The organism is Dickeya undicola (genome assembly GCF_000784735.1).
GTDB classification, from domain to species: domain Bacteria; phylum Pseudomonadota; class Gammaproteobacteria; order Enterobacterales; family Enterobacteriaceae; genus Dickeya; species Dickeya undicola.
This window is the reverse complement of record NZ_JSYG01000032.1, coordinates 57,672-114,429: the sequence shown is the minus strand read 5'-3', so window position 1 is coordinate 114,429 and position 56,758 is coordinate 57,672. Positions and strand designations below refer to the sequence as shown.

Genomic DNA, 56,758 nt, shown 5'->3' with positions numbered 1-56,758 from the left:
AAACGATTCGGTATAACGCCGCCCGTAGTTGGCTGGCAAGCGGATTTGCATCAGCAGTGGCTGGGCGTTAGCCGCCTTAACCTGGGTAATGATGCTAGCGAGATCCCGCTCAATATTCTGTGGGGGAAAACCACGCAAGCCGTCATTGCCACCCATCTCGATCAACACCCAACGCGGTTGGTGCTGTTGCAACAAGGTGGGGAGACGGGATAGCCCCTGCGTTGCTGTGTCGCCGCTGATACTGGCGTTCACCACCCGGACTTTGGGCGTAGGGGAGCGAGACTGCCAGGTGGCATCAAGCAACGAGGGCCAGGCCTGATTGGCCGCCATACGGTAGCCAGCGCTCAGGCTATCGCCCAGCACCAGCAACGTATCCGCCGCGAAGGCGCGTAGACTGAACAGGCCCCAAAATAGAAGGACAACGATATGCCAGCGGAAAACATTCTTGAAGTTCATCATCTTAGTAAGCACGTTGGTCAGGGTGAACACCAGCTCTCCATCCTCACCGGAGTTGAGCTGGTTGTCAAACCTGCTCAGACCATTGCGCTGGTGGGCGAATCCGGTTCGGGAAAATCCACCTTGCTGGGAATTCTGGCCGGGTTGGATGACGGCAGCAGCGGACAGGTGTCGCTGCTTGGGCAGCGGCTGGATCGGCTGGATGAAGAAGGGCGGGCGGCGCTGCGGGCGCAAGACGTGGGATTCGTGTTCCAGTCTTTTATGCTGGTGCCGACGTTGACCGCGCTGGAAAACGTACAGTTACCAGCGTTGCTGCGGGGGGAAAGCGACCGTCACAGCCGTCAGCAGGCAGAGCAACTGTTGCAGCAGCTTGGTCTGGGGGCGCGATTGCAGCATTTGCCTGCGCAGCTTTCCGGCGGCGAGCAGCAGCGTGTGGCGCTGGCGCGCGCATTTAGCGGCAGGCCGCGGGTACTGTTCGCCGATGAGCCAACCGGCAATCTGGACCGCCAGACCGGCGAGCGTATCGCCAACCTGCTGTTTTCCCTTAACCGAGACTTCGCCACTACCCTGATTCTGGTGACGCATGACGAGCAACTGGCGGCGCGCTGTGAGCGTTGCCTGCGGCTGCGTGACGGAAAATTGTGGGAGGACGCATGATCTGGCGTTGGTTTTGGCGGGAGTGGCGCTCGCCGTCGTTGCTGATTGTCTGGCTGGCGTTGACGCTATCGGTAGCTTGCGTGCTGGCGCTGGGTTCCATCAGCGATCGCATGGAGAAAGGGTTGAGCCAGCAGAGCCGTGATTTCCTGGCAGGCGACCGCGTGCTGCGGGCGTCCCGACCAGTAGATGAAAACTGGCTGCAACAGGCGCAGCAACAGGGGCTGACGCAGAGTCGACAAGTGTCGTTCATGACCATGACCTACGCAGGTGACAATGCGCAACTGGCGCAGGTTAAAGCCACTGACGAGCGGTATCCGCTGTATGGCGAGCTAAAAACCCAGCCATCCGGGCTACGGGTAGCACCGGGTACGGTGTTGGCCGCGCCGCGTCTGCTGGCCTTGCTAGGGTTGAAGGTGGGCGACCGGCTGGATGTTGGGGATACCACATTGACCATCGCTGGGGAACTGGTGCAGGAACCGGATGCCGGTTTTAACCCGTTCGAGACGGCACCACGGGTATTGATGAATCTGGATGATGTGGAAAAAACCGGTGCGATTCAGCCAGGCGGGCGTATTACCTGGCGCTACATGTTTGCTGGTACGCCGTCGCAAATCGCCCGTTTCAGCGACATTATCAAACCGCAGTTGAAGCCGGATCAGCGCTGGTACGGCATGGAAGATTCGCAAAGCGCGCTGGGTAAATCCCTGCAACGCTCCCAGCAGTTCCTGCTGTTGTCAGCGCTGTTGACCTTGCTGCTGTCGGTCGCGGCGGTAGCGGTGTCGATGGGGCATTACTGTCGTAGCCGTTACGATTTAGTGGCGGTGCTTAAAACGCTGGGTGCCGGGCGGCAGGCGCTGCGCCGCTTGATCGTCGGGCAGTGGGTATCGGTGCTGGCGTTGTCGGCATTGTGCGGTAGTTTACTGGGCATCGGCTTTGAGGCGTTGCTGATACGCGCGCTTTCACCGGTGCTACCCGGTGAATTACCGGCCGCCGGGCTGTGGCCGTGGGGCTGGGCGTTGGGGACACTGGTGTTGATTTCGCTGTTGGTGGGGATTCGCCCTTACCGGCAGTTGCTGGCGACCCAACCGCTGCGGGTTTTGCGCCAGGATGTGGTGGCGAATGTCTGGCCGCTGCGCTATTACCTGCCGGTGGTGGCCGTGGTGGTAATAGGTTTGCTGATGGTGCTGTCTGGCGGCGGCGCGCTGTTGTGGTCGCTGCTGGGCGGTATGCTGGTGCTGTCACTGCTGCTGGGCGGCATTGGCTGGGGTAGCCTGTTATTGCTACGCCGGTTGACGTTGAAAACGTTGTCGCTGCGCCTTGCCATTAATCGCCTGCTGCGCCAGCCCTGGGTGACGTTGGGCCAACTGGCGGCGTTTTCGCTGTCTTTCATGCTGCTGGCGTTGTTGTTGCTGTTGCGCGGTGACTTGCTGGATCGCTGGCAGCAGCAATTGCCGCCCGGTAGCCCCAATTACTTCGTGCTGAATATCAGTGCCGATCAGGTGCAACCGGTAACGGATTTTCTGGCGCAACACCAGGTGAAACCGGAAACGTTCTACCCGATCATTCGTGCCCGTCTGACGGAAATCAACGGGCTGCGCGCCACCGATCTGGTGCGTGAGGATGACCCCGGTGGGGAAACCGTCAACCGGGAACTGAACCTGACCTGGCTGAGCCAATTGCCGGGCCATAATCCGCTGGTGGCGGGGCAGTGGCCGCCGAAAGCGGGCGAGGTGTCGATCGAGCAAGGGGTTGCACAACGTCTTGGGGTGAAGATAGGCGATACGCTGACCTTCACCGGTGATACCCAGCCGTTTCAGGCCACGATCAGCAGCCTGCGGCAGGTTGACTGGGAAAGTCTGCGGCCGAATTTCTTCTTCATTTTTCCACCCGGCTCGTTGGATAGCCAACCTCAGTCATGGCTGACCAGTTTCCGTTATGAAGGCGGCGATGCGCTGATCACCCAACTGAACCGCCAATTCCCGACGCTGACGGTGCTGGACGTCGGTGCCATTCTGAAGCAGATCGGCACCGTGTTGCAGCAGGTCGGTCTGGCGCTGGAGGTGATGGTGGTGTTGGTGCTGTTTTGTGGTGCATTGTTGCTGCTGGCACAGATTCAGGTGGGTATGCGTCAGCGGCGTCAGGAACTGATCGTCTATCGCACGTTGGGTGCCGGTCGACGGTTGTTGCGTGCCACGCTGTGGTGGGAGTTTGCAGTATTGGGGCTATCCGCCGGTGTGGCGGCGGCGCTGGGTGCGGAAGCCGCGTTATGGCTGCTGCAACGTAAAGTGTTCGATTTCCCCTGGCAGCCCAATATGTGGCTGTGGGGCGGATTGCCTGTATTGGCGGCGTTGCTGCTGTCGCTGTACGGCGGCTGGCTGGGGCTGCGGTTGCTGCGCGGCAATGCATTGTTTAGGCGCTATCACGCCTGAGATTAACCTCGGGCGTTTTTACTATTCTCTCCGCAGCCGCAGGTGCATGACATTCATGACTGTTTGCTTTATGAACGTTTACTTCATGGATGCCTGCACAAGATACCTGAAGGGCCGCGGTGCTGTGACGTTAACCCGCTTGCAAGGCAGGGCGGCCAATGGGTTGGCAGTCAACGTAAGGAAGGGGAGCGCGGAAAGGCGCGCAGCCTTGATCCAGGCTGCGCGGTTCGGAGAGGGTTAGAAGTCGACGCTGGCGCGCAACACCACTTCACGCGGGTCGCCAATTGCCACATATTGGCTGCTGCCACTCGACGGGTAATAGGTTTTGTCGAACAGGTTCTTGACGTTAAGCTGCCACTTCACCTTATAGCCGCTGATGGGAACGGTGTAGGAGACAAAGGCATCCGCTACGGTGTAATCGTCCAGGAAGAAGCTGTTAGCCGCATCGCCAGGGCGACGGCCGACATAGCGGGCACCGATACCGGCGCGCAGGTCGTCACCCGCGTGCAGGCCCAGACCACCGAAGTCATTGGTCAGGAATAGCGAGGCGGTATGACGTGCCGCGTTGGCCATTTCATTACCCTGATTATTCGGATCGGAGGTGACGCGGGCATCGGTAAAAGCATAGGAACCGATCAGGCTCAGGCTGTCGGTCAGTTTGCCTGCCAGATCGACCTCCACCCCTTGTGAACGGACTTTGCCCGCGGTACGAGTGACTGTTTCAGTTACACCATTCGTTGTCTGAAGTTCATCCACCATTACGTTGCGTTTCTGAATATCAAACAGCGCCAGATTAGCGGTGATGCGATTCGGTAGATCCAGCTTGGCACCAATCTCATAGGAACGTCCGACTTCGGGTTCCATCGTCGCCCCTATCGCTTTATTGATGGCGGAGTTGGGCTTAAAAGATTCACTGTAACTGGTGTACAACGAGGTGTAAGCGTTCAGGTTATAAACCACACCGGCACGTGGCACCAGTCGGCTGTCTGACCTGTCGGTATTGGTGATGAATGGGCGTCCTTTGCCTGACATCACATCAAAACGGTCGTAGCGTACGCCGCCTAACAACATCCAATGCTCATCTAACCTGATGGCGTCTTGCATGAAGACGCCGGTGCTATCGATGTCTTCTTTCTGGTCACTTTCAGCGGCGATAACGGAGTTGGAGGCCGGGAAAAGGCCATATACCGGGTTGTAAATATTGAAACTGCTGTTGTTTCTGCCGCGAATCATATTACCACGGTGGGTACGGTCAGCTTCGTGATCGAAGCCGAACAGTAACTGGTGGTTGATGTGGCTCCAGTCGATATCGCCATTCAGCGTCAATTGCACGTTTTGTGACTGGCTGTGCGCGTCCTGAGTCGCATCCGCTCTGCGTGTCAGTAACCCGGTAGTCGGGTTAAGCGACATGGCGCGTGCCTGATTGTCGTTGTAGGTATTACGGCTGTAGGCGTAATTCAGCTTGGTTTTCCAGCGATCATTAATGGCGCTTTCCATCTGGAAGGTCAGCGTGTCCTGATCGCCGCGGGTGGCGTTGTAGGCTTCGTCAAACCGGCGTTCGCGCGGGGTATTGACCGGCTTACCGGTGCGGCTGTCGATCACGGTGCCGCGATCGAATGGGGTCAGGTATTCCATGTGTTCATAGGATACCCGTACCGTGGTGTTGTCACCGTACCACATCAGTGATGGGGCAATGGTGGTTTGGCGGTTGCGGCCGAAGTTGCGCCAGTAGTCGGTTTCATCGTGATCAACAACCATGCGGTAGGCCAGACCGGAGGTGCCGAGTGGGCCGGTGACATCCAACTGACCACCGCCGCCGTTGAAACTGCTGTTCCAGCCTTCGATATGGGTTTTCTGCACCAATTCCGGTTTTTTACTGATGATGTTGATCATGCCGCCGGGATCGCCCCAGCCGTACAGCATGGATGCTGGTCCTTTGAGTACTTCGACCCGCTCGGTAGTGGGGGTAACGTTGCGCGCCTGAATGGAGCGCACACCGTCGCGCAGAATGGAGCCGTCGCGGTTATCACCAAAACCACGCTTCATCACCGCGTCCTGCGTCCCGCCGAGGGTGTTGGCCTGGGTGATGCCGCTAACATTGTATAACGCTTCATCAAGATTTCTAGCTGCCTGATCCTCCAGCACTTGCTGCTGTACCACATTGACGGCTTGCGGTATGTCCAGCAGGCGGCTCTCGGTACGGGTGCCGGTGACGGCGTTGTGCGGCTGGTAGCCGGTTTCCCGCGCGTCGCTGGCAGGCGTACTGGCGGTCACCACCATCGTGTCTTCCTGCTTTTTCGTGTTTTTCGCGGCGGTGTCGCTATCACTCGGTGTGGTAGCAGCCTGAAGACTGAAAGGCAACAGAGCCAGCAACGGCCAGCCTTTTTGCCAGTGAAGGTTATTCATGTGTTAACTGACTCCAATAGGTCCCTGAAAAATCAATCGGTAAAAACTGCTGATAAAGTTGTTGCAAGGTGCGCTGTGGGTCGATATCGCCAAACAGCGTCGGATAGAGGGCTTTGGCGAACATTTCCACCATCACCACGTGATACGGGCTGAGATAAAAGTTGTGCCACATGCTCCAGGCGCGACCGGTGTCGACGGCGCTCAGGTGTGAAAGCAGCGGTTCCTGCATCAGCAGGGTGTGGAAACTGTCGGCAGCTTGCTGGGGGGTAACGTCCGGGCCGAGCATCAGGTCGGAAAGGCGTTTGCCGTCCGGTCCTGCCATGCCGGTAGCGATGTAGACATCCGGTCTGGCGGCCAGCGCCTGTTCCGGGCTGAGTTCGCCGTATACGCCTTTTACCTTGCCTGTCGCGATGTTGTCGCCGCCAGCAAAGGCCAGCAACTCGCCGAGATTGCCGTTAACCGCTGTGGTGCAGCAGGTGTCGCGGCGTCCAAGATGCAGATGTAGCATCACCGTAGTCTTGCGGCCCTGATACTGTGCCAGCCGCGTTTTTACGGCATCCATATGCTGCTGGTAGAACGTGATAAACGCGTCGGCGCGCGCCGACTGGTTGAGCACGTTGCCGAGCAGACGCAGGCTGGGCACGGTGTTTTTCAGCAGATCGACACGTAAGTCGACGTAGATATACGCAATGCCTGCCTGAGTGAGCGCCTGCTGGATGCTTTGTTCGTTGTCGGCACCTTTGGCTAGCCGAGGTAGGATCACCAGATCCGGTTTCAGCGGCAGCAGGGCTTCTGCGTTGAGGCTGTTGATATTGCCGTTCCCCAATTGCGGGATGCGGGCAATCTCAGGAAATTTCGTGGTGTAACGGTTCCAGCTCTGGGCGTCATAACGCGCCATGTCGCCCGGCCAGCCCACCACGCGCTGCGCCGGGTTACCCGGTTCCAGCAAGGCCAGGGTGTAAAGCATTCGACTTTCGCCCAGCACAATGCGCTGTGGGTGATCAGGCACCACTACCTGACGACCGGTAATGTCGGTGACGGTTTTGGCCTGCGCCAGTGGGCTGAACCAGAGTAGGGCGAGGCAGAGAAAAACGATGCGCATGTTCTTTTCTCGTAAAAATGAGGCAGAAAAAAATAATAATAATTATTTTTATTTGCAATGGAAACTAAGGAGAAACAAGGAAAAAAAAGAAAAAGCCCTGATATTTCACAGGGCTGGCTGACATTATGTAAATAATTAAAGTCGCTGCGATAGGGCAGTAAGCGGGGATAAGCAGAGGTCAGGACGGCTTTTTGCTGTCGTGGTGTTCGTAACCGCGAGCAAAACGGCGTTCCAGACGGCCTTGCAATAATTCCAGTACGATGGATAGCAACCAGTAAATGACAGCAGCAGTAGTGAGCATCTCCATGTAATGGTAGGTGCTACGGCCGTAGGATTGCGCCAGAAAATTCAGCTCCCACAGCCCCATCAGCGACACCAGCGAGGAGTCTTTGATCATCGAAATGAACTGGGAACCGGCAGGCGGAATGATGATGCGCAGTGCCTGTGGCGTGACGACGTGAGTGGTGATCACCCAGCGCGACAACCCCAGCGCCATAGCGGCTTCTTTCTGGCCGCGAGGAACCGCGAGTACGCCGCTACGGATGGTTTCCGCCAGATAAGCGCCGTAGTTTAACGACAGCGCGATAATACCGGAGGTAAAGGCACTCATGACGATGCCGACCTGCGGCAACGCGAGGTAGATGATCAGCACCTGCACCAATAGCGGCGTGCCGCGAAACAGCGAGACGTAGAACGTGGCGCAGCCGAAAGCGACAGCGCTGGAGGATAGCCGACCTGCGGCGGTGATCACCGCCAGCAGGATACAAAACAGCATGGAAATGAGAGTGATGACGACGCTCAGCACCGCCCCCTGGATGAAACCGTCCGGTGACAGATGCATCCCCAACATGGAGGGGAGCTTCTGCTTGATAAGACCGGTGTCCAGATCCATAAACGAAAACAGCCACAGTAACAGGCTGAGCAGCACCAGCCAGGTCAGGCCAGCGCGCAGACGAAAACCAAATCCGGCACGTTCAGGCACCGGTTGCATGTGTGATGGGGTTTCAGCGGACGAACGCGACATTACGGGGTGACCCCGGTGATGTCTTCACCAAACCACTTCATGGAGATGGTTTTCAGTGTGCCGTCGGCGCGCAGCGCAGCGATGGTATCAGCCAGCGTTTTGCTCCACTCTGGGTCACCTTTGTCGACGGCAATCCAGTTTGGCTCGGCATACAGTTCCTGCAGGATACGCAGTTGCGGCAGTTTCTCGATACGCGGTTTGGCGGTGATACGATCGGAAATCACCGCATCTAGTCGTTTACCCGGTCCTAATGCCAGGTTTCGGAACGCCATTTCTTCATCCGTCGGCACCGCCTGCACATGGCTGAACGGGAAGTCGATCGGTTTGCCGCCTGGGATCACCAGCGTTTTGTTCAGGTAGTTCTCGTAGCTGGAGCCCAGCCCCAAGCCGACTTTTTTGTTGCTCAGATCGGCGGCGGAGTGAATATTTTTCTCATCTTTATGGACGATCAGCACGGCGAAGGTACTGTAGTAAGGGGTGGCGAAGTCCAGCATTTTGGCTCGTTCGGCGTTCGGCGTCATGGAACAGATGCACATGTCCCAGCGACCTTGCCACTTACCACCGACGATGGTTTCCCAGCCCGGTGTTGCCAGCTCCAGTCTGGCCCCCAGTTTCTGCGCTACCGCTTTAGCAACGTCAACATCGAAGCCAACCAGTTGATTATTATCGTCGAGATAGCTAAATGGCGGATAGTCATTGAACAGCACATTACGGACTACGCCGGTCTGTTTGACTCTGTCCAGCGTGCTGCCGGCCAGCGCCGTGCTGAACATGAAGCAAGCGCTCAGACCAAGCGCCATCAGTGCGAGAAGTTTTTTCATCCATTTTCCCTACAAACTAACCTCACAACGGGCAGGGCTACTTGCGGCGTCCCGTTGGGTGGAAATCACAAAGGCCCTATCTTATAGCAGCCGCGGGCGTGTGCAAAATAAGGTCTTCATTAGCTGACTGAGGGTGGGAGAATAAGCATGAGTGACGGCATGGGTGGTTACGTAAAAATGACGACGCCATATAAAAAACCTGCCACCGTAGTGGCAGGTATGACGGTGTGGTGCCTGACGCGCGCGTTATTTTTTGCGGGCGTATTTCAGGGAGTCCAACGCTACGGCGAAGATGATGATGCCGCCTTTGATGATGTACTGCCAGTAAGGGCTGACGCCGATGTAGGTCAGACCGTAGTTGATCAGGGTGAAGATGATAACCCCGGTCACCACACCAGCAACTGTACCCACGCCACCAGCAAAGGACACGCCGCCGACCACGCACGCTGCGATGGCGTCGAGCTCGTACATGAAACCTAAGTTGTTGGTGGCGCTGCCGATACGACCCGCTTCCAGCATACCGCCGAAGGCGTAGAAAATACCGGACAGCATGTACACCAGAATCAGGTTCAGCGAGACGTTCACGCCGGAGACTTTGGCGGCTTCTGGGTTGCCGCCGATGGCGAAGATATTCTTGCCAAAGCGGGTCTTGTTCCACAGGACCCACACGAACACCGCTGCAATCGCGGCATAAAACGTAATGTAGGACAGCTTGAAATCACCGAAACGAACGAAACCTTGTGCAAAGGTAGAGAAACGGTCGTCAAAGCCAGCGATGGGGGAGGCACCAACGATGTCGTAGTACAGCGAGTTGATACCGTAGACGATGATCATCGTGCCCAATGTGGTGATGAACGGTGTTACTTTCAGGTAGGCAATGATCAGACCATTGACCAGACCAATCAGCGCGCCAATAGCGCAGACAATCAGGATAACCAGCGGGATCGGCATGGTTTCCAGATGCGGGAACACCTTGTTGCTGTTGTCCATCGCCTGTAACAGCGTAGCAGCAACCACGGCAGCAAGGCCGACCTGACGACCGGCAGACAGGTCAGTACCCTGGGTAACGATAAGCCCGGCCACGCCGAGCGCGATGATCACGCGTACTGACGACTGGGTAAGAATGTTACTCAGGTTGGTGAGGCTGAGGAAGGTGGGGTCCTGGATAATAATAATCACCAGCAATACCAGCAGCACGGCATAAATGCCGCTGTCTTTCAGCCAGGTGAGCGCGCTTTTTTTAGTAGTAGCTTTCATGGTAACAGCCCTTGCATCATTAAAGGTGTAACGACGCTAAACGGAGAATTTCGTTCTGCGTGGTGTTCTTGGTTTCGACAATGCCTGCGACGAGGCCATTACTCATCACCAGAATGCGGTCAGTGACGCCCAGCAACTCCGGCATTTCAGACGAAATGATGATGATTCCCTTGCCTTTTTTCGCCAGCTCGGAAATAAGCTGATAAATCTCGAATTTGGCACCCACGTCAATGCCACGGGTCGGTTCGTCGAGCATCAGTATTTCCGGCTGAGTCAGCAGCCAGCGGCCGATGATCACCTTCTGCTGGTTACCGCCGGACAGCGAGCCGATGGCGGTATGGTGGCCGGGGGTTTTTACCCGCATCGAGTCAATTACCCACTGCACATCGCTTTTCATGCGCTTGTTGTCCAGCAGGCCGAGGTTGTTCTTGTATTTGTGAATGTTGGAAATCAGCGAGTTAAAGCCGACATCCAGATAGGCATAAATACCGGTAGAGCGGCGCTCTTCAGTTACCAGTGCGAAACCGTTGTTGATGGCTTCGTTAGCGGTGTGGTTGTTGATGTCTTTGCCGTGCAGTTTGATGGTGCCGCTGAGTTTTTCGCGGATACCGAACAGCGTTTCGACGATGTCGGTACGTTTGGCACCGACCAGACCGGCAATCCCCAAAATTTCGCCCTGACGCAGGTCGAACGACACGTCTCGGATTGACGGCTGGCGCATCGAGGTCAGGCCCCGTACTTCCAGCATCACCTCGCCGGGTGTATTGGTTTTCTCCGGGAAACGCTGGGTCAGCGAGCGGCCCACCATCATGGCGATGATCTGGTCCATGTTCAGACCTTCCAGCGGCTGGGTTGCCACCCACTGACCGTCGCGCAGTATGGTGATTTCATCGCACAGCTGGAAGATTTCTTCCATTTTGTGGGAGATATAGACGATGCCGCAGCCCCGTTCCTTCAGCTTGCGGATGATGGTGAACAGGTGGTTCACCTCTTTTTCCGTCAGCGACGAGGTGGGTTCGTCCATGATGACGATTTTGGCGTTATAGGAGAAGGCTTTGGCAATCTCGATCATCTGCATTTGCGACACGGACAGCGAGGCCACTTTGTCGCGCGGATCGATATCGATATCCAGTTCATCGAAAATCGCCTTGGTGTCGCGATACATTTTGTCCTGATCGACGAACAAGCCTTTTTTCGGATAGCGGCCAAGCCACATGTTATCCATGACCGAACGTTGTAAAACCAGGTTCAATTCCTGGTGCACCATGGATACACCATTCTCCAGCGCTTCTTTGGCGCTTTTGAAATCGACTTCCTGCCCCTGGAATTGAATGCTGCCTGAATCTTTCTGATAAATGCCGAACAGACATTTCAGTAGCGTCGATTTTCCTGCGCCGTTTTCGCCCATCAGAGCATGGATGGAATGGGGGCGCACCTTCAGGTTGACATTATCCAATGCCTTTACACCGGGAAATGACTTACTGATATCGGTCATCTCCAGCAGGAATTCGCGCTGAGTGGTTAGAGTGTCACTGGTCATATTTTACCTGGTCGAAATAATTACCTGGCTGAAACGTTGCCGGGCTGAACATGACTGCCTGGCTGAGAAAATCATTCGTCCAAACAGTAGGGGCGCAACGGTTGCTGCGCCCCGACGAGATTACTTCATGAACTGCGCCAGGTTGTCTTTATCAACCGGCACATACGGTACGCGTACCACTTTGTTTTCAATCTTGAAGTTGGTGCCTTCGCCAGCCGGTTTACCCAGCGCCAGGTTTTTCGCCAGATCCAGCGTGGCTTTGGCCTGGTTTTCCGCATCATTCAGCACGGTGCCCGCCAGGGCGCCGGATTTGATCAGCGACAGCGCTTCAGGCAGGGCGTCAACGCCGAATACCGGGATGCTGCTCTTGTTGTGGGCTTTCAGGGCTTCGACAGCTCCCATTGCCATTGCGTCGTTGTTAGCAATCAGCACTTCGATCTTGTCGGCGTTAGGACCAGACATCCAGGCGTCAACCTTGTCTTTAGCCATTGCGGTATCCCACATGGCGGTATCCATCTGCAACTGCTGGACTTTCAGCCCTTCTTTGGTCAGGGTGTCTACCACATATTTGGTGCGGGCTTCCGCATCCGGGTGGCCCGGCTCGCCTTTCAACAGGGCGTACTGGATGGTGCCGTCTTTGTTCAGGTCCCATGACGAGTTGGCTTTCCAGTGTTTAGCGATCAACTGGCCCTGAATGATACCGGACTCTTTGGAATCGGTGCCGACATAGTAGGCTTTGTCATAGCTAGCCAGTACTTTGGCGTTCGGCTCTTTGTTAAAGAACACCACCGGTACGTCGGCAGCTTTTGCTTTCTGCACAACAATCGCCGCCGCAGCTGGGTCTACCAGGTTGATCGCCAGCGCTTTTACGCCTTTAGCCAGCAGTACGTCTACCTGATCATTCTGTTTGGATTGGTCGTTCTGCGAGTCATTCATCAGCAGGTCGACACCGCCGATAGCTTTGGCTTCTTTTTCGATGTCCTTACGTACCATCGACATGAAGTTGTCATCGTATTTGTAGATGGTGACGCCAATACGGGTATCCGCGGCATGGGCGGCGGCCCCGAACATCATGCTGGCAACCAGGGCGGTGAGAGTGAAAACCTTCTTATTCATGATATCTCCGGGTTTATGCAGGGTAGTTCTCAGTCCGGCCGCACGACTCGGGGTAGACGTAGCGCGGCTGTCAGTTAGTAAGCGTCGGCGTGGCATGATCATGCCGGGCTGACGATTTTGCAGGCATGGCCCGCTTAAAGCCTGACTTCCCTGTTTGCAGATAGTACCGGCTCTGTTGGCTGGCGACCGTCTGGCAATCTGTCCTGAAACCGATGCGTCCTGAAACCGATGTATTCTTAAACAACAGTGTGAACGTTTCCGCCGTGATGGTGGTGAACGGTTCAACAGACCGGATGGCCGTGTTACAAGGCATCTGTCTTCCGCAGTACGCCCTCATCATAGAGAGCACAATGTTAATTAACTGTGAATTTACTCACAAATTGAAAGCGGTTACATGGATGATTTGAATGAATTAGTGACCGTCTCCACATTTTACCGGGGAGCCACCGAATGCCGCCGTACCAGCGTTGGCATGAAGCAGTGCCTGGCGGTGGGGTCCAGCAGCCCGGCCGCGCCTTTTAGTGCCAGTTCTGTAGCGATTTTTGCCATAGAAACAATAGGGTAGCGAATGGTTGTCAGGCGTGGGTCGGTGTAGCGGGAAATCGGAATATCATCGAAACCGATGACCGAAAACCGCTCCGGCACAGGAATACCATTATCTTTCAACGACATCAGTGCTCCCGCCGCCATACCATCGTTGTAGGCAAATACCGCCGTCAGTTGTTGGTTGCGTCCCAGCAGTTCCACCATGGCCGCTTCGCCCCCCTGCAAGTCTGGTTCGCCATTGGCAATCCACTCATCGGGTGGCTCGATGCCTTGTTCCTGCAACGCCTGTCGCCAGCCGGTAAGGCGTTCTGTCACGTCCTCTATCGGGTGACTGGAGCGGAGATAGCCGATGCGCTGATGCCCTTGTTGTAACAGCATTCGGGTTGCCATCATTGCGCCGCTGACATTATCAAGACTCACGCAGCGATGGGGATAATTCGGCAACAATCGGTTGATCAGCACCATGCCTGGCACCTGATCCATAAAACCTGTCAGTTCTGCGTCAGATAGCGCTTTAGCATGTACGATCAGAGCGTTACAACGCTGACGGATCAGCACTTCGATGGCGTGCCGCTCCTTTTCTTCCTGATGATAGGAGTTGTTAATCAGTACATGTTTTTGCCAGCGTTGCGCTACGGTATCTACCGCTTTCACCATCGCGCCGAAAAACGGGTCCGACACGTCCATCACCACCACGCCGATAGTATCGCTGACCTGGGTGGCCAACGCCTGTGCATTGGCGTTGGGGCGGTAGCCTAACTGCTCGACCGTCTGCAGAACCAGGTCGCGCGTCTGCTGGGTAACCGAGCTGCTGTTATTGAGCACGCGGGAAACGGTGGCGATGGAAACGCCTGCCTGGCGCGCGACATCACGGATGGTAATCATCAATACTCACCACAGAGGAAAAAGTTCATGAGGGCGACCCCGACACTCAAGCTGTCCGAGCCTATTCTGTCAGGCGTTATGGAAAGACTGCGTGAGTCAGGTCACAGCAATGAAAGCGGTTACATACAATTCTGTAACCTTTGTGACGAAGGTCATTATCTGGAAAGACAGATGGCGAACGAGCGTGACGACGCGTGCTGGAGAGTATCACTGAGAGAAACGCCCCGGCAAAGTGCCAGGGCGGGTAGGGTGGGAACGGTTTACTCGGCGGCGTAACCGCTGGCTGGGATGACGTTACCGTCCAGCCAGGCTTGATTGTCGCGTAGCACCAGTCGCCCAGCCAAAAACCAACCCACTACCAGCGGGTAGATGCTGTGCTCCTGTGTTTGCACCCGTTCCAGTACGTCCTGTTCGCTGTCATCGGAGAAAACCGGCACTCTGGCCTGTAGGATCACCGGGCCGCCGTCCAGCTCTTCGGTCACGAAATGCACCGAGGTGCCGTGCTCGCTGTCGCCGTTTTCCAACGCTTTACGATGGGTGTGCAGACCAGGGTATTTCGGCAGCAGCGAGGGATGGATATTCAGCATTTTGCCAGGGAAACGCGCCACAAATCCGGCACTGAGGATACGCATGTATCCAGCCAGCACCACGACGTCGGGCTGATATTTCTCGACTTCGGCAGCCAGCGCGTCATCGAAATCGCTACGACTGGCGTAATTGCCGGGTAACAACGCGTGAGCAGCAATACCTGCGTCGCGCGCACGCTCCAGACCGAAAGCTTCTGGATTGTTACTGAATACGGCGGTAATTCGCCCTGCGATGCGGCCGCTCTGACAGGCGTCGATCAACGCCTGCAGATTGCTTCCCTGACCTGAAATCAGGACAACGATGTTTTTCATCACTGAATAACCACTGTCTCTCCGCCATTGGTACGGGTAATGACGCCGATATTCCAGGCGGTTTCACCGTTGGCATTGAGGTGGGCGATGGCTTTCTCCGCCTGATCCGCTGGTAGGGCGATAATCATGCCGACACCGCAGTTAAAGGTACGGTACATTTCATGGCGGCTGACGTTGCCGCTTTGCTGCAGCCACTCGAACACTGCGGGCCATTGCCAACTGGATTCGTTGATGGTTGCCTGCATACCTTCCGGCAGTACGCGTGGGATGTTTTCCCAGAAGCCGCCACCGGTCAGGTGAGAAATGGCATGAACGTCCACGTTTTCGATCAGTGACAGTACCGATTTGACGTAGATTTTGGTCGGAGCCAGCAGATGGTCAGCCAGCGGTTTGCCATCCAGTTGAACCTGTTCCGGGTTAGCACCGCTCACTTCGAGGATCTTGCGGATCAGCGAGTAGCCGTTGGAATGCGGGCCGCTAGAGGCCAGTGCGATCAACGCGTCGCCTTCACGTACTTTGCTGCCATCGATAATCTCGGCTTTTTCCACTACGCCGACACAGAAGCCTGCGACATCATAATCGTCGCCGTGGTACATACCGGGCATTTCGGCGGTTTCACCACCAACCAGCGCGCAGCCAGACTGTTTACAGCCTTCGGCAATACCGGTGATAACGCGGGCTGCGGTGTCTACATCCAGCTTGCCGGTGGCGTAATAGTCCAGGAAGAACAGCGGTTCGGCACCCTGTACCACCAGGTCGTTGACGCACATCGCCACCAGGTCGATACCAATCGTATCGTGACGCTGCAGGTCCATCGCCAGACGCAGCTTGGTGCCGACACCGTCTGTACCGGAAACCAGCACCGGTTCACGGTATTTTTGCGGTAAGGCGCACAGGGCACCGAAACCGCCCAATCCACCCATGACTTCCGGGCGACGGGTCTGTTTCACTACACCTTTGATACGGTCTACCAATGCATTGCCAGCATCAATATCCACGCCTGCGTCTTTATAGCTGAGAGAGGTTTTATCGGTCACTGCGGAGTCCCCACGGAGGTTACGATTGGTTTAAAAAATGGAGCGCGCTAATTCTAACAGCGTAAGCAAACGTTTGCGAGCGGTGTCTTTACCCTGTGGTGGTTTCGGCTGGCCGGGTTGACAGTCGTTGCACATCGGTGTGCGGACTGGCTCGCAATAATTTCCGTTTCGGCTTGATTTGGATCAGACTTGAATCTATGGCGTACCTTCGAAAAAGCGGTATAATCCCGCGATTTTTTTGGCCGTCCACTGCCGATGGGGAGAAAGAGTAATGAAAATCGTCGAGGTGAAACACCCGCTCGTCAAACATAAACTGGGTCTGATGCGCGAACACGATGTCAGTACCAAGCGTTTCCGTGAACTGGCGTCTGAAGTCGGCAGTTTGCTGACCTACGAAGCCACCGCTGACCTGGCAACGGAAAAGGTAACCATCGAAGGCTGGTGCGGCCCGGTCGAAGTAGACCAGATCAAAGGTAAGAAAATTACTGTGGTGCCGATTCTGCGTGCCGGTCTTGGCATGATGGAAGGGGTGCTGGAAAACGTGCCCAGCGCGCGTATCAGTGTGGTCGGGATGTACCGTGACGAACAGACGCTGGAGCCGGTGCCTTATTTTCAGAAACTGGCTTCCAATATTGATGAGCGTATGGCGCTGGTGGTGGACCCGATGCTGGCGACCGGCGGCTCGATGATCGCGACGATTGATCTGCTGAAAAAAGCGGGTTGCCGTAGTATCAAGGTGCTGGTGCTGGTTGCGGCACCGGAAGGGATCGCCGCGCTGGAGAAAGCGCACCCAGATGTGGAACTGTACACCGCCTCGATTGACAAGGGGCTTAATGAACACGGCTACATCATGCCGGGCCTGGGTGATGCAGGCGACAAGCTGTTTGGTACTAAATGATATTTAGCCGACTGTAGAGTCGGCTTTTTTTTGCGTACGCCACGGCCGCGGCTGGTGTGACGGAGTGGCTTACGCATACCACGGATGGCGACATTTTTTCAGCACCAGTGCGTTGGTGCTGAACTTTCTGCCGGGTTCCCCGGTATTTTTCAGTCTGAGGTACAGAGGAAAACACGATGACTCGTCGCGCCATCGGCGTCAGTGAACGCCCCCCGCTGCTGCAAACTATACCGCTGAGTTTCCAGCATCTGTTCGCCATGTTTGGTGCCACCGTGCTGGTGCCGATTCTGTTCAAGGTTAACCCGGCGACGGTGCTGCTGTTCAACGGCATCGGCACATTGCTTTATCTGTTTATCTGTAGAGGCAAGATTCCGGCTTATCTCGGTTCCAGCTTTGCCTTTATTTCGCCGGTATTGCTGCTGTTACCGCTGGGCTATGAAGTGGCGTTAGGTGGTTTCATCCTGTGTGGTGCGCTGTTTTGTTTGGTGGCATTGCTGGTGAAAAAAGCCGGGACGGGTTGGTTGAATGTGATTTTCCCGCCTGCAGCGATGGGCGCGATTGTCGCGGTGATTGGTCTGGAACTGGCGGGTGTGGCTGCCAACATGGCGGGGCTGTTGCCTGCCGCGGGTGCCGATATGGATAGCAAAACCGTCATCATTTCGCTGGTGACGCTGGGGGTAACCATACTCGGGTCCGTGCTGTTTCGCGGTTTTCTGGCCATCATCCCGATTCTGATCGGGGTATTGGTGGGGTATGCACTCTCCTTCTTTATGGGGGTGGTGGATCTGGCACCGATCGCTCAGGCTCACTGGTTTGCGCTGCCAACATTCTACACGCCGCGTTTTGAGTGGGTAGCGATGCTGACGGTGCTGCCCGCCGCGCTGGTGGTGATTGCCGAACATATTGGTCATCTGGTCGTGACCGCCAATATCGTGAAAAAAGATCTGGTGCGCGACCCAGGCCTGCACCGTTCCCTGTTTGCCAACGGCGTGTCCACCATGTTGTCCGGTTTCTTTGGCTCAACGCCGAATACCACCTATGGCGAGAATATCGGCGTGCTGGCGATCACCAAGGTTTACAGTACCTGGGTGATTGGCGGTGCGGCGGTGCTTGCTGTCCTGCTTTCCTGTGTAGGTAAACTGGCCGCTGCGATTCAGGCCGTCCCTGTGCCGGTGATGGGTGGCGTGTCGTTGCTGCTGTACGGGGTTATCGGCGCGTCCGGTATCCGGGTACTGATCGAATCTAAAGTGGATTACAACAAGGCGCAGAATCTGATTCTGACCTCAGTGATCCTGATCATCGGTGTTAGCGGTGCGAAGATCCATCTGGGTGCTGTCGAGTTAAAAGGCATGGCACTGGCAACCGTAGTGGGCGTGTTCCTGAGTCTGCTGTTTCGCGTCATCAGCGTATTCCGTAAGGAAGAAGAGGTGATTGACGAGACGGACGACAAGGCTTCTGCGCAGTAATGTCGTGGCCCGCCGGTGCGCTGGCGGGCCAGACGGCGAAGCGGCCGGTTGACGGTTCAATCGCAAAAGGTTTCTATGCTAAACTTGATTCGTTTTCCTGCCTGTTTGGTTTGAGGTGCTTCTGAACACTCCGGCACAGTTATCATTGCCACTCTATTTACCCGATGACGAAACTTTTGCCAGTTTCTATCCGGGAGAAAACACGTCTCTGCTGGCTGCTATCCACACGACGCTGGATCAGGAACATGGCAGCTACATCTATTTCTGGTCGCGTGAAGGCGGCGGGCGTAGCCACCTATTACATGCTGCCTGCGCAGAATTATCCCGCCTCGGTCGTGCGGTCGGTTATGTGCCGCTGGATAAACGCGCCTATTTTGTTCCAGACGTGCTGGAAGGAATGGAACAGTTGGCGTTGGTCTGCATCGACAATATCGAGTCGATCGCTGGCGACGAGGTGTGGGAAATGGCGATGTTCAATCTGTATAACCGCATTCAGGAAGGCGGGCGCACCCGGCTGTTGATTACCGGTGATCGTCCACCTCGTCAGATCAATCTGCAACTGGCAGACCTGGCGTCCCGTCTCGATTGGGGGCAGATCTACCGTTTACAGCCGCTGTCGGATGAAGAGAAAGGCGAAGCGTTACAGTTACGCGCCCGGCTACGTGGTTTTGAACTGCCGGAAGATGTCAGCCGTTTTCTGCTGAAACGACTGGATCGGGAGATGCGCACGCTGTTCATGACGTTGGATCAACTGGACCATGCTTCCATTACCGCTCAGCGTAAGCTGACGATTCCTTTCGTCAAAGAGATCCTCGGTCTATAGTGCCTCTCGTCACAGAATATCCAGCACCTGCTCCGGCGGTCGACCCAGTTTAGCCTTGCCGTTGGCGACAACGATCGGGCGTTCAATCAGTTTGGGATGGTCCACCAGCGCCTGAATCAGCTGTGTTTCCGTCAGGCTCTCGTCGGCCAGATTCAACTCGCGGTATAGCTCTTCTTTACGGCGCATCAGTTCACGCGCGCTGGCAAAACCCAGTTGTTTGAGCAGGTTACCGAGCGTGGCGGCATCTGGCGGTGTGTCCAGATACAGCACCACTTCCGGTTCGATGCCTTGCTGCTGAAGTAATGCCAGGGTTTCGCGGCTCTTGGAGCAGCGGGGATTATGATAAATGGTCACCGGTTTAGTCATTCAACTCACCTTTTTCAGGATTTCTCATAAGGGCGGAAGCGCTGCTGCAACGCTCGCAGTTGATCGATGCGGGCGTCGTAGCGCGCCTGATCCATGCTGCCGAGTTTACTTTGCGAACTGGCGTTGCTTAACAGGCGGATTGCCTGATCCAGTTTGCCGTTCAGCGACAAACTCTCTGCCCGGGACGCCAGTTCTTCGCTACGCATGTTTTGCGCGGCACAAGCCTGCGCCAGTAAGTCCCAACCGTTTGTATCATCCGGGTGGGTGTACGTGTATTTGCGCAGAATGCGGATGGCATCGGCAGACTTGTGACTTTCCACCATCGCGTTGGCCAGGTTGAGCTGCAACACCGGGTTGTCTTGTACATCCGGTACTTTCTGTAGGCGAGCGACCGCCTTATCGGCACGCTGTTGGCCGATATCAATATCGGTCATCAGGTCAAGAAACCAGGGGTTAGACGGTGACTTGTCCAGCAGCGGTTGTAATGTGGTGCGCGCGTCATCGTATTTCTTGGCCTGATAGGCGCGGATGGCCCGGCCATATTGGGCAGCCAGTTGCTCGCGTGCGTTGCCTTTGGCCCAGTTATCCAGCAAGGCGGCACCATAGGGGTTGTCCTGCGAGCCGTACATGCCCAGTACGCGGGCTTTGGCGAACAGAAAATCCTGCGAGGAATGTACCGGGCTAGACTTCATCTGGTTGGCACGGTTACGAGCGTCTGACAGGCGGCTTTCTGGTAACGGGTGAGTCAGCAGCATTTCTGGCGGTTTGGTGGCGTAACGGGATGCATCTGCCAGCCGTTGCAGGAAGTTGGGCATGGCCTGCGGGTCGAATCCGGCACGTTGCAGCACCTGAATCCCGATACGGTCTGCTTCCTGTTCATTGGATTGGGTAAAGCTGATAACGCTTTGCTGAGCACCGGCCAGCGTGCCGCTCAGCGCGGCGAAACCGGCTTGTGGGTTTGCCATCGCCAGTAGTAGCGAGCCGAAAGCACCGGCCCAGGCCAGTGGCGCGTTGGTTTTCTGTGCTTCCATCGCGCGCGCCAGATGGCGCTGGGTCACGTGGGAGATTTCGTGCGCCAGTACCGAGGCCAGCTCGCTTTCACTCTCTACGTAGCGGAACAGTCCGGAATGCAGCACCACATTGCCGCCAAAAAAGGCAAAGGCGTTGATTTCGTCGTTATTGACCAAAAAGAAATGGAACGGCGTTCGCACGGAGTCGGCCGACTTGACCAGCCGCCCGCCCAACTGGTTGATGTACTGCAACAGGAGTGGGTCGTTAATCAGCGGCGCACCGGCGCGTAGCTGGCGCAGGTAGAAATCCCCCATCACCAGTTCCTGGTTGATGCTGAGTGTTCCACCCGCGGTGGTGCCGATGTCCGGCAGATTTTCCTGTGTGCTGGCTGGAAAACCTTGCGGGCTTGCGCTCAGCAACACACCTGCCAGCATGGCGATAACCGTCTGTTTGAGCCGATAGGACATAACGGATGCAACCTTCTGTACAGCCTGAAAGAATTGCCATCATCTTAGCCAGCGGCGGCACACAATGAAACACAAGTAGGGGAAAAGACGACGTAAAAAATGGAAAATACGGTGCGAAAGCCAGTTTGCCGGTGCATCAGACGCTGCACCGGCAACAATAGAGAAGGAAAGGGTTCAGGCACCTTTCAGGTAATTCAGCACGATGTCGTGGTGGTTACTGGTTTTGAAATCATCGAACACATGTTCGATGTTACCTTCTGCGTTGATCAGGAAACTGACCCGATGAATACCGTCATAGGTTTTCCCCATGAAGGTTTTTTCACCCCAGACGCCGAACTGTTCTGCCACCTGGTGGTCTTCGTCAGCCAGCAGGGTAAAGTTCAGCAGCTCTTTTTCAGTAAAGCGGGACAATTTTTCCGGTTTATCGGTGCTGATGCCAAGAACCTCAACGCCGAGCGTTTTCAGTTCGTCCATGTTATCGCGAAGCCCACAGGCTTGCACGGTGCAACCTGGTGTCATGGCCTTGGGATAGAAATACACCAACACCCGCTGTCCCTGGAAGTCGGCCAAATTAACTTGTTCGCCATCCTGGTCGGGCAAGCTAAATTTCGGTGCAGTATCACCGGCTTTCAGTGTGGTCATCACTACTCTCCATCTTTCTCTTCGTGCTGTGGATAGTTCACAACGTGTGGATAGTTCACAACGCTAATACTGCCTTGCGCGTGCAGTTCTGTACATAGCTGATGAAAGGCTGGCTCAATAATTGAGTCTGCCAGCATGGCCGGGCTGTGCGCCGTAATCTGGATGTACAGTTGCGGCGGCATATCGCCATCGGCGGGGCGGGTTTTGGACACCAGCTCAGCGATATTCATTTGATGCGAATCGAACAGATCGGTAAAGCGTTCAATGATGTGTGGTGAATCAGCCACATCCACCTTGACCCAGACGGTGGCGGGCATCGGCGGGCGGGACTGCGATTCGGTGCGTTTCATCACGATCAGCAAATCCAGCTCGGCACCCTTGAGCGGCAGGGTGGATTCGATGAGCGTAATCGCGTTCCAACTGCCGGACAGCAACATGATAAAGGTGAACTCCGTGCCCAGCATCGCAAGTCGGCTATCTTCAATGTTGCAGCCACAACTGCTGACGTGGCGGGTAATCGTGTTGACGATACCGGGACGGTCGGTCCCCAACGCGGTAATGACCAGATAGTGTTCTTGTGGGCGCGGCAAAATAGTGCTTCCTGTACAAAATGTTGGGAGTAACATGGTAAACATAAAAAAAACCACCTGCCAAGCGCTGACAACCGCGGTTGCAAGCTTGCTTTTGCATAGAAGTCAAAAGTACCATGAAGCACTTGTTTGTGGAGGGGATGGCCAATGTTTACGGGTAGTATTGTTGCTCTGGTTACGCCGATGGACGACAAAGGTGCCGTTGATCGTGCAAGCCTGAAAAAACTGATTGATTATCATGTCGCTAGCGGAACTTCCGCGATTGTGTCGGTGGGAACCACCGGCGAGTCCGCCACCTTGAGCCACGATGAGCATGGCGACGTGGTGATGCTGACGCTGGAATTGAGCGATGGCCGTATCCCGGTTATTGCCGGTACTGGCGCTAATTCGACCGCTGAGGCGATTTCCCTCACCCAGCGTTTCAACGACACGGGCGTGGCCGGGTGCCTGACCGTGACGCCGTATTACAACAAGCCGACGCAGAACGGCCTGTTCCTGCACTTCAAGGCGATTGCCGAGCATACCGACCTGCCGCAGATCCTCTACAACGTGCCGTCCCGTACCGGTTGTGACATGTTGCCGGAAACCGTCGCCCGGTTGTCAGAAATCAAAAATATTGTCGCCATTAAGGAAGCAACCGGGAACTTAAGCCGGGTCAGTCAGATCCAAGAGCTGGTTCATGAAGATTTCATCCTGCTGAGCGGCGACGACGCCAGCTCGCTGGACTTCATGCAACTGGGTGGCGACGGCGTGATTTCCGTGACTGCCAACATCGCAGCCCGCGAAATGGCGGCGTTGTGCGAGTTGGCGGCGCAAGGGAATTTCGTTGAAGCCCGCCGTCTGAATCAGCGTCTGATGCCGTTGCATCAGAAACTGTTTGTTGAACCCAATCCGATTCCGGTGAAATGGGCCTGTAAGGCATTGGGATTGATGGCGACCGACACGCTTCGTCTGCCGATGACACCGCTGACCGATGCCGGTCGTGATGTGATGGAGCAGGCTATGAAGCAGGCGGGTCTGCTGTAACCGTTAGGGAGATTTGATGAGTTCTTCATTGCAAAAGTCGATGGTGGCAAAAGTTGTCGGTGTTTCGCTGATCATGTTGCTGGCCGCCTGTACCAGCGATCAACGCTACAAGCGTCAGGTCAACGGCGATGAATCCTATCTGAAAACCCCCGAGCATCGGGCGCTGAATGTGCCGTCCGGCTTGATTCTGCCTTTGCAAAATGGGGATTATGAGGTTCCGCCGGTCAACCAGAATGGGTTGGTAGGCAAGGCGCTGGATATTCGTCCGCCGATGCAGCCATTGGCTTTGTTGAATGGTTCCCGCGGTCAGGTTTCCGGCAATAGCGCTACGCTGCTGCTGGAAAATAATGCGCGTAACAGCAGCCTGTGGGCGGTGCTGACGCAGGTTCTCCAGTCAAAAGGCTATACGATCGCCAGCCGTCAGGATGCCAGCCGGACGCTGACGACCGATTGGGTCAACTGGAAGCGTGAAGACGAAGATGTGGCGCATCAGGCGCGTTATCAGATAAGCCTGCAGACGCAGGGGTATCAGCTGGCGTTGACGGTGAAACTGCTGGATTTGCAGCAGAACACCAGCCCGGTGACGGAAAGCAGCGAAATTCAGCGTTATACCGCGCTGATGCTCAATACGCTGTCCGACGAGCTGGACAAACGTCTGAATGATAACGACAGCGCACAGGCCAGCCGTAACAGCCAGCAGTTGAATGTCCAGAGCGGTGCCGATGATTCCGGCCTGCCGTTGCTGGTGGTGCGTGGTTCCTACAATCAGGTATGGGATCGTCTGCCGAAGACGCTGGAGAAGGTCGGTATGACCATCAGCGATCGCAGCCGTCCGCAAGGTTCTGTGTCTGTCAGCTATAAGGCACCGGGCAGCAGTACCTGGAATGAACTGGGGGCGCGTGACCCTGAATTGTCGAACGGTGACTATAAGCTGCAGGTCGGCGATTTGGGTAACCGCAGCACGCTGCAATTTATCGACTCGAAAGGACATACGCTAAGCCAGTCGCAAAACGACGCGCTGGTCGCAGTGTTGCAGGCCGCGTTTAGCAAGTCGTAAAACGCAAGAATATATATCCTAAATAATTCGAGTTGCAGGCAGGCGGCGACGCAGCGAATCCCCAGGAGCTTACTTAAGTAAGTGACTGGGGTGAGCGAGGAAAGCCAACGCACATGCAACTTGAAGTATGACGGGTATAAGGGTCGGGTTCTCCGGCCCTTCTTCATTTGTCATCAACGTGATGGATTTATCAACACGTTCAATTAACGGGCCCGGTGCGGGTGGCCCTTACTTGTGTGGAGTAATGAAAGATGCAAAAGCTAGCTGAGTTGTATCGCGGAAAAGCGAAAACGGTCTACACCACGGAAGATCCGGATCTGCTGGTGCTGGAGTTCCGCAATGATACGTCAGCAGGGGATGGCGCTCGCATTGAGCAGTTTGATCGCAAAGGGATGGTGAACAACAAGTTCAACCACTTCATCATGACCAAGCTGGAAGAGGCCGGGATCCCGACCCAGATGGTGAGCCTGTTGTCTGACACCGAAGTGCTGGTGAAGAAACTGGAAATGGTGCCGGTCGAGTGTGTGGTGCGTAACCGTGCGGCAGGTTCGCTGGTTAAACGTCTGGGCATCACGGAAGGTGAAATCCTTAATCCGCCATTGTTCGATTTGTTCCTGAAAAACGACGCCATGCACGACCCGATGGTGAATGAGTCCTACTGCAAGACCTTCGGCTGGGTAAGCGAAGAGAATCTGGCGCGGATGAAAGAGCTCAGCTACAAAGCCAACGAGGTACTGAGCAAGCTGTTTGGCGATGCAGGTCTGATTCTGGTGGACTTCAAGCTGGAATTCGGTTTATTCAAAGGCGAAGTGGTGCTGGGTGATGAGTTCTCGCCGGATGGCAGCCGTCTGTGGGACAAAGAAACCCTGAACAAGATGGATAAAGACCGTTTCCGTCAGAGCCTGGGCGGCCTGATTGAAGCCTACGAGGAAGTCGCACACCGTCTGGGCGTTAAATTAGACTAACAGCGCAATCGTTTACGTTCTGGCAGGCGGCCTTCGTTTCCGGTTGCCAGAACGAGTCTGTCATCTGATGAGGGCAGTCGATGCATTTCTCCCCGAGTTTGCCGCCGGTTTATCCCAGCGGCGTTGCAGCCGCTCTGCTGTCCCTGTCCAATGAGTGTTATTATCTCCCGCCTACGCATTGACTGATTCCGGCAAGGATGTTTCATGGCTTTTTTTGACCCAACTCTGCTTATTTTACTGGCGCTGGCCGCTCTCGGCATTATCAGCCAGAACATGACCGTGACGCTGGCCATTCTGTTTTTAGTGGTAGTGCGCATCACGCCGCTGAATCACTATTTTCCGTGGGTGGAAAAATATGGTCTGTCATTCGGGGTGCTGGTGCTGACTATCGGGGTGATGGCACCGATTGCCAGCGGCAAGATTTCCGCTGGTGATGTACTCCACTCGTTTCTGCACTGGAAATCGTTGTTGGCTGTAGCGATCGGTGTCGCTGTCTCCTGGCTGGGGGGGCGAGGGGTAACGCTGATGAGTAATCAGCCGTCGGTGGTAGCCGGTCTGCTGGTCGGTACTGTGATGGGCGTAGCGTTATTCCGAGGTGTGCCGGTGGGGCCATTGATTGCCGCAGGGTTGTTGTCACTGTTGATCGGCAAAGGCTAAGTTTTCTTCGGGGCGCTCATGGAGTCTTTTGTTGTCAGCCAGCAATATCAGCAACGTTACGGCATTCGTCGTCTGCTGGTGCTGAGCGGCCGACCTGATTGGTGCTGCGCTCAGGCACAGCGCCTGAGTGCTTTGTTACCCGGCGATTGGCTGTGGGTCAGTGCCTCCGCGCCGGAAGGAACCACGGCGATCCCACCCCGGAATGTACGTGGTGTGCTGGGCCAGGAGTTTCGACATGCTGTATTTGATGCCCGCAGCGGTCTGGATGCAGAAGCGCTGGCGATGCTGGCTGGTGCTCTCAGCGCGGGTAGCTGGCTGCTTCTGTTAGTTCCGGAGTGGGACAACTGGCCCGATAGTCAGGATGCTGACAGCCTGCGTTGGAGTGAGCAACCGGAGCCGATAGCCACCCCTCGATTTATCCGTCAGGCTCAGTATCAGCTGTTGAGCGATGACGAGGTTGTGCTGTGGCACCAGCAGGATACCGAGCCGGTGATCGCTCCTCCCCATGACCGTTTGGACTGGCAGTCCGCTACCGGTGAGGCTACCCCCAGTCAGCAGGCTATATTGCAGCAGTTACTGCACAGCCCCTGTGCGGTGTCAGTGATCACCGCGCCGCGTGGGCGCGGCAAGTCTACACTGGCAGGTATGCTGGCGCGTCAGTGTCAAGGGGATTGCTGGGTAACCGCGCCATCGCGTGCTGCCAGCGAGATCCTGTTGCGTCAGGCTGGAGACAGGGCTACGTTCCTGGCTCCAGACGCGCTGCTGGCGTTTTGTCGGCAGCATGGTGTACCACCGGTCGCGTGGTTGTTGATCGATGAGGCCGCGGCGATTCCTGCGCCGTTATTGCAGGCGTTGTTGCCGTTTTTCCATCGTGTGGTGATGACAACCACGGTACAAGGGTATGAGGGGACGGGGCGTGGTTTTCTGCTGAAATTCTGTGCGTCGCTGCCGGATTGGCAATCGATTGAACTGACGGAGCCACTGCGCTGGGCAGTGCAGGATCCGCTGGAGAATATCGTCGATCGGGTCATGTTATTTGACGCCGAAAAGCAGGTGCCGGAACGGCTAGCCGGGGTGCCGACGATTCGGCAGGAGCAGCGAGACGACTGGCTGCATCAGCCTGAACGCCTTGCCGGGTGTTATGGATTGTTATGCAGCGCCCATTACCGTACCTCGCCGTTGGATTTACGCCGCTTGCTGGATGCTCCTGGTATGCATATCGCCAGCGCTGGTGTCGAAGGGCAGGTCGGCGGTGTTATCTGGTTGGTTGATGAAGGTGGATTGCCGGAGACACTGGCGCAAGACGTTTGGGCCGGGCGACGTCGGCCGAGAGGAAATCTGGTGGCACAGTCTCTGGCGGCGCACGGTAACCAGTGGCAGGCACCGGTCTTGCGGTCACGTCGCATCAGCCGGATAGCCGTGCTGGCGGCACTGCGTGGTCAGGGTATCGGCCAGGCTCTGGTTCGTGAACAGCAGCAACAGGCGCAGCAGGAACAGTTGGATTTTCTGTCGGTTAGCTTCGGTTTTCAGCCGACATTGTGGCAATTCTGGCAGCGCTGTGGGTTTCAATTGGCGCGTATCGGCAGCCATATTGACGCCAGTAGCGGGTGTTACAGTGCAATGGCGTTGCTTCCGCTCAGCGAGGCGGGTAGCGCGCTGGCCGCGTCAGCGTACCGTGAGTTAACGCGGGACTGGTTTTGGCTGCGGCGAGATATCCCATTAACACTGGCGCTACCACGGGTGGAGGAGCAAGTGCTCACGGCGGATGACTGGCGTAATCTGATGGGGTTTGCTATGGCTCATCGTCCACCTGAAGCTTGTCAGGGGGCGTTGTCGCGCCTGATGATGCGATCGCCGCTGGCATTAATTGCCCTGAGGCTATGGCTTGAGCAAGGTCGAAGTGTGGCGGAGTGCGTTCAGCAGCTTCAACTGTCAGGGAGAAAGGCACTGGTTCAGCGCTGGCGGGCGGAAGCGGCCCAAGCGTTGCGTCAGTTGGATGACGCTGAGTGGCAGCATTGGCATGACATTGTTTTATAAAGAAAACTGCATTATCGCGAGAGTGGTTTGATAGCACGAATCGTTTTATAACGAGAATCGTGTCATAGCGAAAAAAGTGGTTCCCTTTTCAAAATTCATTTCAAGTGGTAGCGATCACAATTTTGTAACTTGGACTGTGATTCAGCCAGCCGATTTCCTGCGTTCATATACACTGATCCTGATACAGGATAATGGAATGACTTGTTCAATAAACCTCAATATTGACCCGCTATCGAGGGGCGTATAGTGACAACTGAAATTTTTTGAACAGACGGTTTCCCCTGAAGGTAACCGCAGGAGAGGCGATATGAAGCATGACTATTTTGTGGTGCAAAATCCATCTTCACCTAAGCAGTTATTTTTGCTATTTCATGGCGTAGGCGACAATCCGGCTTCCATGGGGCAGATCGGCCGTTATTTTGCCGAATCGTTCCCGATGGCTCAGGTTATCAGTGTTGGCGGTCCAGAAGCGATTGGTCTGGGCGAAGGGCGCCAATGGTTTTCGGTACAAGGTGTCACCGAGGAGAATCGCGCTCGTCGCGTCAACGCTATTATGCCACGGTTTATCGAAACCGTTCGCTACTGGCAGGAAACCACGGGAATCGATTATTCCCACACTGCGTTGATCGGTTTTTCTCAAGGGTCGATCATGATCCTTGAAGCATTAAAAGCGGAGAAAAATCTGGCCGGGCGGGCGGTGGCGTTTAGCGGTCGCTTTGCCACATTGCCGGAGCAGCCGCTGTATGATGTTGTGGTTCACCTGATTCATGGCGAGGAGGACCCGGTGATTGTGGCGGATCATGCTCGTCAGGCTGCACAGAGTCTGCGCGCCCAAGGGTCGGATTTCACGTTGGATCTGGTGCCGCAGCTGGGACATGCCATTGATGGTCGTATGATGGAGAACGCGCTGGATCGGCTGCATCATTACATCCCGAAACGCTTCTGGGATGAAGCGGTGATGGGCGCGCGCGGTGAACTGGTGGCATTTCGCTGACCGACTGATATTTTGTTAGCCGGTTAACCAGACGCTTACCGTCATAAGCAAGAAAGTCAGTATAAAAATGAGGCCGGGTCGCTATTATGCGGTCCGGCCTCGTGGTTTTCAGTGTGCAGGGTCAGGGTTTTTTCTGCGGCCAATCGTCTTCGTCGTCCCACTGTGCATTATTGTCGCGGTGCGGCGGCAACGGCGGTTTGTCATGCAGAAAACGTTTATGATCAAGACGGCTCAGTTCCTTGATACCATTGACCAGCATTCCCAGTAACACCAGCAATATTACCCACCAGTAATCAGCCAGCCATCCCATGGTTGTTCCTCATAGACAGATATCCCGTGTTAACGGGGTTATTGTGCCTCAACAGACAGTATAAAGCGTTGGAACAACATCGGTAGATTTGGTTCCAGCCAGTGCCGACCGGCAATGTCTTCGCCTTGCCAGGCTTGCAGAATGTGTTCCGGCATCAGCTGAACCATGGCGAGGCGGGCCAGCGGTGCATAGCTGAGATGCCAGGGTTCAATGGCGATGCCACCGGTGTCCTGCGCGAATGGCCGGTAAAAGCCGAATGCGGCCATGTGTTCGGTCAGCCAGTCGCTGAGTTCGGCAAAGTAACCGCCCGGCTGGTATTCCCATGGTTCCAATTGCAGTTTTTGGCCGGTGGGCAAGCGGTCAGGGTCATAAATATCCAGATCGCTTCCCCAGTGGTGACGGCTGCCGCCTGGTAGCGCAGACCAGCGTAGGATAGCCTCGCAACGCGCGCCTTCGTCTAGCGAGAGCGCGTCTAGCGGTCGGCTGTGTTGATCCAGCAACGGGCGTTGGCCGGTAAACTTGCCGTTCCAGATTTGCCGCTGGCGCTCAAAATCCCGAAATGTACTGGCAGGTTGCAGGTTGAATCCATCTTGTCGCGCTGCCTGCTGCATGGCCGTAAATGCGGTGACTGCGTCGGGTTGCAGACGATGCGACCCGCTTAGCGCCACCAGATGACGGTCACTTTTGCCGGTCAGGCAGGCGGAAGACATCATGCGACCAATTGCTCCATAACGCGCTGATACATGCGACTCAGCAGTTGCAGATCGGCGGCGCTGACGCACTCGTTCACTTTATGAATCGTGGCGTTGACTGGCCCCAGCTCCACCACCTGTGCGCCCATGCGGGCAATAAAGCGACCATCTGAGGTGCCACCAGTAGTAAGAAGTTGCGGGGTGATTTCACTGTAGTGTTCAACGGCGTTGACCACCGCATCCACCAGTTCACCACGGCCTGTCAGGAACGGATGACCGGACAGTTGCCATTCCAGCGTGTAGTGAAGCTGGTGACGATCAAGCAGCGCTTTGACCTGCTGTTTAATGAGTTCATCGGTCAGCTCAGTACTGAAGCGGAAATTGAATTGCACGTATAGCTCGCCGGGAATGACGTTATTGCTACCGGTGCCGGCGTTAATGTTGGCTATCTGCATACTGGTGGGGGGGAAGAATTCGTTGCCCTGGTCCCAGACGGTCGCCACCAGTTCATTCAGTGCCGACATGGCCCGATGTACCGGGTTATCCGCCAGATGCGGGTAGGCAACATGGCCCTGAACGCCATGAACTCGCAGATTAGCGGTGATAGAGCCGCGTCGACCGTTTTTCACTACGTCACCAACCCGATCGGTACTGGACGGCTCGCCGACCAGACAGTAGTCCAACCGCTCCTGACGCGCCATCAGCGTTTCCACGACCTTGACGGTGCCGTTGACAGCACTGGCTTCTTCGTCGGAAGTGATAAGAAACGCCAGTCGACCCTGATGATTAGGGTGTGCAGCGACAAAACGTTCTGCCGCCACAACCATCGCTGCCAGTGAGCCTTTCATGTCTGCTGCACCACGACCGTACAACATGCCGTCACGAATTGCGGGTTCAAACGGTGGCGTCTGCCAGTGGCTATTATCACCCACAGGCACGACATCGGTATGACCGGCGAACGCCAGTGTTTTTCCCTGACCACGGCAGGCCCAGAAATTTTGGGTATCACCGAAATCCAGCTTTTCGACGATGAAGCCGATGGCTTGCAGGCGTTCAATCATGAGAGCCTGACAACCGGCATCATCCGGACTGAGAGACGGGCGTTTGATGAGCTGCTGGGCCAGTTCAATTACCGGGCAAGACATGTGAGGTGTTCTCCGTAAAAAATTGCTGATAGCTGTCGTCACTGAAACCGAGCAGGGTTTTCCCATCATCGCTTTCCAGCAACGGGCGTTTGATCAACGCGGGCTGCTCCAGCATAACAGTTTTTGCTGCCGCTTCATTATTGATGGTGTTACGGTACGCCTCTTCCAGTTTACGCCAGGTGGTGCCTCGGGTATTCAGCAACGGTTGCCAGCCTGTGCGATCGATAAAAGACTGCAGGCGTTCCGCTTCCAGTCCGTCAACTCGATAGTCATGAAAACGGTAGTCAATCTGATGGTCTTCCAGCCAGCGACGGGCTTTTTTTATGGTATCGCAGTTTTTAATACCGTACAGGATGATGGTCATGGGTAAAATCCGTTACTTTTCATGTCTCAAGGGCAAAAAAGCATACAGTATAAACGTCAGATGGGGCAGGAGATTAAAATTATCTTAAGAAATCATGGGGTTGAGTTTGCTGGGTATGTTTCGGAAATGCGAAAGAGAGCACATTTTTGCGCCCCAAAGTCTTTATCTTGGCTAAAAAAGAAGCGTATAATAACCCCGTAAGACAACAAATCTCTAAGGAGCTACCATCATGATCGAAGTCGAACTCAACAACTGGAAAAGCTTCATCGACGCAATGCTGCGTAAGTAATTGCTGATGTATTTAGACTAGTACAAATTTATTTACTGTCATTAGTCACCAGGTCCCTAATTTAGTCTCACCAAAGCAGCAATCCTCGGATTGCTGCTTTTTTTATGTGACAGAGGATGGTTTTAATCGACTGATTTTTAAAAATTAATTTTCGCTTAAGGTGTGTGTGTTATTCCTAAACTCCCCCATTTTATTCCGTTTTTTTCTTCTCATTTTTGTGATGAGTATCTCACTTTTTCTCTCATGTTTTTCGATTTGCTGCCGGGGATAAAGTGGTGAAATGAGGAAGCCTGAGTAAATAAAAGAGGCTATTATTTGCCTTTGCTTTCCCAGTGCTAGCCTGGCTCATGACCTAAGCAAAACATGCCGCTATCAGCACGTGCATCGCATGGTGTGGTAGCTAACAGCGTGTAAGATGCCAAGGAATGTGGTTGTGGGTTATAAAAATGCTGGGTGAATGGAGTCAGTTCGCTTTTTTATCATGTTTTGTCACTTTTTGGTGATGTTCGGCTGGACAAATGCGCCGCTACTTGCTGTACTGTGTTTGACACAGATTTTGTGTCGTTCATTCATGTAAAGGTAAGTTTGATGTCTAAGATTAAAGGTAGCGTTAAGTGGTTTAATGAGTCCAAAGGATTCGGTTTCATTACTCCGGAAGATGGCAGCAAGGACGTATTCGTTCACTTCTCTGCTATCCAGAGCAACGGTTTCAAAACCCTGGCTGAAGGTCAGCGCGTAGAGTTTGAAATCACCAGCGGCGCTAAAGGACCTTCTGCTGCTAACGTTATCGCTATTTAATTATACCGATTTCCTGAAAAACCCGCCTGATGGCGGGTTTTTATTTTGTGTTTTTCCTGTCTTATCTCTCAGTGGGCGCTTAGCCAGCCTACCAGCGCGAATGCTAGCGCTGTCATGATCAGCGAACCTAGCAGGTTGAGCAGTAAATTAAACAGTGCTGCGGTCCATTCACCACTCTGTAGCAAGGTCACCGTTTCGTAGGAAAAAGTAGAGAATGTCGTCAGACCGCCGCAAAAACCGGTGGTGAGCAACATTTTCCATTGTGGCGGAAGGTCGGGCTGGCGTATGAAATAGCTCATAGCCGCACCGATAACGAAAGCACCGAGCAGGTTGGCCAGCAGAGTACCAGCAGGAATCTGAGGAAACAGGGTATTAAAGCGTACACTGAGTTGCCAGCGTGCGACACTGCCAATCCCGCCACCAATAAAAACAGCAAGTAACGTACTATACATAGTCACCTTTTCATTCAAGGGTAAGTTGGGCTAATCTCGAAAGGGCACGCCCGATTGAGGGACTCGCAGACATCATCAGCCGGAAGGGCGGTTATGGAGGAATGTCATCTCCATTACTGGCTATAAAAGTTTACCTGTATGGTGATGTTTTTTGTAGCCGTGGTAGTTTTACCAAATGTATCCGCTTGCCATGTATGAAGGAGCCAGATATGAAAGTGGCGCTTGGTCAGTTTGCCGTACAACGTCTATGGCAAGACAATGCCCAGACGTGCATAACATTAATGGTACAGGCCGAGTCTGCTGGCGCTGACCTGCTGGTGCTGCCGGAGGCGGTTCTGGCGAGAGATAATACAGACCCAGAATGGGGTGTCGGTTGTGCCCAGCCGATCACCGGCCCGTTTGTCAGCCAACTGCTGACTGCCAGCCAGTCGCTGGATATCAGTGTGGTATTGACTCTACATACGCCTGCGGCGGATGGACGTGTGCATAATACGCTGTTGGTTATCCGACGGGGCGAAGTGTTGGTTCACTATCATAAGCTGCATTTGTATGACGCATTTTCGGTACAGGAGTCCCGACGGGTGACGCCAGGAACAACTCTGCCACCGGTGGTGGAGGTGGCCGGAATGCGCGTCGGGTTGATGGTGTGCTACGACATCCGCTTTGCTGAGATGGCGCGCCAATTGGCGGTCAATGGCGCTGATGTGCTGGTGGTGCCCGCTGCCTGGGTAAAAGGCCCGCAGAAAGAAGCGCACTGGGAGTTGCTAGCGAGAACACGGGCATTGGAGAACACGTGTTATTTGGTCGCGACAGGGGAGTGTAGCGACAGGAACATCGGCAATAGCATGGTGGTGGATCCGCTGGGTGTGGTTATCGCTCAGGCCGCTGAACAGCCTGAATTGTTGTTGACGGAGCTGACGCTGGAGCGTATTCAGGCCGTTCGTCGCCAGTTACCTGTGCTACATCACAACCGCTTTAAGCCGCCTGTACTACGATAACAGCAAGGTATATTACGTCCCGGATAAAACACAGCGACGGGTGATGAACGTCGTACTTTGTTACAGATAACCATTGCCTTATCCGGTGTGTCGACTTAAAAAAGAGCTATGTAAAGCGCGCTGGCTTTTCCAGCTCACATTATCAGGTAGGTATGTATGGAAGGTATCAGTATTACCAAGCTCTTAGTGATTGGCGCCTTGATTGTTCTGCTGTTTGGCACCAATAAACTGCGCACTCTGGGCAGTGATCTGGGTGCCGCTATCAAAGGTTTCAAGAAATCCATGAGTGATGAACAGCCAACGGCTTCCACTCAGGATGAACATCCGACTGCTATCAGCGAAAAGCGTTCTAAAGAATAATTATCAGCGCTGACAGGCATCACAATAAAAAAAGCGGAGGGGTTAACCGTCCGCTTTTTGTCGTTCCTGTATTTTTTGTAATGGAATGTTACGGGTTGTCACCCGTTATTTGACTTCCATTCCTTTGGCCTGCAAATCGGCGTGGTAAGACGAACGAACGAACGGACCGCAGGCCGCATGGGTAAAGCCCATTGCCAGCGCTTCCGCCTTCATTTCCTCAAACTCTTCCGGCGGCACATAACGTTGTACCGGCAGGTGGTGACGGCTGGGTTGCAGGTACTGACCTAACGTCAGCATGGTTACCCCGTGGCGGCGCAGGTCGCGCATTACATCCAGAATTTCATCGTTGGTTTCGCCCAGGCCAACCATCAGACCTGATTTTGTTGGGATATCGGGATGAGCCGCTTTGAATTTTTCCAGCAGCTTCAGCGACCAATCGTAATCGGCACCTGGACGTACCTGACGATAGAGGCGCGGTACGTTTTCCAGGTTGTGGTTAAATACGTCTGGCGGCGTGGCGGTCAAAATATCCAAAGCCCGATCCATACGGCCGCGGAAATCTGGCACCAGCGTTTCAATTCTGATACTCGGACTTTTACGGCGAATAGCACTGATGCAGTCGGCAAAATGCTGAGCACCGCCGTCACGCAGGTCATCGCGGTCAACCGAGGTGATCACCACATAGCGCAGTCCCATATCGTGAATGGTCTGGGCCAGTTTTTCTGGCTCGTTGGCATCCGGGGTCAGTGGGCGTCCGTGGGCGACATCGCAGAACGGGCAGCGACGGGTACAGATGGCACCGAGGATCATAAACGTGGCGGTGCCGTGGTTGAAGCACTCCGCCAGATTAGGGCAGGATGCTTCTTCGCAAACCGAGTGCAGACCATTACGGCGCATGGCGTCCTTGATGCCCTGAATTCGGCTGGAGTCCGCGGGTAATTTGATTTTCATCCATTCCGGCTTGCGGAGCATCTCCTGACGCTCGGTGACGACAGTACGTACCGGGATCAGGGCCATTTTGTCTGCATCGCGGTATTTGACGCCACGTTCGATCTGAATCGGTTTACTCATGTTTGCGTAATTTCCAGTTCTGAATCGCTGTTATGAGTTTATATAAAACTCATTGGATTACGTGTGTTGTTAAACTTTTTTTTAAAAAGCTCACAAAATTATATCATCAATGGCTGCCCACGAGCAGCCATTGAGGGACAAAATACAGAAATAATGTAAATAAAATGTAACTTAACAGCGTCGGGCTGCGTCAGGCGTGCTCTGTGGGCGTGGAGCCCCTTGCTGCGTCCAGTTCCACTCCAGCCATTCCTGCTGACGGTAATCCAGCAGTTCCATAAACGCGTTCACCATCACTGGCGCGGCATCAGCTACCGTTACACCGGGAACCAGCTCGCTGAGTTGAGTCATTGCCATCCCAGCGTAACCGCAAGGGTTAATACGCAGGAAAGGGGACAAGTCCATCGCAATGTTCAGCGCCAAGCCGTGAAACGAGCAGCCGTGACGGATACGCAGGCCCAGTGAGCAGATTTTCCGTTCGCCGACGTAAACGCCAGGGGCGTCAGGACGGGCGTGTGCGTCAACGGCATAATGCGCCAGCGTATTGACGACGGTATTTTCGATTGCGGTTACCAGCTGACGCACGCCAACTTTGCGGCGTTTGATATCGATAAGCACATACATCACTTGCTGGCCGGGGCCGTGGTAGGTCACCTGACCGCCGCGGTCACTTTGAATCACCGGGATGTCGCCGGGCATCAGAACATGCTCGGCTTTGCCCGCCTGCCCCTGGGTAAAGACCGGTAGGTGTTGTACCAGCCACAATTCGTCAACGCTGTGGCTGTCCCGCTGTTCGGTGAAGGTATGCATAGCCTGCGACACTGGTTCGTAAGGCTGTACGCCCAACTGGCGCACGATGAGGGTATCGCTGACCAGTGTGCCACTGTTCATGACCGTATCACTAGCTATGATCGTATCCTGTTGCAAGAGTGTCATCGTCGGGTGAAGAGGGAATGAGCGCAATTATAGCGGGGTGATGCTACAGCGAATAGCGGTTTCCTCACTTGTCTCCGTATTCAGGAGACAAGGTCAGAGAGCGTCGGCGTTACAGCACCACACGTACAATATCGATGTTACCCAATTCTTCGTATAGCGTTTCTACCTGTTCGATATGGGTGGCGATGATAGTAATCGACACCGAATGGTAGTTGCCTTTGGTGCTGGGTTTGATTTGCGGGTTATAGTCGCCGGGAGCATGGCGTTGAACCACTTCCACAACCCGATCCACCAGCTCTGGTTTTGCCAGCCCCATGACTTTGTAGGTAAATGAACAAGGGAATTCAAGCAATTCGTTGAGTTTGGTTTTCATGGCGACTCCAGAGTCATTCATTAGTACAAAATTATCACTCCCGCCGAAGCGGGAGTGTTAAGTATGACCGAAATCCTGTTGTTCGATCCTTAAGTGAGCAACATAAGGGCTGTTGCTCAAGATTCAAGGGGGATCAACTGAACCAGCGGTGGAACATCAGTTTTATGTAGTCGAACAGTCGTCCGAAAATTCCGCCTTCTTTGACTTCGTTCATCACCACCAGCGGACGCTGCTCGATCACTTTGCCGTCTAACTGGAAGTTGATGGTGCCCACCACCTGGTTTTTGGCCAGTGGTGCGTGCAATTCCGCATTGGTCAGCACATAGCTGGCTTTCAGGTCTTTCATGCGGCCACGAGGAATAGTGATATAGGCATCTTTATCCACGCCCAGCGATACCCGGTCGCTATCGCCGAACCACACTGGTTCAGAAGCGAACTCTTTGCCGGTTTTCAGCGGTGCTACGGTTTCAAAGAAGCGGAAGCCCCAGGTCAGTAGTTTCTTGCTCTCTGTTTCACGGCCTTTGAACGTCCGCCCACCCATTACGGCGGAGATCAGGCGCATCTGGCCTTCGGTTGCGGAGGCTACCAGGTTGTAACCAGCGGAGGCAGTATGACCGGTTTTGATGCCATCAACGGTCAGGCTGCTGTCCCACAACAGGCCGTTACGGTTCATCTGGCGGATATTGTTGAAAGTAAACTCTTTCTCTTTATAGGTCGCGTACTCATCCGGGACATCGCGGATCAATGCCTGACCAATCAGTGCCATGTCGCGGGCTGAGCTGTACTGACCTTCAGCATCCAGGCCGTGGACTGTTTTGAAGTTGGTGTTCTGTAAACCCAGGGCTTTGACGTAACCGTTCATCAGATTAACGAACGAATCCTGGCTACCCGCTACGTAGTCAGCCATTGCGACGCAGGCATCATTACCGGATTGCAGAATAATCCCTTTGTTCAACAAATAAACGGGTACGCGATCGCCCGGTTTGAGGAACATCAGCGAGGAGCCCTGGAAATCGGGGTTACCGGTAGCCCAGGCGTCTTTGCCAATAGTCACGACATCATTTGGGCTTATCTTCCCGGCTTTAATCGCCTGGCCAATGACGTAGCTGGTCATCATTTTTGTCAGGCTGGCGGGGTTGCGACGGGTGTCGGCGTTCTTTTCCGCCAGCACTTTACCCGAGTTGTAATCAATCAGGATATACGCTTCGGCATCAATATCCGGGACGGCAGGAATCATGGTTTTCAGATTAATGTCGTCTGCGTAGGCGAAAGTGGATGCACTGATGGCGAGCAACGTGCCGAGCGCAATACGTTTGGTAAAACAAGACGTGATTACTGTTTTCATGATTGGAACAACAACATCCGTGGGTATGAGTTAAAAAACGAGCCACACTATAACAGATGAAAATCGGGGCGGCACCAGACAATACGTTACGCGATTTTGCCAATTTTCAGGATGATATCGTTATCGCTCGTACAGATAAAGAAAGAGGGAATTTATCCCTCTTTCGAGAGTATGTGCGTTACTGCGCGCCAGATACCGTGGTGATAAATGACGGCTGTTGTGCTTCGCTGGACAGGCGTTGTTGCAGGTCGGCAGCTTGCTGACGGCTCTGGAACGGCCCTAACTGGATACGATATAAGCCGTTATTCAGGGTGACTTTTCCTGGCACACGGAAGCGCTCATTCAGGCTTTTCAGCCAGGTTTGCGCCCGCTGTTGATCGCTCAACGCGCCGACCTGCACCACGATATTGCCGGAACCCGCTGGCACTGTCGGTTGTGACGGTGTGCGTGACGGCTGAACGGCAACCGGTGCTGTCGCCATCGTCGTTGCTCTGAGCGGCGTAGCGGCAGATGTCGGCTCTGGGCTTTCCAGTACTCCGCTGGGCAGTGGCTTAGGCGCACCGAGGAAACTGCCTCCGCTTGATGCACCGGTATTGCTGACTGATGCGTTGCCACTGACGATCGTGTTGCTGCTATTACCTGTTGTTGTCGGCGTTAATGTGGCGTTGCTGATCGGCCGCACCGCAGCGGCAGTAGCCGGTGCACTTTCCATGACCGGAGTCCCCAGACCGCTGGAGCCTAGCGTTGGACGTGACGGCAGGGCAAAACTCTGTTTGGCAACACGAGTGCCGATAGTACCGGGACCAGAAAGTGAGCCGTCCTGTGCTACGCTGATGAAATCTACCTTCACTTTGGTATTGTTGGACAGATTAAGGCGGTCAGCCGCACCTTTGGTCAGATCGATGATTCTGCCTGGCGTATAAGGTCCGCGGTCGTTGACGCGTACCACCAGACGACGGCCGTTGCTGAGGTTAGTGACGCGCACATAGCTGGGAATCGGTAATGTGGGATGGGCTGCGGCCATGGCGTTAACGTCGAATTCTTCGCCGGTCGCGGTGCGATTACCGACGGATTCTCGATCGTGCCAGGTGGCAAAACCGCTTTCACTGAAATTCTCCGGATTTTTGACAATACGGTAGGTTTTGCCGTTCATGCTGTAATCCTGCATGTTGGCGGGGTTGTACGGTTCGTAGCGCGGTTCTGCACCGCTAATTTCTTCCACCGGGCCATTGTATGTCGTGGCCTGCGGTGAGGGCGACTGAGGCTGTTCCGTCACCGCACAGCCTGCCAGAGCCAGGCTGATCGCGCCAATCCAAACCCAATCCTTACGCATTGCTCACCCCTATAAATTCTTGGATAACATTTTGCGGTGAGTGTGTATCGACATGACGATACCGAATCCCGCCATCAAGACGACCAGCGCCGAGCCGCCATAGCTGACCAACGGCAGCGGCACCCCGACCACCGGCAGGATACCACTCACCATGCCGATGTTAACAAACACATACACGAAAAAGATTAGCATCAAGCCACCGACCATCACCCGGCCGAACGAGGTTTGCGCATTGGCGGCGATCACCAGGCCGCGCATGATCAGGAACAGGTATAACGCCAGCAGGATGAGTACACCGATAAGTCCCAGTTCTTCGGCCAGTACTGCAAAGATGAAATCGGTATGGCGTTCTGGCAGGAACTCCAACTGAGACTGGGTGCCATGCAACCAGCCTTTACCGGTCAAACCGCCGGAACCGATGGCGATTTTTGATTGAATAATATGATAACCGGCACCGAGCGGGTCGGTTTCTGGGTCCAGCAGCATCATTACCCTGTCACGCTGGTAATCATGCATCAGGAAAAACCACAAAACGGGGATGAACGCTGCCAGCAAAATGGCTGCGATAGCGATCAGTCGCCAACTCATACCGGCGAGGAACAGTACAAACAGGCCGGACGCACAAATCAGGATAGCCGTGCCAAGGTCTGGCTGGGCCGCAACCAGCAGCGTCGGGACGAACGTCAGTGCCAGCGCGATGCCGGTATTTTTTAACGATGGTGGGCACATATCGCGGTTGATATAGCGAGCGACCATCAGTGGTACTGCAATTTTGGCGATTTCCGACGGCTGAAAACGCACCACGCCTAAATCCAGCCAGCGTTGTGCGCCTTTACTGATCTGGCCGAATACATCCACCATGACCAGCAGGATAAAACAGAAGATGTACAGATACGGGGCCCAACCTTCATAGACTCGTGGCGGAATTTGCGCCATACCGATCATGACGACTAGCCCCAGCACGCATTGGGCTATCTTACGCTCCATCATTCCGGTGTCTTGCCCACTGGCGCTCCACATGACGAACAGGCTGTAGCCCAGTAACGCCATTACACACAGAAGGAAAGGCAGATCAATGTGCATTTTGGTCCAGATTGAGCCTTTTTGTTGACTGTCTGTCATGGTGCCTCTACTCGGTTTCACTGCCTGGCGGCGACGGTGGCGCGTCTGGCAGGTTGGTATTGTTATCGCCCAACATAATATGGTCGAGGATTTGACGCACGATGGTCCCGACAGCTGGCCCTGCACCGCCGTTTTCCAGAATGATGGACATGGCGACTTTCGGGTTGCTGTAAGGGGCGAAAGCGACCATCAGTTTATGGTCGCGCAGCCGCTCGGCAATCCGGTTGGCGTTATAGGTTTCATTTTCCTTCAGGCCAAATACCTGCGCCGTCCCTGACTTGGCTGCAATTTTATACGGTGCATCGGCAAAGAATTTGTGGGCAGTGCCGTTTGGCCGGTTAGCGACGCCGTACATCCCGTCTTTGGCGATTTCCCAGTAGCCGGAGCGAATATCGCCGATCTGCTGGTGTTCCGCCTGACGGTAAGGCACCTGAGTGTTGTTTTCCTGCGTACTGCTAAGCAGATGTGGTGCCTTGACCTGGCCGTCGTTAATCAGCGTGGTAAGCGCTTTGATCATCTGGATAGGCGTGGCGGTCCAGTAGCCCTGGCCGATGCCGACCGGGATAGTATCACCCTGATACCAGGGTTTCTTGTAGCGTTTCATCTTCCAGTCACGGGTCGGCATAATCCCGGCCCGTTCTTCAGACAGATCGATACCAGTGAGATGACCGTAACCGAATTTGCCCATCCACTCAGATAAGCGGTCAATACCCATGTCATAGGCGACTTGATAGAAGAAGGTATCGGCGGATTCTTCCAGCGACTTGGTGAGATTCAAACGCCCATGCCCCCATTTTTTCCAGTCGCGGAAGCGTTTTTCCGAGCCGGGCAACTGCCACCAGCCGGGGTCAAACAACGAGGTGTAAGGCGTGATAACTCCAGCGCTAAGAGCGGATACCGCGATGTAGGGTTTGACAGTAGAGGCGGGTGGGTACACCCCTTGTGTCGCGCGGTTAATCAGTGGCCGATTCTGATCGTTGAGTAGTTCCCGGTAAGCTTTGCCGGAAATGCCGTCGACGAACGGGTTCGGGTCGTAGCTGGGGGTGGATACCATCGCCAGAATACCTGCGTCCCGAGGGTCGGTGACCACCACGGCGGCTCGGCTGCCTGTCAGCAGTTTTTCGATATAGAGCTGGAGATTGAGGTCCAGTGTCAGGGTGATATCTTTACCGGCTTGCGGTGGTTGTTCATGCAACTGGCGAATCACCCGGCCGCGGTTATTGACTTCCACTTCCTCGTAGCCCGGTTTACCGTGCAGTACATCTTCGTAATAGCGTTCAATACCGAGCTTGCCGATATCGTGGGTTGCGGCATAGTCCGCCAGTTTGCCTTCCTTATCCAGCCGTTCCAGATCCTTATCGTTGATTTTGGAAACGTAACCGATGACATGGGTCAACGCTGAGCCATAAGGATAGTAGCGACGCTGGTAGCCTTTGACCTCTACGCCGGGAAAGCGGTACTGATTGACCGCGAAGCTCGCAACCTGCACTTCATTTAATCCGGTTTTGACTGGGATGGAGGTGAAGCGACGCGAACGTTTACGCTCTTTTCTGAAGTTATCGATGTCTTCGTCGGTCAGGTCAATGACCGACTTGAGTGCCTGAAGCGTTTCCTCCAGGTTGTTGACCTTTTCCGGAATCAGCTCCAGCTGATAAATCGTGCGGTTGAGCGCCAGCGGGGTGCCGTTGCGGTCATAGATGATGCCGCGACTCGGGGCGATTGGCACCAGCTTGATGCGGTTTTCATTCGAACGGGTACGATAATCGTCAAAACGTAAAACCTGCAGGTGGTAGAGATTGGCGACAAGAATACCGCTCAGCAGCAAAATACCCAGGAACGCGACCAGCGCCCGGCGTACAAACAGGGCTGCCTCTGCCGTATAGTCACGAAAGGGTTTGCGTTCTATATTCATCCAGCGATTGCTACTTCACAGGGTTCATCGTTCGCCTTACTCCCGATGGTAAGGATGATTGGTGGTAATGCTCCAGGCACGGTACAGACTTTCTGCGACCAGCACGCGCACCAGTGGATGCGGCAGCGTCAGCGGCGACAACGACCAGCTTTGCTCCGCGGCGGCTTTGCACTGTGGTGCTAGTCCTTCAGGGCCGCCAATCAGCAGGCTGATATCGCGCCCGTCCTGTTTCCAGCGTTCCAGTTGTTGCGCCAACTGCGGCGTTTCCCAACGTGAGCCGGGAATATCCAGCGTTACGATGCGGTTGCCTTTACCGACGGCGGCCAACATCAGTTCGCCTTCTCGTTCCAGAATCCGTTTGATATCAGCGTTCTTGCCGCGCTTACCTGCCGGAATCTCTACCAGTTCAAACGGCATGTCTTTAGGAAAACGGCGGAGATAATCGGTAAAGCCGGTCTGCACCCAGTCGGGCATTTTGGTGCCAACGGCGACCAGTTGCAGCTTCATATCAGCCCCAGAGTTTTTCCAGTTCGTACAGGTGGCGGCTCTCTTCTTGCATCACGTGGACGATCACATCACCGAGATCGACCACGACCCAGTCGGCGTCGTTTTTCCCTTCAACACCTAACGGCATCAGCCCGGCAGCGCGGGATTCCTGCACAACGTGATCGGCGATGGAGGTGACATGACGGCTGGAGGTGCCAGTACAAATAATCATGCAGTCAGTGATACTGGATTTCCCTTTTACATTAAGGGCAACGATATTCTGACCTTTCAAATCGTCAAGTTTATCAATAACGAAATCTTGGAGTGCTTGGCCTTGCAAAGGTTCCCCCTTTAATGAGTGGTAAATCTGCCGGTTATGTGGGTTGGCTGGGTTTGGTAAACTAGCCGTTTCACCGTGACGGTTGGCGATTTTTCTATAGCCGAAACCAGCGGCGGAGTATATCACGGCCTTATAGTGAGTGGTATCAACGCATGGCTATCGATAGAGTCTGTGTGTGTCAATATACTTCAGCACACTTTCGGGCAGCAGATCATGGCAATCGAGGCCTTGCTGCCGCCGCTGACGGATGTCGGTAGCGGAGATCGGCAGGAGTGGGGTATGGGCGAGGTAAATCAGCCCGTGACAGTGACGGTGCAACAAGTCGACATCGTGAGTCTGGTGCGCGGTTAGCCAGGCTTCCAGCTCGGCGGTGTCCAACTGCTGGTGGTAACCGGGGCGGGCGCAGACCAGCAAATGACAGTAATTCAGGATTTCCTGCCAGCGGTGCCAGCGATGCAGCGTCAACAGTGAGTCTTGCCCGATAATAAACGCCAGCGGCGCGGCGGCACCTTTCTCGGCACGTAACGCCTCCAGCGTTTCAATGGTATAGGACGGCGTGGCGCGTTGCAGTTCACGATCGTCAATCTGAAGCAGCGGGTTGTCTTGTATCGCCAGCTCAACCATGGTCTTACGTTGGCTGGCACTGGCTTCTGGCTGCTCACGGTGTGGTGGCACGTTGTTGGGCAGCAGAATAACGCGTTGCAGACCAATTTCTTGCGCCAGCGCGGTGACCGGGCGCAGATGCCCGTAATGAATCGGGTCAAACGTGCCGCCAAAGTAGGCAGTCAGCGGTGGGGTAACCGGGAGCGTCGACAAATCGCTATACCTCAAGCAGGCCGTCGGGCAGCGCTTTACCGCATAGAATCATCGACAGCGTTTCCAGCTCAGCCCAGACCGGCTGCCCATAATTCTGTTTCAGGGTGATCTCCAGCTGACTCAGCAGAGTAATCGCCTGCTGGAGCTGGGGCAGTGACAGACGTTGCAGTGCTTGCGTCAACAGCGGACGTCGGTTTTGCCACACTTTGTGCTGGTCTAGCAGTGTGCGCAGCGGTGTTGTTGCCATCCGTCGCTTCAACTGTAGCAGCAACAGCAATTCCCGCTGCACGGTACGTAGCAGGATAACGGGCTCACATTCTTCCAGCCGCAACTGCTGCAAAATGTGCCAGGCGCGTTTGTTTTTACCGCCCAGTAGCGCATCCAGCCAGTGGAATGGGGTGAAGTGTGCGGCATCGTTGACCGCCTGTTCGACCCGCGGCAGCGTCAACTTACCGTCCGGATACAGCAACGACAGTCGCTCCAGCGCTTGCACCAACGCCAGCAGATTCCCCTCGTAGCAATAGCAAATCAACTGGCTGGCTGCGTCATCCAGTTCCAGTTTCATGCTTTTAGCTCGGTGCGCCACCCAGCGGGGGAGTTGTTCCTGCTCTGGCGTCATACAGGGGACGTACACACCCTGTTGCGACAACGCCTTGAACCAGGCGCTGTTCTCCTGCGCTTTGGTGAGTTTGTTGCCCCTGACCATCAACAGAATGTCGGGATGCAGCAAGGTGGACAGCTTGACCAGTTGCTCGCCAACGGGGGCACCGGGACCCGCGTCCGGCAGAGTCAGCAACAGAGTCTGGCGGGAGGCGAACAGGCTGAGCGCCTGACAGGTGGAAAAAATAGCATCCCAGTCGGTGTTGTTATCCACCGTGAAACTGAAGTGTTCCAGAAAGTCTTGCTGATGGGCGACCGTCCGGATTTTGTCCTGACTTTCCTGCAGCAATAGAGGTTCATTGCCGAACAACAGATAACAACCGCGCAGCCCCTCATGGAGCTGCGCGGTCAATTGCTCGGGATAGATCCGAATCATGGGTGTGCCGGTGCGGATGTAGCGGCCTGCGCCTTCTGATTGATCTTCGCGTTCTGGCTTCCTTTGATTGTCAGTAGTTTTCGTACCAACTGCTGGGCCGCCTGAACACGCATTTCACGCAGCACGATATCCTGCTCCGCGTCTTTAGCCAACGCAGCAAGCGGGTTATCGAAGAAGGAACGGAAAATCGTTACGTTGAGCGGATAGATGTCATCACCCGGAATCAGCACCTGTGCTTTGACTTCCAGAACCAACTGATACTCTGCTGTTTTCCCATCCTGGAAAATAGATACGGTGTTACGTGTCAGATGGTCCCCCATAAAACGGAAAGATGGCAGATCCTTACGTGCGGTATTTTCCATAATGTTAACGTTGTTGAGACGCAACTGTTCACGGATGGCCCGCGTCATCGGACCGTAGGGGTCACCACTGTCCAGAATCAGATTATGCAACTGCTCCGGCATCTGAGTGGTGCCGCGCAGATGAAAGCCGCAGCCGGCGGTCATCAAGACCACCAGCCCCAGCACCAGCGTTAAAAACGGGTGTCGCACAGTACCTCCTTGCCTTAACCCACAACCAGGTTAAGCAGTTTGCCTGGAACGAAAATCACCTTACGAACGGTTACGCCATCCAGATATTTGGCTACCAGAGGCTCCTGTGCCGCCCGATCGCGAACCTGCTGCTCGGTGGCATCGGCTGCTACGGTGATTTTGCCGCGAACTTTACCGTTGACCTGTACCACGACCAGGCGGGAGTCTTCCACCATTGCCTGTTCGTCCGCTACCGGCCACGGTGCCTGATCAATGTCGCCTTCGCCTTTCAGCTCGCGCCACAATACGAAGCAGGCGTGCGGAGTGAACGGGTAAAGCATCCGCACGACGGCCAGCAGCGTTTCCTGCGTCAGCGCGCGGTCCTGTTCTGATTCCTGCGGCGCTTTAGCCAGCTTGTTCATCAGCTCCATGATCGCGGCGATAGCGGTGTTGAAGGTCTGACGACGGCCGATATCATCCGTTACTTTGGCGATGGTTTTGTGCAAGTCACGGCGCAGTGCTTTTTGGTCTTCCGTCAGTGCGGCGGCATCCAGCGGTTGAGATGCCCCTTTCCCCGTGTGGTCGTAAACCTGTTTCCACACGCGTTTCAGGAATCGATTCGCCCCTTCCACGCCGGATTCCTGCCACTCCAACGTCATTTCTGCCGGGGAGGCAAACATCATGAACAGACGCACTGTGTCGGCACCGTAGCGTTCTACCATGACCTGCGGGTCGATACCGTTATTTTTCGATTTCGACATCTTGCTCATGCCAGCGTACACCAGTTCACGGCCTTCTTTATCGAACGCCTTGGTGATGCGGCCCTTGTCGTCGCGCTCTAACGTGACGTCGGTCGGCGATACCCAGATACGTTCACCGTTGTTGCCAAGATGGTAGAACGCATCCGCCAGCACCATCCCCTGACACAGCAGACGTTTGGCTGGTTCGTTGGAGTTAACCAGACCGGCGTCACGCATCAGTTTATGGAAGAAGCGGAAGTACATCAGGTGCATGATAGCGTGTTCGATACCGCCGACATACTGATCCACTGGCAGCCAGTAGTTGGCCGCAGCCGGGTCCAACATGCCCTGATCGTACTGCGGGCAGGTGTAACGCGCGTAATACCAGGACGACTCCATAAAGGTATCGAAGGTATCGGTTTCACGCAGTGCTGGCTGGCCGTTGACGGTAGTTTTAGCCCATTCCGGGTCGGCTTTGATCGGGCTGGTAATGCCGTCCATCACCACGTCTTCAGGCAGAATTACCGGCAATTGATCTTCCGGTGTCGGGATGACGGTGCCATCTTCCAGCGTTACCATCGGGATCGGCGCGCCCCAGTAGCGCTGACGGGACACACCCCAGTCACGCAGGCGGTAATTCACTTTACGCTGACCGACGCCCTGTGACACCAGTTTGTCGGCAATGGCGTTAAAGGCAGCGTCAAAATCCAGTCCGTCGAATTCGCCGGAGTTGAACAAACGGCCTTTTTCTGTTTGTGCCTGAGCAGACAGGTCCGGCTCGTTACCGTCGGCCAACAGAATAACCGGTTTCACCGGCAGGCTGTATTTGTGGGCAAACTCCCAGTCGCGCTGGTCGTGGCCCGGCACCGCCATGACCGCACCGGTGCCGTATTCCATCAGCACGAAGTTGGCGGCCCACACTGGCACTTTCTCGCCGGTCAGTGGGTGGATGGCGTACAGACCGGTAGCGACGCCTTTTTTCTCCATCGTCGCCATGTCGGCTTCCGCCACTTTGGTGTTGCGGCATTCGACGATAAAGTCTTGCAGGGCGGGGTTGTTTTCTGCCGCTTTCAACGCCAGAGGATGGCCCGCCGCCACGGCAACATAGGTCACACCCATGAAGGTATCTGGGCGAGTGGTGTAGACGGTCAGGGTATCTGCACCGTCGGCCACATTGAAGGTGATTTCCACCCCTTCGGAACGGCCGATCCAGTTACGTTGCATGGTTTTGACCTGTTCTGGCCAGCTTTCCAGCGTATCCAGGTCGTTAAGCAGTTCGTCGGCGTAGGCGGTAATTTTGATAAACCACTGTGGGATTTCCTTGCGTTCCACCTTGGTGTCGCAACGCCAGCAGCACCCGTCGATCACCTGCTCGTTAGCCAGTACAGTCTGGTCGTTCGGGCACCAGTTCACTGCTGAGGTTTTTTTGTAAACCAGGCCTTTCTCATACAGCTTAGTGAAGAACCACTGTTCCCAACGGTAGTAATCCGGTTTGCAGGTCGCGACTTCGCGATCCCAGTCGTAACCGAAGCCCAGCAGTTTCAGCTGGTTTTTCATGTATTCGATATTGGCGTAGGTCCAGGGCGCTGGTGCGGTATTGTTTTTCACCGCCGCCCCTTCAGCTGGCAGGCCAAAGGCATCCCAGCCAATCGGTTGCAGCACGTTTTTACCCAGCATACGCTGATAACGGGAGATCACATCGCCGATGGTGTAGTTGCGGACATGCCCCATGTGTAGACGGCCAGAAGGATAAGGCAGCATGGAAAGGCAATAGTATTTTTCCTTGCCGGGTTCTTCGGTCACTTTGAAAGTCTGTTTTTCTTGCCAGTGAAGCTGGACGTGCGCTTCGATCTCTTCTGGGCGGTATTGCTCTTGCATGGCTGCCAGTGGTCCTTAGTGAAAATTGCTACCTCAGTAGCATGTTCTGTTTCATTTCAAAAGATCCGCATAGCATAGCTGATAAGCGACTGGCTCAACAACCGCTTGAGGCGGTCTGGGGCTGATTTATGCGGCACGGGTAGCGAAGATGGAGGTTAAACCCGCGGATTGGGAAGCCGCTCCCGGTTGTGTCGGAAAAATCATCTACACTAGGCAGTGCAGGCCCGTCGATAAGCGCTTTCACGCTAAGGAGTCACGATGAGCAAAGTGGTGCAGTATTACCGGGAATTGATGACCGCCGTTACCGAGTGGCTAAGCCGTGGCGAACGAGACATGGATAAGCTGATGTCGGATGCCCGGCAGCAGCTACAGGAAACCAATGCGCTGACGCAAAAGGAGATTGAGCAGGTAATACTGGCGCTCCAGCGTGATCTGGAAGCCTTCTCCCTCAGTTACGAAGAGAGCCAGAATGCCTTTGCCGATAGCGTGTTCGTGCGGGTGATTCGCGAAAGCTTGTGGCAGAACCTGGCGGATATCACCGACAGGACGCAACTGGAATGGCGCGAAGTGTTCAAAGATGTCAGTCATCACGGTGTGTATCACAGCGGGGAGGTGGTCGGGCTGGGCAACCTGGTGTGTGAACAGTGCCATCATCACCTGGCATTTTATACGCCGGAAGTCCTGCCTTTATGCCCGAAATGCGGACATGACCAATTCCATCGTCAGCCGTTTTCACCCTGACTGGGCGCGCACGAGAAAAAAACAAGGGTGCCGAAGCACCCTTGCGATATGCCTATACGTGCAGATTAATGCAGGATTTTCGCCAGAAAATCTTTAGCGCGGTCAGACTGCGGATTACTGAAGAAGTCCTCTTTGCGGGTGTCTTCAATGATCTTGCCTTCATCCATAAAGATGACGCGGTGTGCCACTTTGCGGGCAAACCCCATCTCGTGGGTCACCACCATCATGGTCATACCTTCCTGCGCCAGTTCCACCATGACGTCCAGCACTTCGTTAATCATTTCCGGGTCGAGTGCAGAGGTCGGTTCGTCAAATAGCATGGCTACCGGGTCCATACACAGGGCGCGGGCAATGGCTACACGCTGTTGCTGACCGCCGGACAACTGCCCAGGGAATTTGTTGGCATGGGCTGACAGACCGACGCGCGTCAGCAGCTTCAGACCTTTCTCACGGGCGGCTTCTTTGTCGCGTTTGAGCACTTTGACCTGAGCCAGCGTCAGGTTGTCGACGATGGATAAATGGGGAAACAGTTCAAAATGCTGAAACACCATCCCGACTTTGGATCGCAATTGTGCCAGATTGGTACGCTTGTCGTTAACCGTGATGCCGTTAACCTCGATCTGACCTTGCTGGATCGGCTCCAGGCCGTTAACGGTTTTGATTAAGGTCGATTTCCCGGAACCGGAAGGTCCGCAAACCACCACTACTTCACCTTTTTTCACTTCAGTGGAGCAGTCGGTCAGCACCTGAAATTGACCATACCATTTAGAAACATTTTTCAGGAAAATCATCAAACCGTCCTTCTCTTCAAATAATTGACCAGCATCGACGCCGAGAGGCTGATAATAAAATACACAAACCCGGCAAACAGGATCATTTCCACCTGGGTGCCGTCGCGTTCGCCGATAGTGGATGCGGTACGGAAGAAGTCCGCCAGACTAAGCACATACACCAAGGAGGTATCCTGAAACAGCACGATACCTTGAGTCAGCAGCAAGGGGATCATGGCCCGGAATGCCTGAGGCAGAATCACCAACTGCATGGATTGCCAGTGGGTCATCCCCAGCGCCAGTGCGGCGGAGGACTGCCCGCGGGAAATACTCTGTATGCCAGCGCGGATAATCTCGGAATAATAGGCCGCCTCAAACAGCGAGAAGGCTACCATAGCTGATACCAGCCGAATATCGGTTTTCGGAGAAAGGCCAAGCACATTTTGTAATAGGCTAGGTACGATCAGATAGAACCACAGCAACACCATCACCAGTGGTACTGAGCGAAACAGGTTAACGTACAGTTTCGCAAACCAACTGATGGGCTTGATGGGAGACAGGCGCATCACCGCCAGTACGGTGCCCCAGACAATACCTACCACGACTGCGATCAGGGTGATTTCCAGCGTGACGCTCATCCCCTTGAGCAGGTAGGGCAGGCTGGGTGGAATCGAACTCCAGTCAAAGTTGTACATTTATTTACTCCCCAGGTTGCCCGGCAGACGGATTTTACGCTCCACAATCTGCATGATCAGCATGATGATGGCGTTGATGCCGATATAAGCCAGCGTGATAGCGCTGAACGACTCGTAGGCGTGGGCGGAGTAATCCAACAGCTTACCGGCCTGAGCTGCCATGTCGACCAGTCCGATGGTGGAGGCGATAGCGGAGTTTTTTACCAGGTTGAGCATTTCCGAGGTCAGCGGCGGCACTACCACCCGGTAGGCATTGGGTAGCAAGACATAACGGTAGGTTTGGGGAAGCGTCAGACCGATTGCCAGACCGGCAGCCTTCTGGCCTCGCGGTAGCGATTGAATGCCTGCACGCACCTGTTCGCAGACGCGGGCGGCGGTGAACATGCCCAGACAAAACATGGACGACAGGAAGAACTGAATATTGGGGTCCAGCTCGGCCTTAAACCACATGCCGATTTTAGTCGGTAATAATTCCGGCACGACCAGATACCAGCTGAAGAATTGGACAATCAGCGGCACATTACGAAACATTTCCACATAGCAGGTGCCGATGCCTGCCAGCAGACGGTTAGGAACAGTACGCAGAATACCCAGCAGTGAACCGAGCAAGAAGGCGATAACCCAGGCGCACAAGGAAAGTAACACGGTGACCTGCAGGCCGGAAATAATCCACCCCAAATAGGTCGTATTTCCGAACGGAGCGGATTGCAGGAAGATGCCCCAGTTCCAATCTATTGACATAACAAACTCCGGTAAAAAAAGGGTAGCGTTCGCTACCCCGAAGATTGATGAGTGGCTTGTGGATTCGCAGGGTGGGGAACGGCCACCCTGCGCCTGTCTGTCTTGCCACGAGTCAGCAATCGAAAGGCAGAATGACTGCCCTTTATTGTCATTATTAATACGGTTACAGCGCCTTATCGTTCGGTGCCTTGAACAAGGCTTTCATGTCATCGGACAGTGCAAAACTCATATTCAGGTTTTTCGGCGGAATCGGTTGTTTGAACCAGGTATCGAACCATTTTTCGGCTTCGCCGGAGGTCTGCACCTGGCTTATGGTTGCATCAACCAGTTGTTTGAATTGAGGGTCATCTTTACGCAACATGCAGCCGTAGGCCTCGCGAGATTGCGGAGTGCCGGTGATTACCCATTCATCCGGGTTTTTAGCTTTGGCGCGTTCACCAGCCAGCAAAGCGTCATCCATCATGAAGGCTACCGCACGGCCACTTTCCAGTGTGCGGAAGGAGTCACCGTGATCCTTGGCGCTGATGATGCGCATATTCAGTTTTTTCTCTTCGTTCATCTTGTTCAGCAACACTTCAGACGTGGTGCCGGATGTCACAACGACGGCTTTACCTGCCAGATCGCTGAAATCTTTGATGCCAGAGTCTTTCTTGGTCAGCAGACGTGTACCGATGATAAAAATGGTGTCGGAAAATGCGACTTGTTGCTGACGTTCCAGGTTGTTGGTGGTTGAGCCACACTCCAGGTCATAGGTTCCGTTTTGTAACAGCGGAATACGGTTCTGTGAGGTGATGGGAATTAATTTTACCTGCAGGTTCGGCGCATCAAGCTTTTTCCGGACCGCTTCAATAATTTTGTCGGAGTATGCCTGAGAGTAACCTACCACTTTTTGCTGGTTGTCGTAGTAGGAGAATGGCACTGACGATTCGCGATGGCCGATAACAATAACACCATTGTCTTTGACTTTTTTAAGGGTGCCAGTTAGCTCTTCTGCATGGGCCAAACTTCCGGTTGCTGAAATCAGCAGTAATGACAGTGCCAGTTTGCGCAATTGCATGTTCTAACTCCTTTGCTGTTGTGATCGATGCTAGTTATTAGTGATGTAGCCTCTGGGATTCAGGCTATGTCACGTCGTGCACCGCTAAAGAGCGAATAAAACGCTGTCATGTTTAAAAATAGCGGATTGTAAATATATTGAAACGAGAATGTTTGTTTTTTGCGAGACATCCCGCACCAAATTACTGCAATAAAAACTTATGGCACTAGTTTGGTGCAGTTCGTGCCCTAATGTTGTGCTGCCTCAGGGCTGGGGATGGCTACAAACGTGCAACGTTAAACGTTTCATATCAATGGTTAGCAAGTTGTATGCCAGAAATGAAACAAGACATGTCCAGGCATGTCTTGTCGTTGAGAAGGGGAAAGAAATCAGCGGGAGCGGAAGCGATAAACCAGCGCCGCGAAGCCCAGCAAGGCTTCCAACAGCCACAACGGCCAGGAACCGAAGCGGGCGTAAGGCGTGATGCCGGTTGCCGGTGTGACGCGGGTTTCCAGTACACCGCGGGTGAACTGCGGGAGACTGGCGCTGATGCCGCCATCTGGCGTGATAACGGCCGTTACGCCGTTGTTGGTGGCACGCAGCAGTGGGCGGCCCAATTCCAGCGCTCGCATCCGGGCCATCTGGAAGTGTTGCCAGGGACCAATGGAGTTGCCGAACCAGGCATCATTAGAAATGGTCAGCAGCATATCAGTGTCGGCGTGGAAATTGTCACGCACTTGCTGCCCCAAAATGATCTCATAACAGATGGCGGCGGTGAGGCGGTAACCGTTAACCACCAACTGTGGCTGCAGGTAGCCGCCGCGGCTGAATGCAGACATCGGGAGGTCGAAGAACGGTGCCAGTGGGCGCAGCAGTGTTTCCAGTGGCACGAACTCGCCAAACGGCACCAAATGATGTTTGTTGTAGCGATTAGTGGTTGGGTAACGATAGGGCTGTTGATCGCCCAGCACGATGATACTGTTATAGAAATCAGTGCGGTTGTTTTCCCGTCGTGCATCGATAATGCCGGTGATTAGGCTGCTGTGGTGCTCGCGCAGAATCGCATCCAGTTGCGTCAGGTAGTCCTGTTGGCGGGTTTCGACATCAGGAATGGCGGATTCCGGCCAAATCACCAGTGGCGCTTTACCCATCACAGGCAGCGTGTTATCGAAATAGACTTTCAGTGTGCTGAGCAGCTCGTTCGGGTCCCATTTCAACGCCTGAGGAATATTGCCTTGTACCATTGCCACGTTGACCGCACGTTCCGGCTGCAATTTGTACCATTCAAGCGAGCGCAACGGCCACGGCAGCACCAACAATGCAGCGGCTACCAGCGCTGGCTGCCAGCGCCGCAGCGTTAGCCCCAGAACCAGCAACCCGCTGACTATCATCAACAGGAAGGTAAGAGTATCGACCCCGGCGATCGGCGCAATACCTTTCAACGGGCCATTAAGCTGACTGTAGCCGAACTGCAGCCAGGGAAAGCCGGTCAGCACCCAACCGCGCAGCAACTCGGTGACTTGCCACAGCACCGGTGCGGCCAGCGCCACACGCCATACGTTTGTCTGTGGCCACAAGCGTGCAAGCACCCCAGCGAACAGCATCGGATAGAGTGACAGGTAGAGCGCCAGCAGCACCACCAGGCCGACATTGACCGGGCCGGGCATACCGCCAAAGTCGGCGATACTGTAGTAGACCCAGTGAATGCCGATGCCGAACAGGCCGAAGCCCCAGCTGAAACCGATCGCTGCCGCCTGACGAGCCCGGCGGTTTAGCGTTAAACCTTGTAGCCCCATCAATGAAATAATGGCTGCTGGCCAGAAATCATAAGGGGAGAACGCCAGTGTGCCGCAGGCACCGAATAAAAGCGCCAGCAGGAGGCGAACCTGCTGGCGTTGCAATAATAAAGCGACTGCCATGAATGAATTAGTCTTCCAGTTGCGGTTGCGGAACGTCGTCAGGAATTCTGACATGAACCTGAATAATACGGCGACTGTCAGCCATGGCAACTTTGAACAGGTAACCGTCGATGTCGATGGTTTCCCCGCGTGCAGGTAAGTGACCAAAAGCCTGCATGACCAGGCCGCCGATGGTGTCTACTTCTTCGTCGCTGAACCGGGTTGAGAAGGTTTCGTTGAAGTCCTCGATCGGCGTAAGTGCGCGCACCGTGTAGGTCTGCCGATTTAACTGGCGGATATCGCGGTCTTCTTCGTCATCGTATTCGTCTTCGATTTCGCCGACGATCAATTCCAGAATGTCTTCAATCGTTACCAACCCAGAGACGCCACCAAATTCATCGATGACGATCGCCATGTGGTAGCGCAGGGAACGGAATTCGTTGAGCATTCGGTCTACACGCTTGCTTTCCGGCACCACGACGGCAGGCCGTAGCACTTTATCCATGCTGAATGGTTCGGAGTTGCTGCGCATGAACGGCAGCAAATCCTTAGCCATCAGGATGCCTTCGATGTGGTCCTTGTCTTCGCTGATCACCGGGAAGCGCGAGTGAGCCGATTCGATGATCACGTCCAGGCACTCTTCCAGCGTCTGGTTATGCTTGAGGGTAATCATCTGCGAACGCGGGATCATGATGTCGCGTACCCGCTGTTCGGCGATATCCATCACCCCTTCCAGCATGTCGCGGATTTCCGGATCAATCTGTTCCGAATCACGGATTAAAGCCAGCAGATCATCGTGATCTTTGGATTCGCCGTGGAAAATTTGATTGAGAAAAAGAGAGAAAAATCCCTTTTTGGGACTGGGGGTATCGCTGTTGGGAGAATGGTCGTCGCTCATGGCGTCAGTTAATATCACTCTTGTTAAGAAATGATGACCAGCGGTGAATATCGTCGGTGGCATATCGCCGCTGGCGTCTGATCCTTAAAATATCGGATTTAAGGCTTGTCAGTAAAATCTTCTTTTTCTGCCAGATACGGGTCGGCATAACCCATACTTTGCATGATTTCCGTTTCCAGTGCCTCCATTTCTTCGGCTTCACTGTCTTCGATATGATCATAACCTAACAGATGCAGGCTGCCATGGACAACCATGTGCGCCCAATGTTCATCCGCACTTTTCCCTTGTTCAACCGCCTCCTGCTCGACCACCTGCCGACAGATGATGAGGTCGCCCAGCAGCGGTAGCTCCACTTCCGGCGGCGCTTCGAACGGGAACGACAGCACGTTGGTCGGTTTGTCTTTGCCACGATAGGTCAGATTCAGGTGATGGCTTTCCTCTTCATCTACCACCCGGATGGTGACTTCCGCCACCTCCTGAAATTGCGGCAACACCGCTTCCAGCCAGCGCTGAAAGTTGGCTTCCGACGGCAGCCCGTTGGTATTTTCACTGGCGATTTGCAAATCAAGAATAACCTGACTCATTTCTGCTCCTGCGCGCCAGCCTGTGCTTCGCGCTTACGCTGTTCCGCCAGTTCGTCCCGGCGTTTTTGATCGGCGGTTTCCCACGCTTCATAGGCATTGACGATGCGAGCGACCACTGGGTGGCGCACCACGTCTTCGCTGTGGAAGAAGTTAAAACTGATTTCTTCGACTTCCGACAGCACTTCAATGGCGTGACGCAAACCGGATTTTTGATTGCGCGGCAGGTCTATCTGGGTGACGTCGCCGGTGATGACCGCTTTCGAGTTAAACCCGATACGAGTCAGGAACATCTTCATCTGTTCAATGGTGGTGTTCTGGCTTTCATCCAGAATGATGAAGGCATCGTTCAGTGTGCGGCCGCGCATGTAGGCCAACGGCGCGACTTCAATCACGTTGCGCTCGATAAGTTTTTCCACCCGCTCGAAACCCAGCATTTCAAATAGCGCGTCATAAAGTGGGCGCAGGTATGGGTCGACTTTCTGGCTCAGGTCGCCCGGCAGGAAGCCCAGCTTTTCACCGGCTTCCACCGCCGGACGCGTCAGCAGAATACGGCGAATGTCCTGACGTTCCAACGCATCTACCGCCGCCGCCACCGCCAGATAGGTTTTCCCGGTGCCAGCAGGGCCGATACCGAAGGTGATGTCATGATCGAGAATATGGGCGATGTACTGCGCCTGATTCGGGGTCCGTGGTTTTATAACCCCGCGCTTGGTGCGGATATTCACCGCTTTGCCGTATTCCGGCACGCTGTCGGCGGTTTGCTCCAGTACCCTGGATTCTTTAATCGCCAGATGAATTTGTTCCGGCTCTATATCCGGGATGACGCCGCGTACCGGCGCGGTATCCACATAAAGATGACGCAGGATATCGGCAGCGGCGTCGATGCAGAGGTCTTTCC

At 54.7% G+C, this 56,758-nt stretch carries 57 protein-coding genes and 1 riboswitch (2 of these 58 only partly in view); of the genes, 16 read left to right on the top strand and 41 right to left on the bottom strand.

All coding sequences use genetic code 11. From position 1 onward, the window contains the following. Window positions 1-459, bottom strand: partial view of a multifunctional acyl-CoA thioesterase I/protease I/lysophospholipase L1 gene (gene tesA, locus OB87_RS14580; RefSeq protein ID WP_081977403.1) — the 5' portion only. It extends 183 nt beyond the left edge of the window; 459 of the gene's 642 nt are visible here — the first part of the coding sequence; it begins with the start codon at window positions 457-459; its stop codon lies off the left edge, out of view. On the opposite strand from tesA, the gene ybbA reads away from it, so the two are divergent. After that, complete coding sequence (ybbA, locus tag OB87_RS14575) at window positions 427-1,113, top strand: putative ABC transporter ATP-binding protein YbbA (protein ID WP_033570141.1); 687 nt, start codon at window positions 427-429, stop codon at window positions 1,111-1,113. The two genes, tesA and ybbA, sit on opposite strands and share 33 nt — an antisense overlap. Then, window positions 1,110-3,542 (top strand): putative ABC transporter permease subunit YbbP, encoded by a 2,433-nt coding sequence (gene ybbP / locus OB87_RS14570; RefSeq protein WP_033570140.1) that lies wholly within the window; start codon window positions 1,110-1,112, stop codon window positions 3,540-3,542. The genes ybbA and ybbP overlap by 4 nt, the downstream gene beginning before the upstream one ends. 237 nt (window positions 3,543-3,779) lie before the next feature. Here the strand turns inward: ybbP and OB87_RS14560 are convergent, their stop codons facing one another. The 10 genes from OB87_RS14560 to purM form a co-directional block, all read right to left on the bottom strand. After that, complete coding sequence (locus OB87_RS14560) at window positions 3,780-5,948, bottom strand: TonB-dependent siderophore receptor (protein ID WP_033570138.1); 2,169 nt, start codon at window positions 5,946-5,948, stop codon at window positions 3,780-3,782. Beyond that, window positions 5,941-7,050 (bottom strand): ABC transporter substrate-binding protein, encoded by a 1,110-nt coding sequence (locus OB87_RS14555; RefSeq protein WP_033570137.1) that lies wholly within the window; start codon window positions 7,048-7,050, stop codon window positions 5,941-5,943. Before OB87_RS14555 ends, OB87_RS14560 begins: the two co-directional genes overlap by 8 nt. Before the next feature lie 178 nt (window positions 7,051-7,228). Beyond that, window positions 7,229-8,074: an amino acid ABC transporter permease gene (locus OB87_RS14550; RefSeq protein ID WP_081977398.1), complete on the bottom strand. Its 846-nt coding sequence runs from the start codon at window positions 8,072-8,074 to the stop codon at window positions 7,229-7,231. Then, window positions 8,074-8,895 carry an ABC transporter substrate-binding protein gene (locus tag OB87_RS14545; RefSeq protein ID WP_033570136.1) on the bottom strand — a complete coding sequence of 274 codons (822 nt, stop codon included), beginning with the start codon at window positions 8,893-8,895 and terminating at the stop codon, window positions 8,074-8,076. The genes OB87_RS14550 and OB87_RS14545 overlap by 1 nt, the downstream gene beginning before the upstream one ends. A gap of 246 nt (window positions 8,896-9,141) precedes the next feature. Next, entirely contained in the window at window positions 9,142-10,152 is a 1,011-nt protein-coding gene (gene mglC / locus OB87_RS14540) for a galactose/methyl galactoside ABC transporter permease MglC (RefSeq protein WP_033570135.1), read from the bottom strand. A gap of 19 nt (window positions 10,153-10,171) precedes the next feature. Continuing rightward, window positions 10,172-11,692: a galactose/methyl galactoside ABC transporter ATP-binding protein MglA gene (gene mglA / locus OB87_RS14535; protein WP_033570134.1), complete on the bottom strand. Its 1,521-nt coding sequence runs from the start codon at window positions 11,690-11,692 to the stop codon at window positions 10,172-10,174. 120 nt (window positions 11,693-11,812) lie between these two features. Further along, entirely contained in the window at window positions 11,813-12,808 is a 996-nt protein-coding gene (gene mglB / locus OB87_RS14530) for a galactose/glucose ABC transporter substrate-binding protein MglB (RefSeq protein ID WP_033570133.1), read from the bottom strand. 432 nt (window positions 12,809-13,240) lie between these two features. After that, a complete protein-coding gene (gene galS, locus OB87_RS14520) occupies window positions 13,241-14,239 on the bottom strand; it encodes an HTH-type transcriptional regulator GalS (protein WP_033570131.1) in 999 nt (332 codons plus the stop codon). 260 nt (window positions 14,240-14,499) lie between these two features. Next, complete coding sequence (purN, locus tag OB87_RS14510) at window positions 14,500-15,138, bottom strand: phosphoribosylglycinamide formyltransferase (protein WP_033570129.1); 639 nt, start codon at window positions 15,136-15,138, stop codon at window positions 14,500-14,502. Then, window positions 15,138-16,175 (bottom strand): phosphoribosylformylglycinamidine cyclo-ligase, encoded by a 1,038-nt coding sequence (purM, locus tag OB87_RS14505; protein ID WP_033570128.1) that lies wholly within the window; start codon window positions 16,173-16,175, stop codon window positions 15,138-15,140. The genes purN and purM overlap by 1 nt, the downstream gene beginning before the upstream one ends. A gap of 271 nt (window positions 16,176-16,446) precedes the next feature. Between purM and upp the strand changes: the two genes are divergently transcribed. The 3 genes from upp (at window position 16,447) to hda (ending at window position 19,362) form a co-directional block, all read left to right on the top strand. Further along, window positions 16,447-17,073, top strand: coding sequence for a uracil phosphoribosyltransferase (upp, locus tag OB87_RS14500; protein ID WP_013316936.1), 627 nt, complete (start codon window positions 16,447-16,449; stop codon window positions 17,071-17,073). 176 nt (window positions 17,074-17,249) lie between these two features. Then, a complete protein-coding gene (uraA, locus tag OB87_RS14495; protein WP_033570127.1) occupies window positions 17,250-18,539 on the top strand; it encodes a uracil permease in 1,290 nt (429 codons plus the stop codon). Window positions 18,540-18,654: 115 nt separating this feature from the next. Next, complete coding sequence (gene hda / locus OB87_RS14490) at window positions 18,655-19,362, top strand: DnaA inactivator Hda (protein ID WP_033570126.1); 708 nt, start codon at window positions 18,655-18,657, stop codon at window positions 19,360-19,362. Window positions 19,363-19,371: 9 nt separating this feature from the next. Here hda and arsC read toward each other — a convergent pair whose 3' ends face one another. From arsC to OB87_RS14470, 4 genes are all read right to left on the bottom strand, one after another. Next, a complete protein-coding gene (arsC, locus tag OB87_RS14485; RefSeq protein ID WP_033570125.1) occupies window positions 19,372-19,728 on the bottom strand; it encodes an arsenate reductase (glutaredoxin) in 357 nt (118 codons plus the stop codon). A 14-nt stretch (window positions 19,729-19,742) separates the two neighbouring features. Then, the gene (gene bepA, locus OB87_RS14480; RefSeq protein WP_033570124.1) at window positions 19,743-21,206 is read right to left on the bottom strand and encodes a beta-barrel assembly-enhancing protease; all 1,464 of its coding nucleotides are present in this window, start codon (window positions 21,204-21,206) and stop codon (window positions 19,743-19,745) included. 174 nt (window positions 21,207-21,380) lie between these two features. After that, the gene (gene bcp, locus OB87_RS14475) at window positions 21,381-21,848 is read right to left on the bottom strand and encodes a thioredoxin-dependent thiol peroxidase (protein ID WP_033570123.1); all 468 of its coding nucleotides are present in this window, start codon (window positions 21,846-21,848) and stop codon (window positions 21,381-21,383) included. A 2-nt stretch (window positions 21,849-21,850) separates the two neighbouring features. Then, window positions 21,851-22,474: a glycine cleavage system transcriptional repressor gene (locus OB87_RS14470; protein WP_200884308.1), complete on the bottom strand. Its 624-nt coding sequence runs from the start codon at window positions 22,472-22,474 to the stop codon at window positions 21,851-21,853. A 111-nt stretch (window positions 22,475-22,585) separates the two neighbouring features. Here OB87_RS14470 and dapA point away from each other — a divergent pair, with 111 nt between their 5' ends. From dapA to ypfH, 6 genes are all read left to right on the top strand, one after another. Continuing rightward, complete coding sequence (gene dapA / locus OB87_RS14465) at window positions 22,586-23,464, top strand: 4-hydroxy-tetrahydrodipicolinate synthase (RefSeq protein WP_013316943.1); 879 nt, start codon at window positions 22,586-22,588, stop codon at window positions 23,462-23,464. A gap of 16 nt (window positions 23,465-23,480) precedes the next feature. Next, a complete protein-coding gene (gene bamC, locus OB87_RS14460; protein WP_033570121.1) occupies window positions 23,481-24,521 on the top strand; it encodes an outer membrane protein assembly factor BamC in 1,041 nt (346 codons plus the stop codon). Between the two features lie 251 nt (window positions 24,522-24,772). Then, window positions 24,773-25,486: a phosphoribosylaminoimidazolesuccinocarboxamide synthase gene (purC, locus tag OB87_RS14455; protein WP_022632643.1), complete on the top strand. Its 714-nt coding sequence runs from the start codon at window positions 24,773-24,775 to the stop codon at window positions 25,484-25,486. A gap of 204 nt (window positions 25,487-25,690) precedes the next feature. Continuing rightward, window positions 25,691-26,143, top strand: coding sequence for a DUF441 domain-containing protein (locus OB87_RS14450; protein ID WP_033570120.1), 453 nt, complete (start codon window positions 25,691-25,693; stop codon window positions 26,141-26,143). 18 nt (window positions 26,144-26,161) lie between these two features. Further along, on the top strand, window positions 26,162-28,180 hold the full coding sequence (locus tag OB87_RS14445; protein ID WP_033570119.1) for a tRNA(Met) cytidine acetyltransferase TmcA: 2,019 nt from the start codon (window positions 26,162-26,164) through the stop codon (window positions 28,178-28,180). Window positions 28,181-28,487: 307 nt separating this feature from the next. Further along, entirely contained in the window at window positions 28,488-29,174 is a 687-nt protein-coding gene (ypfH, locus tag OB87_RS14440; RefSeq protein WP_033570118.1) for an esterase, read from the top strand. A gap of 121 nt (window positions 29,175-29,295) precedes the next feature. On the opposite strand, the gene OB87_RS14435 is transcribed toward ypfH, so the two are convergent. From OB87_RS14435 to OB87_RS14420, 4 genes are read right to left on the bottom strand one after another with little or no spacing between them, the layout of a single operon-like run. Then, entirely contained in the window at window positions 29,296-29,484 is a 189-nt protein-coding gene (locus OB87_RS14435; RefSeq protein ID WP_022632647.1) for a YpfN family protein, read from the bottom strand. A gap of 38 nt (window positions 29,485-29,522) precedes the next feature. After that, window positions 29,523-30,197, bottom strand: coding sequence for a M15 family metallopeptidase (locus tag OB87_RS14430; RefSeq protein ID WP_033570117.1), 675 nt, complete (start codon window positions 30,195-30,197; stop codon window positions 29,523-29,525). Next, the gene (dapE, locus tag OB87_RS14425) at window positions 30,194-31,321 is read right to left on the bottom strand and encodes a succinyl-diaminopimelate desuccinylase (protein WP_033570116.1); all 1,128 of its coding nucleotides are present in this window, start codon (window positions 31,319-31,321) and stop codon (window positions 30,194-30,196) included. The genes OB87_RS14430 and dapE overlap by 4 nt, the downstream gene beginning before the upstream one ends. After that, entirely contained in the window at window positions 31,302-31,685 is a 384-nt protein-coding gene (locus tag OB87_RS14420) for an ArsC family reductase (protein WP_033570115.1), read from the bottom strand. Before OB87_RS14420 ends, dapE begins: the two co-directional genes overlap by 20 nt. Window positions 31,686-31,914: 229 nt before the next feature. Here OB87_RS14420 and ypfM point away from each other — a divergent pair, with 229 nt between their 5' ends. Next, entirely contained in the window at window positions 31,915-31,974 is a 60-nt protein-coding gene (ypfM, locus tag OB87_RS21185) for a protein YpfM (RefSeq protein WP_139348332.1), read from the top strand. 588 nt (window positions 31,975-32,562) lie between these two features. Further along, window positions 32,563-32,772: a transcription antiterminator/RNA stability regulator CspE gene (cspE, locus tag OB87_RS14410; protein WP_009113827.1), complete on the top strand. Its 210-nt coding sequence runs from the start codon at window positions 32,563-32,565 to the stop codon at window positions 32,770-32,772. Window positions 32,773-32,840: 68 nt separating this feature from the next. Here cspE and crcB read toward each other — a convergent pair whose 3' ends face one another. Continuing rightward, window positions 32,841-33,224: a fluoride efflux transporter CrcB gene (crcB, locus tag OB87_RS14405; protein WP_033570113.1), complete on the bottom strand. Its 384-nt coding sequence runs from the start codon at window positions 33,222-33,224 to the stop codon at window positions 32,841-32,843. 59 nt (window positions 33,225-33,283) lie between these two features. After that, a riboswitch (Fluoride riboswitch) is annotated at window positions 33,284-33,345 on the bottom strand. 88 nt (window positions 33,346-33,433) lie between these two features. Here crcB and OB87_RS14400 point away from each other — a divergent pair. Then, window positions 33,434-34,222: a deaminated glutathione amidase gene (locus OB87_RS14400; RefSeq protein ID WP_033570112.1), complete on the top strand. Its 789-nt coding sequence runs from the start codon at window positions 33,434-33,436 to the stop codon at window positions 34,220-34,222. 156 nt (window positions 34,223-34,378) lie between these two features. Then, a complete protein-coding gene (tatA, locus tag OB87_RS14395; protein WP_033570111.1) occupies window positions 34,379-34,582 on the top strand; it encodes a Sec-independent protein translocase subunit TatA in 204 nt (67 codons plus the stop codon). A 105-nt stretch (window positions 34,583-34,687) separates the two neighbouring features. Here the strand turns inward: tatA and lipA are convergent, their stop codons facing one another. The 13 genes from lipA to leuS form a co-directional block, all read right to left on the bottom strand. Continuing rightward, complete coding sequence (lipA, locus tag OB87_RS14390; RefSeq protein WP_033570110.1) at window positions 34,688-35,653, bottom strand: lipoyl synthase; 966 nt, start codon at window positions 35,651-35,653, stop codon at window positions 34,688-34,690. A gap of 171 nt (window positions 35,654-35,824) precedes the next feature. Next, a complete protein-coding gene (gene lipB / locus OB87_RS14385) occupies window positions 35,825-36,541 on the bottom strand; it encodes a lipoyl(octanoyl) transferase LipB (RefSeq protein ID WP_200884306.1) in 717 nt (238 codons plus the stop codon). A 154-nt stretch (window positions 36,542-36,695) separates the two neighbouring features. After that, entirely contained in the window at window positions 36,696-36,959 is a 264-nt protein-coding gene (gene ybeD, locus OB87_RS14380; protein WP_013316963.1) for a DUF493 family protein YbeD, read from the bottom strand. 133 nt (window positions 36,960-37,092) lie between these two features. Beyond that, window positions 37,093-38,304 carry a D-alanyl-D-alanine carboxypeptidase DacA gene (dacA, locus tag OB87_RS14375; RefSeq protein ID WP_033570109.1) on the bottom strand — a complete coding sequence of 404 codons (1,212 nt, stop codon included), beginning with the start codon at window positions 38,302-38,304 and terminating at the stop codon, window positions 37,093-37,095. A gap of 178 nt (window positions 38,305-38,482) precedes the next feature. Continuing rightward, window positions 38,483-39,637, bottom strand: a complete 1,155-nt coding sequence (gene rlpA / locus OB87_RS14370; protein ID WP_033570108.1) for an endolytic peptidoglycan transglycosylase RlpA — start codon at window positions 39,635-39,637, stop codon at window positions 38,483-38,485. A gap of 9 nt (window positions 39,638-39,646) precedes the next feature. After that, window positions 39,647-40,759 (bottom strand): peptidoglycan glycosyltransferase MrdB, encoded by a 1,113-nt coding sequence (gene mrdB, locus OB87_RS14365; RefSeq protein ID WP_033570107.1) that lies wholly within the window; start codon window positions 40,757-40,759, stop codon window positions 39,647-39,649. Between the two features lie 7 nt (window positions 40,760-40,766). Further along, on the bottom strand, window positions 40,767-42,671 hold the full coding sequence (gene mrdA, locus OB87_RS14360; protein ID WP_033570106.1) for a peptidoglycan DD-transpeptidase MrdA: 1,905 nt from the start codon (window positions 42,669-42,671) through the stop codon (window positions 40,767-40,769). 36 nt (window positions 42,672-42,707) lie between these two features. Beyond that, a complete protein-coding gene (rlmH, locus tag OB87_RS14355) occupies window positions 42,708-43,178 on the bottom strand; it encodes a 23S rRNA (pseudouridine(1915)-N(3))-methyltransferase RlmH (RefSeq protein WP_012883860.1) in 471 nt (156 codons plus the stop codon). 1 nt (window position 43,179) lies between these two features. Beyond that, window positions 43,180-43,497, bottom strand: coding sequence for a ribosome silencing factor (gene rsfS, locus OB87_RS14350; protein WP_033570105.1), 318 nt, complete (start codon window positions 43,495-43,497; stop codon window positions 43,180-43,182). 156 nt (window positions 43,498-43,653) lie between these two features. Further along, entirely contained in the window at window positions 43,654-44,328 is a 675-nt protein-coding gene (gene nadD, locus OB87_RS14345; RefSeq protein WP_050515723.1) for a nicotinate-nucleotide adenylyltransferase, read from the bottom strand. Continuing rightward, window positions 44,318-45,349 (bottom strand): DNA polymerase III subunit delta, encoded by a 1,032-nt coding sequence (gene holA, locus OB87_RS14340; RefSeq protein ID WP_033570103.1) that lies wholly within the window; start codon window positions 45,347-45,349, stop codon window positions 44,318-44,320. Before holA ends, nadD begins: the two co-directional genes overlap by 11 nt. Beyond that, window positions 45,346-45,900, bottom strand: a complete 555-nt coding sequence (gene lptE, locus OB87_RS14335) for an LPS assembly lipoprotein LptE (RefSeq protein ID WP_033570102.1) — start codon at window positions 45,898-45,900, stop codon at window positions 45,346-45,348. Before lptE ends, holA begins: the two co-directional genes overlap by 4 nt. Before the next feature lie 14 nt (window positions 45,901-45,914). Then, the gene (gene leuS / locus OB87_RS14330; protein WP_033570101.1) at window positions 45,915-48,497 is read right to left on the bottom strand and encodes a leucine--tRNA ligase; all 2,583 of its coding nucleotides are present in this window, start codon (window positions 48,495-48,497) and stop codon (window positions 45,915-45,917) included. Between the two features lie 258 nt (window positions 48,498-48,755). Here leuS and OB87_RS14325 point away from each other — a divergent pair, with 258 nt between their 5' ends. Further along, window positions 48,756-49,238, top strand: a complete 483-nt coding sequence (locus OB87_RS14325) for a zinc ribbon-containing protein (RefSeq protein ID WP_033570100.1) — start codon at window positions 48,756-48,758, stop codon at window positions 49,236-49,238. Between the two features lie 65 nt (window positions 49,239-49,303). Here the strand turns inward: OB87_RS14325 and OB87_RS14320 are convergent, their stop codons facing one another. The 8 genes from OB87_RS14320 to OB87_RS14285 all read right to left on the bottom strand — a co-directional run. Continuing rightward, a complete protein-coding gene (locus tag OB87_RS14320) occupies window positions 49,304-50,029 on the bottom strand; it encodes an amino acid ABC transporter ATP-binding protein (RefSeq protein WP_033570099.1) in 726 nt (241 codons plus the stop codon). After that, the gene (gene gltK / locus OB87_RS14315; protein WP_033570098.1) at window positions 50,029-50,703 is read right to left on the bottom strand and encodes a glutamate/aspartate ABC transporter permease GltK; all 675 of its coding nucleotides are present in this window, start codon (window positions 50,701-50,703) and stop codon (window positions 50,029-50,031) included. Before gltK ends, OB87_RS14320 begins: the two co-directional genes overlap by 1 nt. Next, the gene (locus tag OB87_RS14310) at window positions 50,704-51,444 is read right to left on the bottom strand and encodes an amino acid ABC transporter permease (protein ID WP_033570097.1); all 741 of its coding nucleotides are present in this window, start codon (window positions 51,442-51,444) and stop codon (window positions 50,704-50,706) included. Between the two features lie 163 nt (window positions 51,445-51,607). Further along, a complete protein-coding gene (locus OB87_RS14305) occupies window positions 51,608-52,501 on the bottom strand; it encodes a glutamate/aspartate ABC transporter substrate-binding protein (protein WP_033570096.1) in 894 nt (297 codons plus the stop codon). 368 nt (window positions 52,502-52,869) lie between these two features. Then, complete coding sequence (gene lnt, locus OB87_RS14300) at window positions 52,870-54,399, bottom strand: apolipoprotein N-acyltransferase (RefSeq protein ID WP_033570095.1); 1,530 nt, start codon at window positions 54,397-54,399, stop codon at window positions 52,870-52,872. A gap of 7 nt (window positions 54,400-54,406) precedes the next feature. Then, the gene (gene corC / locus OB87_RS14295) at window positions 54,407-55,276 is read right to left on the bottom strand and encodes a CNNM family magnesium/cobalt transport protein CorC (protein ID WP_033570094.1); all 870 of its coding nucleotides are present in this window, start codon (window positions 55,274-55,276) and stop codon (window positions 54,407-54,409) included. 98 nt (window positions 55,277-55,374) lie between these two features. Then, complete coding sequence (ybeY, locus tag OB87_RS14290; protein ID WP_033570093.1) at window positions 55,375-55,860, bottom strand: rRNA maturation RNase YbeY; 486 nt, start codon at window positions 55,858-55,860, stop codon at window positions 55,375-55,377. Then, window positions 55,857-56,758, bottom strand: the 3' portion of a protein-coding gene (locus OB87_RS14285; protein ID WP_033570092.1) for a PhoH family protein. 151 nt of this gene lie beyond the right edge of the window; 902 of the gene's 1,053 nt are visible here — the last part of the coding sequence; its start codon lies beyond the right edge, outside the window; its stop codon occupies window positions 55,857-55,859. Before OB87_RS14285 ends, ybeY begins: the two co-directional genes overlap by 4 nt.

Bases quoted from the DNA above. Each gene is read 5' to 3' on its own strand.
- ybeY (WP_033570093.1), bottom strand. From the start codon at position 55,860: ATGAGTCAGGTTATTCTTGATTTGCAAATCGCCAGTGAAAATACCAAC.
- OB87_RS14545 (WP_033570136.1), bottom strand. From the start codon at position 8,895: ATGAAAAAACTTCTCGCACTGATGGCGCTTGGTCTGAGCGCTTGCTTC.
- OB87_RS14550 (WP_081977398.1), bottom strand. From the start codon at position 8,074: ATGTCGCGTTCGTCCGCTGAAACCCCATCACACATGCAACCGGTGCCT.
- dacA (WP_033570109.1), bottom strand. From the start codon at position 38,304: ATGAAAACAGTAATCACGTCTTGTTTTACCAAACGTATTGCGCTCGGC.
- purN (WP_033570129.1), bottom strand. From the start codon at position 15,138: ATGAAAAACATCGTTGTCCTGATTTCAGGTCAGGGAAGCAATCTGCAG.
- ybbP (WP_033570140.1), top strand. From the start codon at position 1,110: ATGATCTGGCGTTGGTTTTGGCGGGAGTGGCGCTCGCCGTCGTTGCTG.
- galS (WP_033570131.1), bottom strand. From the start codon at position 14,239: ATGATTACCATCCGTGATGTCGCGCGCCAGGCAGGCGTTTCCATCGCC.
- rlmH (WP_012883860.1), bottom strand. From the start codon at position 43,178: ATGAAGCTGCAACTGGTCGCCGTTGGCACCAAAATGCCCGACTGGGTG.
- OB87_RS14450 (WP_033570120.1), top strand. From the start codon at position 25,691: ATGGCTTTTTTTGACCCAACTCTGCTTATTTTACTGGCGCTGGCCGCT.
- OB87_RS14420 (WP_033570115.1), bottom strand. From the start codon at position 31,685: ATGACCATCATCCTGTACGGTATTAAAAACTGCGATACCATAAAAAAA.
- mglC (WP_033570135.1), bottom strand. From the start codon at position 10,152: ATGAAAGCTACTACTAAAAAAAGCGCGCTCACCTGGCTGAAAGACAGC.
- OB87_RS14305 (WP_033570096.1), bottom strand. From the start codon at position 52,501: ATGCAATTGCGCAAACTGGCACTGTCATTACTGCTGATTTCAGCAACC.
- lnt (WP_033570095.1), bottom strand. From the start codon at position 54,399: ATGGCAGTCGCTTTATTATTGCAACGCCAGCAGGTTCGCCTCCTGCTG.
- OB87_RS14400 (WP_033570112.1), top strand. From the start codon at position 33,434: ATGAAAGTGGCGCTTGGTCAGTTTGCCGTACAACGTCTATGGCAAGAC.
- mglA (WP_033570134.1), bottom strand. From the start codon at position 11,692: ATGACCAGTGACACTCTAACCACTCAGCGCGAATTCCTGCTGGAGATG.
- OB87_RS14320 (WP_033570099.1), bottom strand. From the start codon at position 50,029: ATGATTTTCCTGAAAAATGTTTCTAAATGGTATGGTCAATTTCAGGTG.
- OB87_RS14435 (WP_022632647.1), bottom strand. From the start codon at position 29,484: ATGGGATGGCTGGCTGATTACTGGTGGGTAATATTGCTGGTGTTACTG.
- bcp (WP_033570123.1), bottom strand. From the start codon at position 21,848: ATGACCACACTGAAAGCCGGTGATACTGCACCGAAATTTAGCTTGCCC.
- purC (WP_022632643.1), top strand. From the start codon at position 24,773: ATGCAAAAGCTAGCTGAGTTGTATCGCGGAAAAGCGAAAACGGTCTAC.
- corC (WP_033570094.1), bottom strand. From the start codon at position 55,276: ATGAGCGACGACCATTCTCCCAACAGCGATACCCCCAGTCCCAAAAAG.
- tatA (WP_033570111.1), top strand. From the start codon at position 34,379: ATGGAAGGTATCAGTATTACCAAGCTCTTAGTGATTGGCGCCTTGATT.
- OB87_RS14560 (WP_033570138.1), bottom strand. From the start codon at position 5,948: ATGAATAACCTTCACTGGCAAAAAGGCTGGCCGTTGCTGGCTCTGTTG.
- ybbA (WP_033570141.1), top strand. From the start codon at position 427: ATGCCAGCGGAAAACATTCTTGAAGTTCATCATCTTAGTAAGCACGTT.
- OB87_RS14325 (WP_033570100.1), top strand. From the start codon at position 48,756: ATGAGCAAAGTGGTGCAGTATTACCGGGAATTGATGACCGCCGTTACC.
- bepA (WP_033570124.1), bottom strand. From the start codon at position 21,206: ATGTCCTATCGGCTCAAACAGACGGTTATCGCCATGCTGGCAGGTGTG.
- mrdB (WP_033570107.1), bottom strand. From the start codon at position 40,759: ATGACAGACAGTCAACAAAAAGGCTCAATCTGGACCAAAATGCACATT.
- cspE (WP_009113827.1), top strand. From the start codon at position 32,563: ATGTCTAAGATTAAAGGTAGCGTTAAGTGGTTTAATGAGTCCAAAGGA.
- arsC (WP_033570125.1), bottom strand. From the start codon at position 19,728: ATGACTAAACCGGTGACCATTTATCATAATCCCCGCTGCTCCAAGAGC.
- holA (WP_033570103.1), bottom strand. From the start codon at position 45,349: ATGATTCGGATCTATCCCGAGCAATTGACCGCGCAGCTCCATGAGGGG.
- ypfH (WP_033570118.1), top strand. From the start codon at position 28,488: ATGAAGCATGACTATTTTGTGGTGCAAAATCCATCTTCACCTAAGCAG.
- crcB (WP_033570113.1), bottom strand. From the start codon at position 33,224: ATGTATAGTACGTTACTTGCTGTTTTTATTGGTGGCGGGATTGGCAGT.
- OB87_RS14470 (WP_200884308.1), bottom strand. From the start codon at position 22,474: ATGTTACTCCCAACATTTTGTACAGGAAGCACTATTTTGCCGCGCCCA.
- bamC (WP_033570121.1), top strand. From the start codon at position 23,481: ATGAGTTCTTCATTGCAAAAGTCGATGGTGGCAAAAGTTGTCGGTGTT.
- lipB (WP_200884306.1), bottom strand. From the start codon at position 36,541: ATGAACAGTGGCACACTGGTCAGCGATACCCTCATCGTGCGCCAGTTG.
- gltK (WP_033570098.1), bottom strand. From the start codon at position 50,703: ATGTACAACTTTGACTGGAGTTCGATTCCACCCAGCCTGCCCTACCTG.
- OB87_RS14310 (WP_033570097.1), bottom strand. From the start codon at position 51,444: ATGTCAATAGATTGGAACTGGGGCATCTTCCTGCAATCCGCTCCGTTC.
- OB87_RS14555 (WP_033570137.1), bottom strand. From the start codon at position 7,050: ATGCGCATCGTTTTTCTCTGCCTCGCCCTACTCTGGTTCAGCCCACTG.
- lipA (WP_033570110.1), bottom strand. From the start codon at position 35,653: ATGAGTAAACCGATTCAGATCGAACGTGGCGTCAAATACCGCGATGCA.
- OB87_RS14445 (WP_033570119.1), top strand. From the start codon at position 26,162: ATGGAGTCTTTTGTTGTCAGCCAGCAATATCAGCAACGTTACGGCATT.
- mglB (WP_033570133.1), bottom strand. From the start codon at position 12,808: ATGAATAAGAAGGTTTTCACTCTCACCGCCCTGGTTGCCAGCATGATG.
- upp (WP_013316936.1), top strand. From the start codon at position 16,447: ATGAAAATCGTCGAGGTGAAACACCCGCTCGTCAAACATAAACTGGGT.
- rlpA (WP_033570108.1), bottom strand. From the start codon at position 39,637: ATGCGTAAGGATTGGGTTTGGATTGGCGCGATCAGCCTGGCTCTGGCA.
- OB87_RS14430 (WP_033570117.1), bottom strand. From the start codon at position 30,197: ATGATGTCTTCCGCCTGCCTGACCGGCAAAAGTGACCGTCATCTGGTG.
- mrdA (WP_033570106.1), bottom strand. From the start codon at position 42,671: ATGAATATAGAACGCAAACCCTTTCGTGACTATACGGCAGAGGCAGCC.
- dapA (WP_013316943.1), top strand. From the start codon at position 22,586: ATGTTTACGGGTAGTATTGTTGCTCTGGTTACGCCGATGGACGACAAA.
- ybeD (WP_013316963.1), bottom strand. From the start codon at position 36,959: ATGAAAACCAAACTCAACGAATTGCTTGAATTCCCTTGTTCATTTACC.
- leuS (WP_033570101.1), bottom strand. From the start codon at position 48,497: ATGCAAGAGCAATACCGCCCAGAAGAGATCGAAGCGCACGTCCAGCTT.
- dapE (WP_033570116.1), bottom strand. From the start codon at position 31,321: ATGTCTTGCCCGGTAATTGAACTGGCCCAGCAGCTCATCAAACGCCCG.
- uraA (WP_033570127.1), top strand. From the start codon at position 17,250: ATGACTCGTCGCGCCATCGGCGTCAGTGAACGCCCCCCGCTGCTGCAA.